Genomic DNA, 57671 nt, shown 5'->3' on the forward strand with positions numbered 1-57671 from the left:
TACCCCGGGGATAACAGGCTTATCTCCCCCAAGAGTCCACATCGACGGGGAGGTTTGGCACCTCGATGTCGGCTCATCGCATCCTGGGGCTGTAGTCGGTCCCAAGGGTTGGGCTGTTCGCCCATTAAAGCGGTACGCGAGCTGGGTTCAGAACGTCGTGAGACAGTTCGGTCCCTATCCGTCGTGGGCGTAGGAAATTTGAGAGGAGCTGTCCTTAGTACGAGAGGACCGGGATGGACGCACCGCTGGTGTACCAGTTGTTCTGCCAAGGGCATAGCTGGGTAGCTATGTGCGGAAGGGATAAGTGCTGAAAGCATCTAAGCATGAAGCCCCCCTCAAGATGAGATTTCCCATAGCGTAAGCTAGTAAGATCCCTGAAAGATGATCAGGTTGATAGGTTCGAGGTGGAAGCATGGTGACATGTGGAGCTGACGAATACTAATAGATCGAGGACTTAACCATATAATATGTAGCAAATGTTATCTAGTTTTGAAGGAATATATATTAAAATTTCTTCTTGACATTTCGAAAGAAATGTTTATAATGATAAAAGTCTGGTAATGATGGCAGAGAGGTCACACCCGTTCCCATACCGAACACGGAAGTTAAGCTCTCTAGCGCCGATGGTAGTTGGGACCTTGTCCCTGTGAGAGTAGGACGTTGCCAGGCTAATATTATTCCGCAGTAGCTCAGTGGTAGAGCTATCGGCTGTTAACCGATCGGTCGTAGGTTCGAGTCCTACCTGCGGAGCCATTATGCTTCCATAGCTCAGCTGGTAGAGCACTTCCATGGTAAGGAAGAGGTCACCGGTTCAAGCCCGGTTGGAAGCTTGGGAATAGGTTTAAAACTTTTTTGGCCCGTTGGTCAAGTGGTTAAGACACCGCCCTTTCACGGCGGTAACACGGGTTCGAATCCCGTACGGGTCACCACTTTTGGAGGATTAGCTCAGCTGGGAGAGCACCTGCCTTACAAGCAGGGGGTCGGCGGTTCGATCCCGTCATCCTCCACCATATATATTTAAAATGTCGGAGGGGTAGCGAAGTGGCTAAACGCGGCGGACTGTAAATCCGCTCCTTCGGGTTCGGCAGTTCGAATCTGCCCCCCTCCACCATTTTCTTTAAAATAACCTGAGAGGGTTTATTTTTTTGAAAAGATAACCATACTAGTAAATATTAATGGGCTATAGCCAAGCGGTAAGGCAACGGACTTTGACTCCGTCATGCGCTGGTTCGAATCCAGCTAGCCCAGCCATTTACGAGCCATTAGCTCAGTTGGTAGAGCATCTGACTTTTAATCAGAGGGTCGAAGGTTCGAGTCCTTCATGGCTCATCATTTTTGCGGAAGTAGTTCAGTGGTAGAATACAACCTTGCCAAGGTTGGGGTCGCGGGTTCGAATCCCGTCTTCCGCTTAATTAATAAGGGGCCTTAGCTCAGCTGGGAGAGCGCCTGCCTTGCACGCAGGAGGTCAGCGGTTCGATCCCGCTAGGCTCCATCTAAATAAAAAAGCTTATATCATACGATGTAAGCTTTTTTTGTGTTTAAAAAGACAACTTTTATACTTGTCGTTTAAAATGAAGAAAACGTAAAAATAAGGGATGGGGAGATAATTGTGAAAGTTGTTATTGCATCTGATTCATATAAAGAAAGCCTAAAAGCTATAGAAGTATGTGGAGCTATTGAAAGAGGTTTTAGAGCAATTTTTCCTAATGCAGAGTATGTGAAAATACCAATTGGAGATGGAGGAGAAGGGACGGTTGAATCACTTGTTGATGCTACAGGGGGGAGAATTATATCAATTAGTGTGACAGGACCGCTTAGAGAAGGTATACAAGCTTTTTATGGCATTTCTAAAGATAAAAAGACAGCGTTTATTGAAATGGCAGCAGCATCAGGATTACAGCACGTTCCAGTTGAAAAGCGCAACCCACTTATTACAACGACAAAAGGAACAGGAGAACTTATATTACATGCGCTAGATCAAGGAGTGGAGTACATAATTTTAGGACTTGGAGGAAGTGCTACAAATGATGGCGGGGCAGGTATGTTAGCGGCTTTAGGAGTAAGGTTTATAAATGGTAAGGGTGAAGTAATAGATCCATCTGGAGGCACATTACACTCGATTGTTACTATTGATTTTTCACGAATGGACCCACGCTTAAAGGGGGTAAAGATAGAAGCGGCATGTGATGTGGATAATCCATTAGTCGGAATGCAGGGAGCATCTTTCGTATTTGGGAGACAAAAGGGTGCAAATATAGAGATGATGAAAGAGCTAGATGAGAATTTACAACATTATGCGAATATGCTTAAACGATATGTATCTTTTGATGTATCTGAAATACCTGGTGCAGGGGCAGCGGGAGGAATGGGAGCGGCTGTTATTTCAGTGTTAAAGGGAGACTTGCGTAGGGGCATTGAAATTGTATTAGATTATACAAATTTCGATAAACATATAGAAGATGCACATCTTATTATAACTGGTGAAGGTAGAATAGATAAACAAACTGCATATGGAAAGGCTCCTGTGGGTGTTGCGGGGCGTGCAAAACGTTTTTCTGTGCCTGTAATTGCTATTGGAGGGTCTGTATCATCTGATTATTCAGCTGTGTACGAGAAAGGAATAGATGCGGTATTTAGTATCACAACGAGACCGATGACACTAGAAGAAGCATATAAAGTAGCAGAAGAAAATATTGAAATGACAACGAAGAATATTGCAACAGTATGGAAAATAGCATCAGAAAAACACTTCTAAATATAGGAGTGTTTTATTATTATTATTATTTAATAATAGTGATTGCGATTGTTTCATTAAGTTAACTTTATACATAGAATAGTCTTAAAATTTGGTTTTCAACGTGAATATAAGTGAATAAATTGTATATCCATACAGAAAAATGTCGAGTTGAGTCAGACTATATAAAAGATTTAAAATATTTAGTGAAGGCATAAAAGGGGGATACTATCTATGAAAAAAGAAATCTCAGTTATTGGAGTTCCAATGGATTTAGGACAGATGCGTCGTGGAGTTGATATGGGACCGAGCGCGATCCGTTATGCAGGGGTAATTGAAAGAATTGAAGAAATTGGATATGACGTTAAAGATATGGGAGATATATGTATAGAGAGAGAAAAAGAGATAGATGAAAATACAAAATTAAGAAACCTTACACAAGTTGCAACTGTATGTAATGAATTAGCAAGTAAGGTGGATCATATTATAGAAGAAGGTCGTTTTCCACTTGTATTAGGTGGTGACCATAGTATTGCTATCGGTACATTAGCTGGTGTAGCAAAACATTATAAAAACTTAGGCGTTATTTGGTATGATGCACACGGTGATTTAAATACAGAGGAAACTTCACCATCTGGAAATATTCATGGTATGTCACTTGCAGCAAGTTTAGGTTATGGACATTCTTCACTTGTAGATTTATACGGAGCATATCCAAAGGTGAAAAAAGAGAATGTCGTAATTATCGGTGCGCGTGCATTGGATGAAGGAGAAAAAGATTTCATTCGCAATGAAGGTATTAAAGTGTTCTCAATGCATGAAATTGATCGTATGGGGATGACGGCTGTGATGGAAGAAACAATCGCATATTTATCTCATACCGATGGTGTACACTTATCATTAGATTTAGACGGTCTTGATCCTCATGATGCACCAGGTGTTGGAACGCCTGTAATTGGCGGTCTATCTTATCGTGAAAGTCATTTGGCGATGGAAATGTTAGCAGAAGCTGATATTATCACATCTGCTGAATTTGTTGAGGTAAATACGATTTTAGATGAGAGAAATAGAACGGCAACAACAGCAGTTGCTTTAATGGGTTCTTTATTCGGTGAAAAACTAAAATAAATGTAAGAAAAGCAACTGAGAAGTTGCTTTTTTTATTTGAAAATAAGCGTATAATAATGATTTATATTATACTGTACAATAAAAATGTTTGACATCTTACCAATTTGAGCTAAAGGGGGTTGTTTGTAATTGTCGTTTGTTTCATGTATGGTATAATTAACTAGTTGTTGGAAATACATACAGATAGAGCATAAAACAATATTTCAATATATGGATAGAATTGCTCGTAAGTAGGAGGAAGGGATAGCATGCCTTTTGAAGATACGACCATTTTGAAATATCTTAGTACGGCATTAGATATTGCCATTGTATGGTTTATTATATATAAGCTAATTCTTATAATCCGAGGGACGAAAGCTGTTCAACTTTTAAAAGGGATTACAGTTATTATCGTCGTTAAGATGATCAGTATTTTCCTTGAATTGCGTACGCTATCTTGGCTAACTGAACAAGTATTAACGTGGGGATTTTTAGCCGTTATTATTATCTTTCAGCCAGAATTGCGAAGAGCACTTGAGCAGCTAGGGCGCGGGAGTTTATTTTCGCGTGTTGGAACGCATGAGGATGATGAACCTGAAATGGTTGCAACAGCGATAGCAAAAGCAACCGAATATATGGGGAAACGTAGAATTGGTGCATTAATTACTTTGTCAAAAGAGACCGGTATGGGTGATTATGTGGAAACGGGTATTCCGCTTAATGCAAACGTATCATCGGAATTACTTATTAATATTTTTATTCCAAATACACCTCTTCATGACGGAGCGGTAATTATGCAAGGAAGTACAATTAAAGCAGCAGCATGCTATCTTCCATTATCAGAAAGTCCGTTTATTTCTAAAGAATTAGGAACTAGACATCGTGCTGCAATGGGAGTTAGTGAAGTTACTGATAGTATTACAGTAGTTGTGTCTGAAGAAACTGGTCAAATTTCTTTAACGAAAAATGGTAAGTTGCATCGTGATTTGAAGACAGAACAGCTGAAAGATATGTTATTAGCTGAATTTAGTGGAAACGAAAAAACGACTTCTTCGTCTTTATGGAATTGGAGGAGAAAGCGTCATGGATAAGTTAATGGAGAATCATTGGTTTTTAAAAGGGATCTCATTACTATTGGCGTGTATGCTTTTTATGTCAGCGACGTTAACTGAAAAAAATACGACATCAGGTATATTACCTTTTGCAAATGATACGAAAGAAACATTAACTAATTATGCTATTAATCTTAAGTATGATGAGGAGAAATATATTGTAAGTGGTATTCCGGCAGAGGGCGTTAAAGTAAAATTAGAAGGCCCAAAAGCATCAGTTGCTACAGCAAAAGCAAAAAAACAATTTGACATACCGGTTGATTTGCGAGATAGTCCAAAAGGAACTTATGAGATTTCTTTAAAAACGAACGGGCTTCCAGATGATGTGAAAGGAACAGTTCAGCCATCAACAATTAAAGTTACTCTTCATGAAAAGGCGAGAAAATATGTTCATGTAGATCTGAAATTATCAAATGAGGATCAGATGCCAGCGGGGGCTACTCTAGAAAAATCAAGCCTTAAACCGGATACTGTTGAGGTAGTTGGGACGAAAGAAGAAATTGAAAGCATTTCCTCTGCCAAAGCGTATGTTGATTTAAAAGGTGTTAATAAAACTGTTACAAAAACGCCCGAAGTTACATTATACAATAAAGAAGGAAAACGTTTAAATGTAAGAACAAGTCCATCTAAGATTAGTGTAACGTTGAATGTGGCAACGCAAACTACAGCCAATAATACTGAAAAAACTGTTCCTGTAACGTATACGAAGAAGGGGAGTTTAGCAGAAGGATTGGCGGTTACAAATATCAGTGTTGAACCGAGAGAAGTAACGATAGCTGGTCCAAAAGATATTTTGGATAATATACAATCGCTAGAGGGGGTCGAAGTAGATCTTAGTCAATTGACAGAGTCTACAACATTCGATGCCTCTGTTTTATTACCCAAGGGTGTAACAAGTGCAAAACCGAATCAAGTGAAGGTTTCGGTGGGAGTGCAAAAAACAAAACAAACGAAAACAAAAACGATTGATGGTATCCCAATCCAGAAAAATGGACTGTCTAAAGATGTTACTGCTCAGCTACTTTCGCCGCAAGATGGAAAGATAAGTGTTGATATTTCAGGAGAAGCAAGTATAGTAGATAAAATAACAGCTGCTCAAATAACAGCGGTAATTAATCTGCAAAATGTATCCTCAGGGACGAAAGATATTTCCATTCAAGTGAGCGGTCCTGGTAATATTTCAATAGAGCCAAAACAAAAAAGTGCTAAAGTTACTATTGTGAAGAAAGAAAAACCAGATAAAGAAGTACAGGGTAACGGTCAACAACCGGATTCAAATACGGATCAAGAAAATCAAAATGAGAAACCAAAAAATCCTGAACCTGATTCAGAAAAAGAACAGGAAAAGAATCAAAACCAAAATCAAAATCAAGATAAAGATAAAGAAACGAGTCAAGAACCAACAGTAGATAATCAAAAAGAGCAAGAAAAAGGAGCGAATCATAATGGGTAAATATTTTGGTACAGATGGAGTACGCGGAGTTGCAAATAAGGAGTTAACACCTGAATTAGCTTTCAAAATTGGACGTTTTGGTGGTTATGTATTAACAAAAGATACAGATCGTCCAAAAGTAATTATCGGTCGTGATACACGTGTATCTGGTCATATGTTAGAAGGAGCTTTAGTAGCAGGTCTATTATCAACTGGAGCAGAAGTAATGCGCCTTGGCGTTATTTCTACACCGGGCGTTGCTTATTTAACAAAAGCACTAGATGCACAAGCGGGTGTTATGATTTCTGCATCTCATAATCCAGTACAAGATAACGGTATTAAATTCTTTGGTTCAGACGGCTTTAAATTAACAGATGAGCAAGAAGCTGAGATTGAAGCTTTATTAGACAAAGAAGTTGATGAACTACCACGTCCGACAGGTACTAATCTTGGACAAGTGAGCGATTACTTTGAAGGTGGACAAAAATATTTACAGTACATTAAACAAACTGTTGAAGAAGATTTCTCTGGCCTACATATCGCTTTAGATTGTGCACATGGTGCAACTTCTTCTCTAGCTCCATACTTATTTGCAGACCTAGAAGCTGATATTTCAACAATGGGAACTTCTCCAAACGGTATGAATATTAATGAGGGTGTAGGATCTACACATCCAGAAGGCTTAGCTGAATTGGTAAAAGAAAAAGGTGCGGATATCGGACTTGCTTTTGATGGCGATGGCGACCGTTTAATTGCTGTAGACGAAAAAGGAAACATCGTTGACGGTGATCAAATTATGTTCATTTGTGCGAAATATATGAAAGAAACTGGTCAATTAAAACATAATACAGTTGTTTCAACTGTTATGAGTAACTTAGGTTTCTACAAGGCACTTGAAGCAAATAATATTACAAGTGATAAAACAGCAGTTGGTGACCGCTACGTTATGGAAGAAATGAAGCGTGGAGGTTACAATCTAGGTGGAGAACAATCAGGCCATATTATCTTACTTGATTACATTACAACTGGTGATGGAATGTTAAGTGCACTTCAACTTGTAAACATCATGAAAATGACGAAAAAGCCATTATCTGAGCTTGCAGGAGAAATGACGAAATTCCCACAATTGTTAGTAAACGTTCGTGTAACAGATAAAAAATTAGCATTAGAAAATGAAAAAATTAAAGAAATTATTCGTGTTGTAGAGGAAGAAATGAACGGTGATGGCCGTATTCTTGTTCGTCCATCTGGAACAGAGCCACTTATTCGTGTAATGGCAGAAGCACCAACACAAGAAGTTTGTGATGCATATGTACATCGCATTGTAGAAGTTGTGAAAGCTGAAGTTGGCGCTGAATAATTAGCTGAATTTATATGAAAAAGGAGCACAAAAAGTGCTCCTTTTTCATATGTTTTATAGACGATGAAAAAAATTTCATTGACGGTTTATCCATGTTTGTTATAAGATGGTCTTGTTCTTTTTCTCAAAGGAAATATTGTAAATTATAAAAGCGCCAGAACTACAAATAGTGTAGTTGACGAGGTGGGGTTTATCGAGATTTCGGCGGATGACTCCCGGTTGTTCATCACAACCGCAAGCTTTTACTTAAATCATTAAGGTGACTTAGTGGACAAAGGTGAAAGTGTGATGAGAGAAGAGGAACGGATGAAAACTAGCTGTATAAGTATATACGGACTTAAACCCAATCGAGAGGAAGGTGAAAGCCGTTACAAGCTTACAGGGCTAGCAATATGTAATCCGTTTTTTAGTATAAATAAAAATGGTATCGGACTATGTCGTTACATGTTCGCAGAGCAGTGTAAGCATTTGTAACGGCGACTAAACATGTGTGGAATCGTAGGATTTATTGGAGAGCAAGATGCAAAGGAAATTTTATTAAAAGGTTTAGAAAAGCTAGAATATCGTGGATATGATTCAGCAGGTATTGCAGTACAAGCAGAGAACGGTGTTGTTGTATACAAAGAAAAAGGCCGTATCGCAAAACTTCGTGAAATCGTAGATGAGAACGTAGCAGCAAGCGTGGGTATCGGACACACACGCTGGGCTACACACGGTGTTCCAAGTAAAGTAAACGCGCATCCGCATCAAAGTACATCAAAACGCTTTACATTAGTTCATAACGGTGTAATTGAAAACTATGAATTAGTGAAAAAGGAATATTTACAAGATGTAACGTTCGTAAGTGAAACAGATACAGAGGTTATCGTACAGCTTATGGAACAACAAGTGAGCACAGGATTAAGTGTAGAAGAAGCGTTCCGTAATACGCTATCTCTTTTACATGGCTCTTATGCAATCGGATTACTTGATGCTGAAAATCCAAACATGATTTATGTTGCTAAAAACAAAAGCCCGCTATTAGTAGGTGTTGGTGACAACTTTAATGTTGTGGCAAGCGACGCTATGGCGATGTTACAAGTTACAGATCAATTTATTGAGTTAATGGATAAAGAAATCGTAATCGTAACGAAAGAAAGTATTACAATTAAAAACTTACAAGGTGAAACGATTGAACGTGCACCGTTTACAGCGGAATTAGACGCAAGTGATATTGAAAAGGGAACATATCCTCATTTCATGCTTAAAGAAATCGATGAGCAACCACTTGTAATCCGTAATATAATTCAAAAGTATCAAGATGAAAATGGCGAAATTGAATTAAATCAAGACATCCGCAATGCGATCTTAGATAGCGATCGTATTTACATCATTGCATGTGGAACGAGTTATCATGCAGGTCTTGTTGGAAAACAATTTATCGAGAAGTTTGCAAAAATGCCAGCTGAAGTACACGTGGCAAGTGAATTCTCTTACAACATGCCATTATTAACAGAAAGACCATTCTTCATTTACATTTCACAAAGTGGTGAAACAGCTGATAGCCGTGCAGTACTTGTGCAAACAAATGAAATGGGACATAAAGCATTAACAATTACAAACGTGCCTGGTTCTACGCTTTCTCGTGAAGCTGATTATACACTTCCGTTATACGCTGGACCAGAAATTGCAGTTGCATCAACGAAAGCTTACACAGCACAGCTTGCAGTACTTTCAATTTTAGCGGCTGATATTGCTAAAGCAAAAGGTGAAGTTCTTGATTTCGATTTAACACACGAACTAGGACTTGTAGCAAATGCAATGATAGAACTTTGTGATCAAAAAGAAGAAATGGACGCATTAGCAAAACAATTTTTAGCGACAACGCGTAACTGTTTCTTCATCGGACGTAGCGTAGACTTCTACGTAGGATTAGAAGGTGCGTTAAAACTAAAAGAAATCTCTTACATCCAAGCAGAAGGATTCGCTGGAGGAGAGTTAAAACACGGTACAATCGCTTTAATCGAAAATGGTACACCAGTTATCGCACTTGCTACACAAGAGCACGTAAACCTTGGAATTCGCGGCAACGTGAAAGAGGTAGTAGCACGCGGAGCTAACCCATGTATCATCTCAATGAAAGGCTTAGAAATGGAAGGAGACAGCTTCGTATTACCAGCTGTACACGAAGCGCTAGCACCGCTAGTAGCAGTTATTCCATTACAACTTATCTCATACTACGCAGCACTTCACCGCGAGTGTGACGTTGATAAGCCACGTAACTTAGCTAAGTCTGTTACTGTTGAGTAGGAGATTGGTAGGTTAATAAGTATAGTTATACGTTTGAAATAAATTAAAACTAAGAAAAAACTCTGTAAAAATCATTTTACAGAGTTTTTTTAGTTATTTATTGTTTTACATAACAAATTGTTACTTGTTCGTCTATGTGGAAAATCTGTAACACTTTACCATCTAAATTTTTAACCTCATATGATGAATAAATAGGTCTTTCCAATTTCACTTCTTGACCATTTTGAGTTCCTTTTTCCACCATTAGCGTTAACTGATGGGAAGAAACGTCTGCTTGGTATGTTCCTGTTAAGTAATTATCTTTATTTGGATAAGAACCATTTGCATATGTTTCAAATGTCTTATCTGCTTTTAGGACTAACGTAGTTTTGACTCCGTCTCCGTAATCAATACCCCAATTACCTACAAGCTCTGTACCGTCTTTATAGTTGTTCTGTACATTCTTAAACTTAGCGGAATCCTCGTCTGGTGTATCAATTTTTCCTTTGAATATACCAGTTTTATCTTGGGTACTGTATGTTTTAACTGTATTACCACTAGATAAACTCGGTGAGTTAGAAGAACTAGTACCACTTGTTGTAGAAGTAGTTGTTGAACCACCCTTAGCTTCCGCTTTTAACTTATTAAATACAGGTTTCCAAATGCGTTTTGCTTCATCTAATTTATTGTTTGCTTTATCTATGATTGCATCATCCGTATCTTTAAGTGTTTTAGAGTAATCAAATAACTTCGATACTTCTTTGAAAGATTCTTTTAACTTTTGAACAGCTTTTACAATTTCCTTATGATCTTCCTTGTATTTTCCTGGTGCATCTATACGCTCTATTTTATTAAATACTTTATCTAAGTCTTTAATACTATCTCGTACCTCTTCATTTGACTTACTTCCCTTTTTATTATCCCTCACAGAAGCATCATAGTAATCTAGACGTCTTAATAAGTCTTCTTCAATGTCTACCATAAGTTGTGGGTAATCCTCAGGCAAAACCATAATCATCTTAACATCTTTACTTTCTTCTTTTGAGTTAGTTGATTTTTCCTTTGTTTCAGATGATTTACCTTCTGTCTTAGTTTCTTTACTTTCTTGTTTACCAGATTCAGCATTTGTTTTTTCTTTTTCTCCAAATAAATTTGTTACACTACAAGCTGACATAGAAACTACTAATCCAGATGCTAGTAAAATTTTACCTGTACTCTTTTTGAAATTCTTCATATGATTTTTCAATTCTCCCTTTCAAAACATAAAATAGATGTGCTTTAGCCCCTTTAAAACTAAAAAACATACCCCTTCTATATTTATTTTATAATACCTTTCTATGTATAATATTTTACAATTAATTACAGATACGGTCAAAATTTATCTTAGTTTAACGATGTTCACAAAAAAGATGCGAAGCTTTATTCCTTCAAGTAAAGATTCTAAGTGAGTTTTGATTAAAATTTTTTTATAAAAATCTCATACTTAGTTAAAAAGAGTGATTCTATTTTGATCAATCGTTTTTTCAAAATGAATTTTTTTGTTGTTAAATAAAGATTTGTGACTTCATTTTTATCAAATTTTATTCCAAACCAATATATAGTTATAGCTTTAAAATAAATTTACAAATTTGTATCTAAAAGGGGTGTTTTTGTGTCGAAAAAGAACATCTAGAATTGGTAAGTGGATAGAACTCCATAAATTAAAGTTTTACTTTATCGACTTCACTTTTACTTATCTGAATTTTCCGTTATCATTTTAAGTATTCGTGAACAATTTCCTTTATTACGGCAAAAAGAGACGAGAGATTTATGGACATTTCAAGGGGGGATATTGATGAAAGTGAATGAAAAAACATATCTAAGTATAGAAGAGATTATTTCATTGCCAACCGTATCAAGTACAAACATAAGTGATGATGGTAAAAACGTAGCATTTGTTAAGAAGACGGCTGATTGGAAAGACAATACATATAGGAATCATGTATGGATATATGAAAAAGATAAGAAGCAGAGTTACCCATTATCAAATGGTGATATAGATAGTACACACCCATTATGGTCTCCAGATGCTAGGTGTATCGCATATCTTAGTCCAGTTGGTGATGGGAAAAATCAGATATTTGTTAAGTCACTAGATGGTTATAGAGAGGTTCAAATTACCGATGAGAAAGAAGGAGTCAGTACATTCAAATGGGGTCCTACTGGCAAGGGTCTTTATTATGTTACGCAGTCAAAAGAATGTGAGGAGATAAAGAAACGTAAGGATCTATATGGAGATTTTCAACATATAGGTAAGGAACACCAGAATAATTGTTTATATTACATTGAAATAGAGAAGGTGATACAAAGTGATACAGATGAACACGAGAACAGAGTTGTTTATCAATTAACGGATGGTAAGGATTTTCATATCCATGAATTTGATATTTCAAATGATGGTAAAAAGGTTGTATTTATGGCGACACCAAGCTCAAATATGGCAGATTATATAAATGGAGATCTATACATACTCCATATTAAAGCTGGAGAGCTACAAAAGCTGAATGTGGATAAGTTGTTGGGAGGGAGTGTTTGCTTTTCTCCTGACGGCAGTGAAATATGTTACACAGCAAGCATAAGAGAGAAGGGTTACTATAGAAACCATATACAAGATAGTACGTTAGAGATATATGATATAAATACCGGAGAGCTAATTCAACCTTTAACAGATTTTGATAGTACGGTTATGCCATTACAGTGGGCAGCTAAAGGGGTTTTAATTAGGTGGCAGAATAAAACGAATTATCTTATTGGATTGCTAGCCGAAGATGGCACTGTGGAAATATTAAGCGAAAAAGTAGATGGCTTTATAATGGATGCTTCTATAACAAAGGATGGCAAACATATATCCTACAATAAGGCTATAACAAATGAAACCTTTGAAATCTATTTAGACGATAAAAAAATAACGGATGAAAATAGCTTTTTCAAAGGGAAACTTAGAAGTAACAGGGAAATCATCTCATGGAAAAGTAGCGATGGTCTTGAAATAGAAGGTGTTTTATCAACGCCAGTAGAGTTGGACACTAATAAAAAATATCCTTTATTAGTAGTAATTCACGGCGGTCCGGCTTGGGCATCTTTTCCGATATTTTCAGACTGCTTCAATGAGAAATATCCGATTGAACAGTTTGTTGAAAAAGGCTTTATCGTTTTAGAACCAAATTACAGAGGAAGTTCAGGTTATGGTAATGAATTTTTAAAAGCTAACTATAGAAAACAGGGGATTGCTGACTACGATGATGTTATATCTGGAGTGGATGAACTAGTAGAAAAAGGGATGGTAGACAAGGATAGAGTAGGAGTTATGGGATGGAGCAACGGTGGATATGTATCAGCTTTCTGTTCTACGTTTAGTAGTCGGTTTAAAGCTATTTCAGTTGGCGGTGGAATAACTAACTGGAGTACCCATTATGTAAATACAGATATACCTTACTTTATTAGAATGTATTTAGGAAATACTCCATGGAATGATCCAGAGATATATACGAAGACATCACCTATGACGTATATTAAATCAGCTTGTACGCCTACCTTAATTCAACATGGGGAAAAGGATGCAAGAATTCCAATTACAAATGCATATGATCTATATCAAGGATTAATGGATATGGAAGTTGATACAGAATTAATTATATTTAAAGGAATGGCATATAGTTCTGACCAACCAGGAGTTCATGTGGCTATTATGAAGCAGAACTTGATGTGGTTTTCACACTATATTCTTGGAGAGAGTATGGAGGGTTTTAGGGCTTTGTAAGGGATGTTTGTACAAGACATAAGGTTGAAACGGTCTTCATATTGAGATGATTTATTATAAAATATATACTTAAACTACTATCAGTACATACATCAGGGAGGACTAATATGACAGGAAATAAAAATGACTTACTAGTAGAAAAACGTGAAGAGTTATTGAAAGTATTGCAAGCTCGTTTTGAGAAAAACATGAACCGCCATGAAGGTCTTGAATGGGCTAAAGTTGAAGCGAAGCTGACTACTAATAATGAAAAAATGTGGTCACTTAACGAAATGGAAATAACTGGTGGTGAACCGGATGTTGTTGGTTATGATGAAGAAAAGGACGAATATACTTTCTATGATTGTTCAAAGGAGAGTCCTAAAGGCCGCAGAAGTCTTTGTTATGATCTTGAAGCGTTAGAATCAAGAAAAAAACATAAACCAGAAAATAACGTTATTGATGTTGCCAATGCTATGGGCATTGAATTATTAACGGAAGAACAGTATCGGGAATTGCAACAACTTGGCGATTTTGACATGAAATCATCAAGTTGGGTACAAACACCTTCAGATATTCGAGAACTCGGTGGTGCTTTATTTTGCGATTATCGCTTTGGACATGTTTTCGTGTACCATAATGGAGCAGACTCTTACTATGCTGCCAGAGGTTTTCGTGGCTCGTTAAAAGTTTAAATTAGGAGAAATAAGAAAAAGAGCCTATATTCAGGCTCTTTTTCTTATTTATATTTTAAAAGTAAACTGTTACTATGCAGTTTTACTTAATTTATATGTTCCGTGGTTGTTTTTACGGAAAAGTTTAGGGAAAACATAGCCATCTAATCCAATACGTCCAGCGTTCTGCCCTGCAACTAAAATGAACATAGTCAAAATAAGCAGGTTTGGGTTTACACTAACGGTTCCACTTAATAAAAATGAAAGATTCATTATGATTCCGAAAAATGCAGCTGTTTTTGTTAATCCGCCTAAAATTAAACCTAGACCTACTAAAATTTCTCCCCATTGAACTAAAAAGCTAAATAGGTCTGCGTTTGGAAGGACAAAATGTTGAAGAAAATCTGCCCACCAACTTTGTACTGCAGGGTGGTCACCTGATGCTTGAGCAATAGCACCCTTTAGAAAGCCACTTGCGTCAAAAGATTGTCCGAAGACTTTGCCTATCCCAGCAGCGAACCATGTATACCCTATGTAAAGCCGTAAAAGTAATAATATGAAAGTAGCACGTTTATCAGTTCTTAAAAAATTGATAACCATTGAAATCCCTCCAATATTGTATTTACATGTTTATTATATATCCATTGTGAACAAATTCACAATGGATATAATGTGAACAAGTTTATGATTTTTTATTTGTAAAATTGTACATAAAGCATTTTGAAATTTATTTTTGGAAGGTGAAGAATAAATGTAGTATGGGAGCTATCTATTTTAGTAGAGAGCTCCCATAGTAAACAGATTCATGTAGTTTTTTTAGTGTATCTGGGCATTACGTATTATTTCTCTGGCTTTATATAAGGAACAACTTGCGCAGTCACCCCTACAGAAGCACCGCGAATAAAATCTTGGTTTTCTAATGCTTTAAAGTTTTCCGTTTTTCCTGTTAGCATAACACCTAAAATTTTCACTTGATCAAATGGTTTGTTTTTGTTTGCTTTTAAAAACTTCTGTATATCTTCGTCATGTCCATCGTCATCGTATTGATTAAGTGAATCAATGAACTCTTTGTACGCTTCTTTAGGGGACTTGTCTGGATTGAATCCGTAAACAGGCATACCAGCAGGTCCTTTACTTTCATCTCTGATTGGTGAGGTCATATATAGCCATACGATATTTAAGTTATCTGGTATTTTTGTTTGAACCTCTTTTAATGTATAGGGTTGATTGAAAGAGATGGCAACTTCGGCAACATAGTTGTTCATTTGTGAAACTTCACCTAATTCATTTTGCACACCATCGTGATAATCTTTAATAGCCGGATTATAAAATGTCGCAAATTTATTCTTTGTTTGTTTATCATACTCATAGAAATTTGTATCTGACCAATAAAAGCCAGGTGTTAACTCATTGAAGTCAATATGAGTCAGGAACCAACCATAAGAACTTGTTAATGTGTTCCATGGGACTACATAACCGTTAATGTTTTTGGAACGGTTTGATATAATATTGCCGCCAAACATAGATGAATTACTTGTTACTTGAGAATCAATTTGTACATTCGGTTCTGCAATTACGTTATGTAAAAAGAGATGTTCGTGAAGTTTCGTAGAGCTTTTCGCTGCGAAGTAATTGCCAACTTTATAAATGATAGGGATAAGCATCATGACAACGATAATAGAGGTAATGATGATTTTAAGCAACTGTTTCCTTTTAGCCTTTTTTAAAGCATCTTTTAAAGAAGTATCCATTAATTTTTTCCTCCTACTTTAGAATGAATTGTCTTACGTGCACGATGTAATTTTTGTTTGACGCTGTTTACTTGAATATCTAGTATTAGAGCGATTTCTTCGTATGTAAAATTGTAATAATATTTTAAAAAGAAGGCTTCTTTATATTCTAATTTTATATCTTTTAATAAATAGAAAATCTCATCTTTATTTAAAACTGTATCCAATTCTCGGTCTGTATATTGAAGTTTTGAATAGATTTCTTCAGTTAAGTAGATGTTTTGCTGTTCTTTTTTGCGTTTTAAATCAATGTATTCATTTAATGCGACTCTGAAAAACCATGGACGTATGTTACTCTCGGTTAGATTATCTAGCAATGTGTATACTTTATAGAAGGTATTTTGGATGATGTCTTCTGCATCTTCTTTTATAGCCCCTTTCGCTAGTAGTAGTTTGAACACTTCCTCCCCTAGATTGATAAGATAGGAGGTAAATATATTTTCTTTTCCCATCACTTTTCCTCCCTACACTTATACAACGAATAGGTAATGATAAATGTATACACTTAAATTTAAATTAGTTATTCACTATGGTTTATAGTACACGATACTTTATAAATAGGAGTGGTTCTTTTATTTTTTGAAATATTAAATCTTTAGTGCTAAAATAAAATTTGGAGATATATGTAAAGGAGACAAAGACTCAATATGTGGATGAACTTGTAATGATTAGAAACTAGATAGATGAATTTTGCTCTCATAAGCGAGGGTTTATTTAGTCATCTGTAAATCATTCAAGGAATGCATATTTGGATTGTACATCCCTTTTATAAGGATAGGGGCCTATTTTATGTATCTGTCTTTTTTGTGGGAAAGTTTATATCTCTTATATAAAATATGCGTCCTTTAAACTTGGAGGAGTATATGATGAACCAATTAAAAAATAAAGTAGCAGTTATTACAGGGGTAAGTCGTCTAGATGGTATAGGCGCAGCGGTTTGTAAAGAATTAGCTGAATCAGGATACGATATATTTTTTACGTATTGGACAGCTTACGATAAAGAGATGCCTTGGGGCGTTGATAAAAATGAACAAATACAATTAAAAGAAGAGTTACTAAAAAACGGTGTTAAAGTCTCAAGTATGGAGTTAGATTTAACTCAGAATGATGCACCGAAAGAGCTTATAAATAAAGTTACTGAACAATTAGGGTACCCTCATATATTAATTAATAATGCAGCATATTCTACGAATAATGATTTCTCTACGTTGACTGCTGAAGAATTAGATAAGCATTATATGGTGAATATTCGTGCGACTACATTGCTCAGTAGTCAATTTGCCCGAGGATTTGATAAAAAATCTGGTGGTAGAATTGTGAATATGACTTCGGGGCAATTTCAAAGTCCTATGGTAGGAGAACTAGCGTATGCAACAACGAAGGGAGCTATTGATGCTCTTACTAGTACGTTGTCAGCAGAGGTAGCTCATTTAGGAATAACAGTGAATGCAATTAATCCAGGACCAACTGATACAGGATGGATGACTGAAGAGATAAAACAAGGGTTAAAGCCGATGTTTCCTTTTGGCAGAATTGGTGAGCCAAAGGATGCAGCTAGACTCATTAAATTTTTAGTAAGTGAAGAAGCTGAGTGGATTACTGGGCAAGTTATTCATTCAGAAGGTGGATTTAAAAGATAAAAAAGAAGGTATCTCACCTTAGTGAGATACCTTCTTTTTTAATCTTTCTTCAACCTTCGTGCAATACCATTCCCTAAAGACTGTAATCCTTGAACGAGGATAATTAAAATAAAGACAGTTGCATACATTACTTCAGGTTCATAGCGTAAATGTCCGAAGCGGTATGCTAAATCTCCTAGCCCACCAGCGCCTACAAGACCAGCCATTGCTGTTGCGCCGATTAAGCCAATCGTTGCAATTGTTAATCCAAGTACAAGGGAGGGACGAGCTTCTTTCACCATAATGTGCCAAATAATTTTTATAGTAGAAACGCCCATCGCTTGATAGGCTTCAATAACGCCGCGATCTACTTCTAATAAAGCAGTTTCCATTAATCGTGCAATATAAGGGGCCGTGAATACGACAAGCGGTACGATTACGCCTTGTACACCAATGGAGGTTCCCATTAGAAACTTTGTAAAAGGTAAAATGAAGAATAATAGAATGATAAATGGAAGAGAGCGAATGATATTAATAATTGTATTAAGAATTGGGTAAATGATTTTATTTTCGTGCTGCCCACCAGGTCTCGTTAAAACAAGTGTAACACCAAGTGGTAGTGCAATAAGGATAGAGATGAATAGTGAAATAGATGTCATTTGAAATGTTTGAATGGTTGCTTCCCATATGACTTTACCCCATTCATCCAAAAAGGACTTGTTTCCCATAATCTGTTCTACCCCCTTCTACGATGATTCCTTGCTCTTGTAAAAATGATAAAGCGTGGTTGATTTCATTTTGTTCCCCTTGCATATGAATGACAAGTTTCCCGTATGCCTCATGTTTTAACTGTGTAATATTACCGGATAAAATATTTGGATACACTTGGAAACGTTTTGTAGCGATAGCTAACGCTGGTTCACCAGAAGAATTTCCTATAAATGAAAGTGTTACGATTTCTCCGGTTCTTTGTAGTTCTTTTTGTACTTCAGCTGGGATTTTTGCTGCAAATGCACTATTTACAAATTTCTTCGTTGTTACATGTTGTGGGTTTGTGAAGATCTCCTTCACAGTCCCGCTTTCAATTACTGCTCCATGTTCCATAACAGCAACTCGGTCGCATATACGTTGGATGACATTCATTTCATGTGTAATTAATAAAATTGTAATCCCGATTTCCTCATTAATCTTTAATAATAGGTCAAGAATAGAATCAGTTGTTTCTGGATCTAAAGCACTCGTTGCTTCGTCGCTTAATAACACTTCCGGTTCATGTGATAGTGCACGTGCAATGGCAACACGTTGTTTCTGGCCACCAGAAAGTTCACTCGGATAGGCATCTTTTCGATTAAAAAGATCGACAATACGTAAATACTTTTCTACCCTTTTTTCAATTTCTAATTTTGGAACGCCAGCAAGGCGTAACGGTAATGCGATATTTTCATAAACGGTAACAGTTTTGAGCAAATTGAATCCTTGAAAAATCATCCCGATTTTTTGTCTCGCTTTTGCTAGTTCTTTTGTAGACAGTGTTGTTAAATCTTGCTCGTTTACAATAATATTTCCTGTCGTTGGTTTTTCTAATAAATTTACACAGCGAATTAATGTACTTTTGCCAGCGCCACTATATCCAATGATTCCAAATACTTCGCCCTTTTTTACTTGGAGGGAAGTGGACTTAAGAGCTTCCACATTCCCCTTTTTTGTTGTAAATACTTTGGATACATTTTTTAATTCAATCATTATCGTCAGCTCCTACCAAGACGGTAAAACAGAACCATCAAATTTTTTCTCGATAAATTCTTTTACTTCTTTAGATTGATAAGCTTTCTTTAATATATTTACAACAACATCATCTTTATTTTCAGTACGAACAACGACCCAGTTCACATAAGGCGAATCTTTGCCTTCACGGAAAATGGAATCTTTCGCAGGGCTTAATTTTGCACCTAATGCAAAGTTTGTATTAATTGCAGCTGCTTTTACTTCACTTAGTTGTGTTGGTAATTGAGATGCCTCTAACTCAACAATCTTTAATTTTTTTGGATTTTCAATTACATCTTTCGCAGTCGCTTTTTCTGTCGCTTTTGGATCCACTTTTAAAACCCCTGCTTTTTCAAATAACTTTAAAGCACGAAGTTCATTCGTTGGGTCATTTGGGACAGCGATTGCGTCGCCCTCTTTTAATTCTTTTACATCTTTTATGTCTTTAGAATAGACGCCCATAGGGAATGTTACTGTTGAAAATACTTCGGTTAATTTCATATTACGTTCAGCTTTAAATACGTCTAAATATGATTTCGTTTGATAGCTATTTACATCAAGGCTTTTTTCATCGAGGGATACGTTTGGTGCTACATAATCATTAAATACTTTTATATCAATTTCGAGACCATCTTTCGCTGCCACTTCTTTTACCTTTTCAAAAATCTGCTCATGCGGCCCGCCTGTTACACCGACAGTAATCTTTTTCTCATCTAACGCTTTTACTTGTTTATCTGAACCTGCGCTACATGCGCCTAATAATAGTACCGCTCCGCTTACAATGCTTAATAATACTTTCTTCATCTATGATTCCCCCTTCATATACGTTCCAAAATAAAAAGCACCTCTCAAAATAAGAGAGGTGCCGAATAGACGAAATAGGTTCCTCTCTTATCTTCCAAAACGAAAACTCGTTTTGCAGGAATTAGCACCTTAGCTTATACGTCATAAGCTCGGTTGCCGGGCATCATCGGGCCAGTCCCTCCGCCACTCTTGATAAGAGTATGTGTATGTAGTTTTTTAGTATGGTACTAATAGTAAATCTTACAAAAAGAATTGTCAATATTGTTTTCTGAATATATTTTATTTTAAGGTAATCGAAATGTTTCCTTTTTTATGCCCTTTTTCCACATACATATGAGCTTCAGCAATTTCTTCTAATCGGTAAGTTCTATCAATAACAGGTTTTAAATGTTCTGTTTCAGTTAGTCTTTTTAGTAGAATCATATCCTCTTTACTTACTTTTGCCATCATTCCATTCACAGATACATATTTTCCATTAGGCGCTAATACTTGTTTACAAAGGGATTTTTTATGCTTCCCAACTGCATCAAATATAATATCGTAACGCTCGCGCCGCTTAGTAAAATCTTCTTTCGTATAATCAATCACTTTATCCGCTCCTAAAGATTGCACTAGTTCAAAATTTGAATTACTACAAACAGCTGTAACGATCGCACCAAAATATTTAGCGAGTTGTATGGCAGCTGTTCCTACTGATCCAGAGGCACCATATATGAGAACTTGTTGCCCCTTTTTTATTCGGCCTTTTCTCAGAAAATGCAACGCTGAAGTTCCACCAAAAGGAATAACTGCCGCTTCTTCATACGTTACATTGGTAGGTTTTAATGTTATTAATCCACTTTCATGCACGCATGTGTATTCGGCATAACCACCAAGATTTAGTTCTGTTAATGCAAAAATTTGATCTCCTTTTTTAAATTGAGTTACATCTGTCCCGATCTCCTCTATCTCTCCTGCTAATTCTACGCCAAGTATAGGGTTTCTCGGTTTTCTAAGTCCTAATATAAGTCGCATAGGAATCCAAAATAATAGAGGGCTATTAAATCCGCGTATTCTACAATCTCCAGTCGATACACTTGTTGCGTGAATTTTAACTAATACTTCGTTCTTTTTAGGTATAGGTTTCTCTATATTTTGAAGCTGAAGAACGTTAGGTGGTCCATACTGTGTGCAAATGATCGCCTTCATAATGTCCTCCTGAAATGAGTTGTCTTTATTTACATCATATTTAAGATCTTTATTAAACATGTCGCTATATAGTGAGTATAGATTAAAAATTATATAGATTTCATAGGAAAAGAGGTGATATTATTTTGGGAAAGGGGGCAACAGTATGAAAAAAATTATTTTTGTTTCAAGTTTAGTACTTGCAATCAGTCTAGGGGTAGGGTGTAGTAATGAGAAAACAGCAAAGACGGATGAGCCGAAAAAAGAATCCGTTCAAAAAGAAAAGGAATTAACGGCGAAAGATGTTTTCAAGAAAACGAATGAAGCTTTTAAAAATGAAGAACATGTAACGATGACATATGGTGTAGGGGTAAAAGCTGAGGGAACAGAGATGGATATATTAAAGGCTAAGATGCAATTAGAGCCAAAGACAAAGAATTCTCGTTCTGAAATGAATATTTCCGGTACAGATGTTGTAGTGTATACTGTGGATGGTAAAGTTGCTGGTGAGGTAAAAAACCCTAATACAGGAGAAGTTGTAACCGTACCAGAGGAGCAATTAAACGCTGGTGGAATGAAAGCGACTCAAGATATTATAGATAAATTAGAAGTACCGGAAGTAGTTTTAGATAAAATGAAGCTGGAGAAAAGCGGAGATAAATATAAACTGAAATTTACATTAAAAGGGCAAGAAACAGAAAGTATGTTAACTAGCATGGATGAAACGCAGAAGAAAATGTTACAAGCACAAAATGCGAAGATAGAAGAAGTGGATGCAGAATATATCATTACAAAAGATTTTAAATATGAATCAGCAAAGATAGACATGATTATGAGTAGCAATGGCAAGGATAAAGCACACATTATTACGAACGCAAAATATACGTCGTATGAAAAGTTTGACCCAATACAATTGCCAGCAGCAAAGTAACAGTTTTGATAAGGAGGGACCTAAAATAAGGTCCCTCTTTTTTGTATTCTTTCTTCATAGGAAAATAGGTACAATATAAAGAGGAAAAGATGTAGAAGAGGAGAGTGTCATTTGAAAAAAGGAAAGATAGCGGCGGTCATTGTTGCATATACGGTTTTGCTTGCAACGTCTGTACATACGTATAAAAAACAAATTGATCATCCCATTATGAGTGATGTAGGTAAATTGCTTCCGACAAAAATAAAACGTGTTGAAAGTGCTACGGAAGAGCGCTCGTTAATAAAATTAGTGCGAGATGCAAAAGTTTCAGGAGAGAAAATTTCCATTGCAGGCATGCAACATAGCCAAGGAGGACAGACATATTATCCAAATGGCACGATGCTCGATATGAAAGGATATAATAAAATATTAGAATTTGATCCAGAGAAGAAGCAGATTACAGTTCAAAGTGGTGTCACGTGGAATGATATTCAGAAGAAAATAAATCCATATGGCCTTGCGGTACAGGTCATGCAGTCTCAAAATATTTTTACTGTTGGTGGTTCATTAAGTGTAAATGTACACGGGCGTGATATTCGTCATGAGGCACTAATTGATACAGTAGATTCATTTAGATTGTTAATGGCAGATGGTACGGTACGTAATGTAAGTAGAGAAGAAAATGCAGAGTTATTTCCATATGTCATTGGGGGTTACGGTTTATTTGGAGTTATTTTAGATGTGACGCTGAAGTTAACAGATGATGAATTATATGAAATGCACACGAGAATGATAGATTATAAAGAATACGTATCTTATTTCAAAGAGAAAGTGAAAAGAGATGAAAATGTTCGTATGCACTTAGCGCGTATTTCTGTTGCTCCAAATTCATTTTTAAAAGAGATGTATGTGACAGATTATACTTTGGCACAAAATCAAAATATGAGAGAAGAGTACAGTGAATTAAAGGAAGAAAATATTATAGCGGTACCGAAATTTTTACTTGGGTTATCACGTTATAGTGATTGGGGAAAGAATACGTTTTGGGATATACAAAGAGGTTATTTTGAACGTACAGATGGAAAGTATGAGACGCGTAATAATGTTATGAGATCAGATAGTGCTTTTATGGAATATGAAAATCCAAATAGGACCGAAGTGTTACAAGAATACTTTGTGCCTATAGATGCTTTCACGGAGTATATAGATGGTTTACGTAACGTATTAAATGAAGAAGAGTTTAATTTACTCAACATTACGATTCGTTACGTGGAAAAGAATGAAAATGCAGTTTTGTCCTATGCGAAAGATGATATGTTTGCGCTGGTTCTTTTGATTAACCAGGGACGCTCAGAGAGTGAGATAAAGAAAACAGAGGATGTCATTCGGAAGATGATTGATGTTACTTTAAAGCATAACGGTAGTTACTATTTGCCGTACTATTCTTATCCAACGAAAGAGCAGTTAAAGAGGGCATATCCTCGTATTGAAGAATTTCTCAAGAAAAAGAAGGAAGTAGATTCAGAAGAGAGATTTGTGAATTTATTTTATAGGGAGTATACGAAATGACATATAGAAGATTTGTGGCTTCGCAAAGTATCATCATGATGGCAGGAAGTATGGTATTTCCTTTTTATATATTATTGCTTCGAAACATTGGAAATAGCTTCTCGCAATTTGGCTGGGCGTATGGCTTATTTGCTTTAACATCAGCACTTGTATATCCACTAGTGGGAAAGATATCTGATCAAGTAGGTGATAAAAAATTATTAATCATATACGCTTGGTCCATGGCAATCTTAATGCTTTGCTTTCCGATTGCCACGGAAGTATGGCATGTGTATATTCTTCAAATTGTAATGGGAGTTTTAGGTGCTGTGCAGCGTAATACTGAGAAGACTTCATTAGCACGAAAGGTTGCGCAGGAAAAGGCTGGTTATGAGATTGGAAAATACCATGTGTGGACATCCATTGGCGGAGCAGTAGCGGTTATTGCCACGGGATATTTAGTAGATTTCTTTACGATTGGTACAATTTTTTATATTGCATCTATTCTATATGTAGTGAGCGGGATTGTATTAAGTAGTAAAAAAATATAACTATTCCTATTTTCACCTTAATACCCTTTATTTGTTATACTAAAAGGGAATACAAAAGAAAAGGGGACAGTGCCTTTGATGAAATTTGTAGTTTTAGCTATTCTTACTTTGTTTTTGATTCCATGGACAAGAAGTAGTAGTAAGCTTCGAGCAGTGGATAAGAAGGGAGATAAGAAGGTTGTAAAGGGTAAGAAATCATCTATTTTAGTTATTCCTGTTTTATTTTGGATAGGTATTGCAATCTATGAATACTTTTGGCTAATTGATGATCGGGTAGACTCGATTCTTACTCATTATTCTGTTGCAGTAGCAATTTTAATTGGGCTTGTTTTATTTTCACAAGATCAAATAGGGAAATTAGAAGGTACATTAAAAGGACTTCTAATGTTTATTTTACTCGCAAGTTACGGCTACTTTGGTTATTTGCACGATATAGTAATCTCGCAAAAGAAATATGATTCTGTTGTTAAGGTAGAGAAAGATATTTCAGAGCCATTTACTGAAAATGACCAGCCGTTTACAGTGCCGCCAAAGACAGCGGAGAATAAGATGAAAAAAGTATTTGGTGATATTCCGAAAGTAGCTTATTTTGAGCTAGGAGAATTAACGCCACAAATGGTAAACGGCGAAGCTTTATATGTAGCGCCGATTGAAGTTTCAGGATTTTTTAAAGCGCGTAAAGCTGAGACAATTCCAGGGTATGTAACGATGTCAGGTACGAATCCTGATGCGGAAGCGAAACTGCACCTCGGTTATAAAATGAAATATGTGCCAAGCATGTTTTTTGGTAATAATTTAGAGCGTGTGGTAAGGCAAGCAGAACCAAATTTAATCTTTAAAGGAAAACCTAAATTTGAGGTTGATGATAAAGGAAAACCATATTATACAATGACGTATGGTGAATTTATTTCAGGAAGATCTGGATTTGAGGTAGAAGGTGTTGTCGTAGTAGATGCACAAACAGGTGAAGTGAAAAGATATGATAAAGGAAAGGCACCTAAATTTGTTGATGGTGTATTAAATCATGAGACTGCATCTACGTTAAATACGTACTTTGGTAAATATATTCACGGATTTTGGAATACGAAATTCTCACAAACAGATATGAAAATTCCGACTGAGTGGGGAACGAAAGAAGGCGTGACCCCGATCTTTGGTAAAGATGGAACACTGTATTATTTTACAGACTTTACTTCTCCAAAAGAAGGAGTAGATTCAGCCCTAGGCTATTCATTAGTAGATGCACGCACAGGCAAGCTATATTACTATAATGGAAAAGAAGTAAAGGGGATTATGGATGGTTCAGCAGCTACAGAAGTAGTAGATAATTCCTTTAAGAGAGAGAAATGGCATGGGACAATGCCTGTCATTTATAACGTATACGGTAAACCAGCTTGGATTATTCCGGTTGTTGATGACGGAGGCCTAGTACGTGCACATACAGTTGTATATGCTGCTAATGCAAAAATATTTGCGACAGGTTCTTCGCAGAAAGAAGCGCTTGAGAATTATAAAAACGTAATGAGCGGTAATGGTGATACATTTAGACCAACCTCAACAGGAAAAGAAGCGCAAAAAGAAGGTATTGTACAACGTGTATATAAAGAAAAATCAGGTGAAAATACAATCGTGTACGTACTTTTAGAGAATGAACAAAAGGTATTTATGATACCGGTGAAGAAATTCCCATATGCTATGTTTACAGAAGTAGGAGACCCAATTCAAATTACATATTTAGATACGGGAGAGATGATGTCCTCAGTATCTAAATTTACGAATAGCAATGTGAAAAAGTAAAGCGATAGAATTTCTATCGCTTTTTTTACATTATGAAAGAGGAAAATGCGCTGTACTTGACGTATGTTTATGATGTAACTATAATTGTTACGATTCAGTTTGTATAGGAAAGGGTGAATTGAAAAAGTGAATGAAGTTAATCACGAAATATATAAACCTGTAAAGGCAAACAGGTTATGGATGATTCTTGTATTAGGAACACTTACGGCGATTGGACCATTATCTATTGATATGTATTTGCCTTCATTACCGAAGTTAACGGATGATTTGCAAACAGGTGCATCCCTCGCGCAGCTTACATTAACAGCTTGTTTGCTTGGGCTGTCAGTAGGACAATTATTTGTTGGCTCAATTAGTGATATTTACGGAAGACGCAAACCTCTTATTATTGCTCTTATTATTTATGTTGCTTCTTCTTTACTTTGTGCTGTTGCGCCATCTATTTGGACATTAGTGTTATTGCGCTTCCTACAAGGAGCTTCAGGATCAGCCGGGATTGTTATATCACGTGCGATGGTACGTGATATGTATTCAGGTTCTGAAATGACGAAGTTTTTCTCACTGCTTATGTTAGTAAACGGAGCAGCACCTATTTTGGCACCGATTATTGGGGGGCAATTATTACAGTTTACAACGTGGCGCGGTGTTTTCATCGTTCTTGGAGCAATTAGTGTATTCATGTTAATCTCAGCTACTTTTGTATTGCGTGAAACATTACCTCCTGAAGAAAGAGAAACGGGTGGTTTGTCAGGGACTTTGGCGACGTACGGAAAATTGTTAAAGGACCGTCTGTTTATGGGATATGCATTGTCACAAGGATTAGTAACAGCGGCAATGTTTGCATACATTTCGGGCTCACCATTTGTGTTGCAGAACATATACGGAGCATCACCACAGCAATTTAGTTTATTCTTTGCGATTAACGGCATCGGTATTATTATTGCTAGTCAGGTAACGGGTCGTTTAGCGGGGAAAGTGAATGAGAAGACATTATTTGTTGCTGGTATTATTATCGCAGCTGTTGGTGGCCTATCTTTACTACTGACAATCGTACTAGGAATAGGTTTAATCGGTGTTTTATGTTCGTTATTCCTTGTCGTATCAAGTGTCGGGGTTGTATCAACAACTGGGTTTTCATTAGCGATGAGAAATCAGAAACAAGCTGCAGGAACAGCATCAGCTTTATTAGGCTTATTACAGTTCATTTCAGGAGCTCTTGTTGCGCCGCTAGTAGGTATCGGTGGAAGTAATACAGCATTACCGATGGGGGTTGTTATTGCGCTTTGTGAAGTAGGAGCAGTGTTATGTTATCTATTTATGGCCAGAAGAAGTGAGAAGCAGTTTGAACTGCAGCAAAAACAAAATTTAGAGGCTTAACAAAAAAGAACTGATTCAAAGGGAATGTTTGAATCAGTTCTTTTTTTCATTTCTTTGAAATACCTCATACATATTATTCATGATCGTATCATATAAAACAGCAAGTTTATCCCACACCCAGCGATTACTATCGACTTCTTTTTCCCCACAGTCGATAATATCGGTATGGTCAGTAATTTTATACGCTTTTTTAACGATAATAGGAGCAATCTTCGGTATACGTGGGATTTCCTTTAAGGTATCTGCAAAGTTTCCAATGTAGACATGACCGATGATTTCGATTGTTAATGATTTATCCGATATATTGAGCACGGTATGAAATTGATTTGTATGTTGTTGTTTTAAATATTGAGCTAACTTAAATGGAGCATGCTTCTTCTTTAATACGCGGCGAAGGCTCTCTGTATTTTCGATATGAAGTGATTTTTCGCGAATAAGGACACGAATATCTTCTCCCATAAAAGGTATTGTGTTGTACATAGATGATTCTCCTTAAAACCTTACATATGTTTGCGTTATGCATATGTAAGTCTAGCATGGTTTGTTCTTTATGTGTGCTTACAGTTTTGTAAGGTGAGTAGTAAAGCAGTGCAAAAGTTATTTGTATAAAGTGACGATACTGTGACAAACATGTTGGTATACATGTTACGATGTCGTCTTAAGTGTAAAAAGTAGGATGTTCTCGGTATAATAACAAGTGAAGATAAAAGAAACTATAATGAGTAGTAGCTGTAGATAAAAGGAGAAGAAGAGATGAAGAAGGTTTTGGGTATTGCTGTAATGGGAAGTATGATCCTTCTAGCAGGATGTAATGGAAATAAGGATACGAAAGAACCGAAAGAAAAGGTAGAGCAATCTACAGAACAAACAGAAGAAATGAAAGAATACCTTGCAGTACATGAAAAATACGATTTGAAAATGAATAAAGAAATTAATAACGCACTGCAGTTATTTGAAGTGGCAAAAGAAAAGGGCGGTAAGGAAATAACGACTGCTACATATAAAGAAGATGTGCAAAAGGTAACAACGAGCATGTTAGAAGATATTGATCATATACGAAAAGAAATTCGTGTTCCGAAGTCGAAAGAGCAAGAACATGAGGTATATGTCGGTTTCTTGAATGAATCGGAACAAGCAATGAAAAAATTACAGAAGTTAGCTAAAGAAGAAGATTCATCGTTGATTCGTGATATAGAAATTAATTTTGCAACAGCATCGACATACTATAAACGTTTTCAAGCAGAAACGAAAAAATAACCTTGCCTATGCAAGGTTATTTTTTCTTCTTACTACCGCCTACTTCTTTATTTTATTTCTCTTTTATATTCTTTTTTCGTTCCATCAGAGAAGACAACTTCTAAATCGAATTTTTGATAGTCTTTATCAAGTTTGAACACGTTCACTACTTGATCGATTACTTCTTGGTCAGGAGTATCTTTATCAAATTTTAATTCTTGTAGAAGTGGGCTTAATTTTGTGATAGCCTCGTCTCCTGTTAATTTTACATCTGCTTTATGATCTTCAATTTTTGCTTCCATTTTCTTGTCAGCTGCTACATTTTTATAGTCTGCTTCGTAGTCTTTCTTTGTATCTTGGTAGTCTGCCTTTAAATCGAATTCATTGAAGTTTAGTTTTAAATCTGCAGGAGCCTCATTTTTTGCTTCTTCAGTCGTCTTTTTATTAGAAGTTGTGTCTTCTTTGGCAGGAGCTTTACATCCTGTTAATGCAGGTACTAGCATAAGAGCTAATAAAACTGATAGTAGAATTCTCATTATAAATTCCTCCTTATGTAAATTCGTTCTATACAAGTTTTTCCCAAAAACATGTAATTATGTATGTGTTGAAAATAAATTATTATCCTGCAGTCACAAGGACTAATCCGCAATTTAAATCAAAAACGATTTGTATGTATATGGTAAATTGAAGTTGTGAGGGAGGGGCTAAAATGCATGAAGAATATAAAGAGATAATAAAAAAATCAATTGAATATATAGAGAATCACTTACATGAGGAGCTTACAACAGAAAGAGTGGCATCCCACAGTGCAGTATCGATGTACCATTTTCATCGCATCTTTCAAAGATATGTTGGGATGAGTGTAACAGATTATATTCGAAAGAGAAGGTTAACTCATGCTGCGCAAGTTTTAGTGTCAACGGAGAGAGCTGTTATTGATATTGCAGTGCAATACGGTTTTTCCTCACAAGAGGCATTTACGAGAGCTTTTAAAAGAATGTTTCAATTACCACCAAAGAAATATCGAAAGTACTTTCAGTCATTTTATATAGAAAGAGAGGGTGTTTCAATGCAAAAAGGTATACCGAAAGGATGGATCTTAAGTGGAAGTCATCCTGCTGAATATGAGATGGGTTTAGATTATGAAGTTGTCCATCAAGGAAAAGTATCTGCATACATAAAAGCAAAAGAGAATGTTACGCATGGAGGATTTTCAACATTAATGCAAATGTTCCGAGCGGATAAATATGTAGGGAAGAGATTACGTTTTACAGCATTTATTAAGAGTGAAAATGTAAGAGATTGGGCAGGATTGTGGATGCGAGTAGATGGAAAAGATACAGAACCGCTCGCTATGGATAATATGCAAAATCGCCCCATTAAAAATACAAATAACTGGCAATCGTACTCGGTTGTATTAGATATAAAAGAAGAAGCACTTGGTATTGCATTTGGTGTTTTATTATCAGGAGAAGGTTGTGTGTGGCTAGATAGTATTCGATTTGATGAAGTAGATGAAAAAATCCCTTCAACAGATTTGGCAGAGAACTTTTATGAAACACTTTTAGAAGATCCGGTGAATCTACAGTTTGAAGAAGTAGAAAAATAAAAACAAGGAGAAAAGATATGCTCAAATATGTAAAACTAATAAGTATTAGTTTAGTAATATCGTCTTGTATTATGGGAATTAATTATTTAGTTAGCTATCTTTGGTCAGGGCATACACCTTCTTTGACGTGGAGAACATATTTGATGTTTGTGTTTATATTTATGATGAGTTTTGGTTCAATGCAAAAAGAAGGAAAAGAGGATTATTGACAATAGTCTTTTTCGCCTTTCTTTCATTAACACAAATGGTTGTAACTGTGCCACATGAAATGCTTTCTAAAACATATCAAACAATTAGTGAATTATTTCCTGCAACATATGCAGCGAATGGCTATTATACAATAATATTTGGAGGAGTTAGTTTAGAGAGAAATATTATTTCATTATTAGTTATTGTATTGGTTACACAATCAGTAGCAGTGATGACTTTAGCTATAAAAGGAATGGTAAAGGGAAGAAGAAGCTCTGTAGTTAAAGAAGTATAAAATAAAAAGGTATCCTCGGTGGGATACCTTTTTATTAGCACTTATTATTTTGTAACTTCTGTCCACTTGTAGTTAAACTCACCACCGAAGTCAGTTGTTACAAGTCCTTTAATGAAAGAGCGTTGTAAGTAAGAACGGCCTTGTTGGTATAAAGGAGCGACAGCGCCGTCTTGTAATAGAATTTTTTCAGCTTGCTTCATTGCTTCAAAGCGTGCTTTTTCATCGCCAGCTAAATCTGTTTTCACTTTATGAATTAGCTCATCGTACTCTTTGTTAGAGTATTTATCGAAGTTATAAGCACTATCTGTTGTAAATAAATCTAAGAATGTAATTGGATCAGCGAAGTCAGGGCCCCAGCCGTCAATACCAATTTCATAGTCACCACTTAATAGTAGTTTTAGCTGTTGTTTACGTGGTTGTGGTTTTAAATTCACTGTTAATCCATCTAGGTTCTTTTCTAATTCACCTTTTAAATATTCACCAGTCTTTTTAGCTAAAGCATTGTCACTTGTTAATAGTTCGATTGTTACTTTGTCAGTACCAAGTTCTTGTTTTGCTTTTTTCCAGTTTTCTTTCGCTGTTTTCACATCATCCTTGACTAGATTTCCATTTTCTTTACGGAAGTCATTGCCTTCTGGGCTCTTTGCAAATTTCGCAGGAACCATTCCTTCAGCTGGAACAGCGCCGTTATTTAAGATTGTTTCTACGTAAGCTTTTTTATTCATTGCGCCGTTAATAGCAAGGCGTGCATGTTGATTTTTTAATGTTTCATTTTTCTGATTTAATCGTAAGAATTGAATACCGACTTCAGCGCGTTCTTTGAAGTTTGGATCGCTCTTATATTTATCAACAAACTCTGCAGTTAAAGCAACACGATCAATTTGTCCTGAATCATATAAGTTCACTTCTGTAGACTTATCTTTAACGACATTGAAGTTGATTTCTTCTAATTTTACAGTTTTAGCATCCCAATAGTTAGGATTTTTCTTCAATTGGAAGCTTTGTTCATGTTTCCAGTTATCTAATGTGAAAGCACCGTTATAAATTAAATGATTTGTTTCTAAACCATATTTATCGCCTTGAGACTTTAAGTACTCTTCATTAATTGGTAAGAATGTTGAGAATGTAGTTAAGCTTAAGAAGTAGGGAACAGGACGGTCTAGTTGTACTTCTAACGTTTTATCATCAACAGCTTTGACCCCTAGTTGATCAATTGGCAATTGTTTTTGGTTTATTTGTTTCGCATTCTTTATATCGAAGAATAAGAATGCGTATTCAGCTGCTGTATCAGGATTTACGGCACGTTGCCAAGCGAAGGCAAAGTCCTTTGCTGTAACAGGAGTACCGTTTGACCATTTTGAATCACGGAGATGGAATGTATATTTTGTTTTATCGGGACTAATGTCAACCGACTCAGCGACACCAGGAACCGGTTTATTATCTTCTCCCATTGCATATAGCCCTTCAAAAACATTACGCATTACGTTCATGGATTCCCCATCCGTTGCTTTTGCAACATCCATTGTTGGAATTTCTGAAGCGAATGATAAGTTAATTGCCTGTTTATCAGGTGCTTTATCGTTTGCTTTCGCTCCGCTTGCATTATCTTTATTTCCCCCGCAAGCAGTTAGTAATAGACTTGCCCCTAAAACAGATGCAACAACAGGTACAACTTTTTTCTTCATTGTTCGTTCCTCCCTAAATGTGTTGTTCGTAACGTCATAATGTCCGTGTCTTGAAGTAGCTATAGAAGGAGATAAAACCTATTATAAATATTTGTTTATAGGTAATCAGGTGTTCTATATGTATATACATGTCGAACTATAATCTATCGTTATATGTTTCAACGTAGTAGACATTATATTTTGATGGTGAAATATTTTGTTTCTTTGATTATTTAGAATATTAACACTGAAAAGAACTATATGTCAATAATAAAAATAGATTGTTAATTTCTCAGAATAATATATTAAAAAAGCAGATTCTCATGTGTGAGAGAACCTATTTTTAATATATTTTGCTAAAAAAACAATTGGTGTGGGCTAATAATAAGTGGGGATGAAGAAACCCCCACTTATTAAAGTTTCACTTTATTTTTCAATTTTTGCCCACTTGAAGTTTAATTGACCTGCAAAGTCTACTTGCACAATTCCTTTCACATAAGAACGTTCTAAATAAGATTCGCCTTTTTGGTAAAGAGGAGCGATAACAGAGTCTTTAAATAATATTTTCTCGGATGCTAGTAATGCTTCCCAGCGAGCTTTTTCATCACCAGCTAAAGTTGTTTTCACTTTTGCTATTGTTTCATCGAATTCCTTATTAGAGTAATGATCTAAGTTATAAGGGTTATTCGTTGTAAATAGCTCAAGGAATGTAATTGGATCCGCAAAGTCAGGGCTCCAGCCATCAATTCCGATTTCGTAGTCACCTTTTAATAAAAGCGAAACTTGTTGCTTACGCGGCTGAGGTTTTATATTTACTGTTAATCCATCTAGATTCTTTTCTAGTTGTCCTTTTAAGAATTCACCAGTTTTCTTATCAAGGTCAGCATCACTCGTTAATAATTCTAATGTTATCTTTTCAGAACCAAGCTCTTGTTTAGCTTTTTTCCATAACTCTTGTGCAGATTTTGTATCAACTTTTGTTAAATCGCCGTTTGCAGTACGGAAGTCTTTTCCTTCAGGTCCTTTTGCAAAGTTTTTTGGAACGAGACCAAATGTTGGTGTAGAGCCATCATTTAATAACGTATTTACAAAGGATTTTCTATCAATTGTTTGATCAATTGCTTGGCGTGCAGAAACGTTTTGAAGTACTTTGTTTTGTTGATTCATACGTAAAAATTGTACGCCTACGTTTGGACGTTCTTTAAAGTTAGCATCCTTTTTATATTTATCGACGAAGTCAGATGTTAGTTTTATACGATCTAATTGTTTTGACTCGAATAAATTTACTTCTGTTGATTTTTCTTTTACGACATTAAAATTGATTTCTTCTAGTTTGACAGTATCTTTATCCCAATAGGTAGGGTTCTTCTTAAATTTAAAGCTTTGTTCGTGCTTCCAATCGCTTAGTGTAAAAGCTCCATTGTACAAGATTGTATTATCTTCTAAAGCGTACTTATCACCTTGTACTTTAAAGAATTCCTCATTAATTGGTAGAAATGTTGGGAACGCTGTTAAGCTAATAAAATAAGGAACAGGACGCTCTAATTCTACCTCAAACGTATGGTCATCAACTGCTTTTACACCAAGTTGGTCGGCTGGAAGTTCTTTGTTGTTAATTTTTGTTGCGTTTTTAATATCAAAGAATAAAAATGCATATTCAGAGGCTGTTGCTGGATCTACGGCACGTTGCCAAGCGAACACAAAATCTTTAGCTGTAACAGGAGTGCCGTTTGACCATTTTGAATCTCGCAAATGGAATGTGTATTTCGTTTTATCGCCACTTACTTCATGAGATTTTGCAACACCAGGAACAGGTTTGTTACCTTCACCAAGATTATACAAACCTTCAAATACGTTTCTCATTACTTGACCAGAATCAGTATCTGTAGCACGAGCCGTATCCATTGTTCGTATTTCAGTAGGTGAAGATAAGTTTAAAACCTGTTTACTAGGTGCCTCGTCTTTTGCATTTGCTCCGCTTGCTTCGTTTTTATAACTACCGCAACCAGTTAATAAAATACTTACTCCTACAACTGATGCAATACCGGGTACAAACTTCTTTTTCATTTGATTTTCCTCCTAAATAATTAAGTTTGGATGATGATGAGGGAAATGAAAAATAAAAAATCCCTCTTTTCATATTGAGAAAGAGGGATTTTTACGTACAAGTTATGCACCCGTATATAAACGAAGTCCCTCATTCTATCTTTCAAGCATAAAGCTTGCAGGAAGTGGCACAGTATTCAAAATGAACCTGTTGCCGAGGTTTCAAAGGGCCAGTCCCTCCACCTCTCTTGATACAATGAGTAAACGAATAAATTTTATTAATTTTTGTGTTTCTTTGATAATTCAAAATCTTACACCTTGAATAATGAAGTGTCAACTAAATGAAATATAGTTTAAATTTTCAGTTTTATTAAGTAGAAAAACCACTGCATATGGCAGTGGTTTTTCTACTAGAAGTTAAAGTTATCTGGATCTGGACCAACGCGACGATCTTCATTTAAAGCTTGAATTGCTTTCATATCATCAGCACTTAATTCAAAGTCGAAGATGTTTGCATTTTCAATAATGCGATGTTCTTTAATTGATTTGGGAATTGTTACAACTTCGTTTTGTAAATCCCAACGTAAAATAATTTGCGCAGTTGATTTATTATATTTTGTCGCAATTTCTTGTAACGTTGGATTATCTAGTAGTTGTCCTTGCATTAATGGTGACCAAGCTTCAAGCTGGATATTATGTTCTTTACAGAATGCATGTAACTCTTCTTGTGCTAAACGTGGGTGGTATTCCACTTGGTTGACCATTGGCTTAATTTCAGCAATTTCAAATACGTCTTGTAAGTGGTGAATGTGGAAATTACTCACACCGATAGCGCGAACACGGCCATCTTTATAAAGTGTTTCTAATGCTTTCCATGATTCAGTATATTTCCCTTTTACAGGCCAATGTACTAAATATAAATCTAAATATTCTAGACCTAATTTCTCTAATGTAGTTTCAAATGCTTGAAGCGTTGTTTCATATCCTTGATCGCTATTCCATACTTTTGAGGTAATAAATAATTCTTCACGTGAAACACCGGATTCACGAATCGCTTGCCCAACGCCTTCTTCATTTTGATAGATTGCTGCAGTATCGATGCTGCGGTAGCCATTTTTAATTGCTGCTTTTACAGAATCAATTACTTCTGAACCATCTTCTACTTTAAAAACACCTAAACCAAACCAAGGCATTTTTACACCGTTATGTAATGTTGTATAGTCTTTTAAACTTGTTAAAATCATATTATTTCCCCCTAGCTTTTTTGTTTGTTGCTTCTACTGCTTTTTGAATTGCCTCTGAAAAATTATATTCGTATAAAATTTTGAGACCTTCAGCTGTGGAACCACCTGGCGTTGTTACTTGTTCGCGAAGGTTAGCTGGATTTTGCGTTTGTTCAAGCATAGAAGCAGAGCCAGAAATCATTTGAATGACAAGATGTTTTGCGGTTTCTTCATCAACTCCATAACTTTTTGTTGCTTCAATTAAGCTTTCAGCAAAGTAATAAAGGAAGGCTGGTGCACTTCCAGTAACTGCAGTAAGCTGATGAACTTCTTCCTCAGTACAAAGTTGCGAAGTACCAATACCTTTTAAAAGTAGTTGCAGGGTTTCTTGATGTATCTCGTTTACTGATTGTCCCATTGTATATAAGGAGATAGACTTTCCAATTTCAGCAGCTGTATTAGGCATAATCCAAGCAACAGGCGTGCCTTTTGGGAGTCTAGCTTCTAAATAAGATGGTCCAATGCCAGCTGCTACTGTTACGACTAGTTGATTTGATATTAACGGAGATAGCTCAGCTAATAACTCTTCATGAGCCGAAGGTGGCATTGCTAAAACAACCGTATCAACAGATGTAACATGCTGTTTCCAATCTGTTGTAGTAGACACATTATATTGATGTTGTAACTGTTTTAGCTTTTCTATGTTGCTTCGGTTAGAGACGATAATTTCTTCGATGTACTCTTTGCTTGTTTTAAGTAATCCGGAAAATATAGCTTCTGCCATACGACCGGCACCAATAAATAAAATTCGATGTTTAGTTAGCATATCCTTTATTCCTTTCTAGTAGAGATATGTTATAAAAACGATATCATCTTTAAGAGAATTTTGTAAAAAGAAAAGACTTACCGTAGATGGAATGGATAATGAGAAGGCGGAAATTCATGGTAAAGGAAAGAGCTATTCCTTATACTGGTGATAGGGAATTTATTACACATCTGGGGAGAGATAAATATGGTTAGAAGTCCACTTTTTTTACTTGTTTCTAGTATTATTTGTGTATTAGTTGGATTGTATATTCAATCGAGTTATATTGAAATTTTCGCATCAATTATGGGAATCATTAATGTTTGGTTATTAGCGAGAGAAAAAGTATCCAACTTTTTATTTGGCATGATTACTGTTGCGGTATTTCTATACATTTTTATTACACAAGGTTTATATGCAATGGCAGTATTAGCCGCTTTTCAATTTATATTTAATGTATATGGTTGGTATTATTGGATTGCACGAAGTGGGGAGGGCGAGGTAAAAGCAACAGTTCGTTTAGATTTGAAAGGGTGGACTTTTTATATAAGTTTTATTTTAGTTGCTTGGATTGGTTGGGGTTATTATCAAGTCCGTTATTTAGAGTCAACAAGTCCATATTTAGACGCTTTAAATGCCGTATTGGGACTAGTGGCTCAATTTATGTTAAGTCGAAAAATATTAGAAAACTGGCATTTATGGATTTTATATAACGTAGTTAGCATTGTAATTTATATTTCTACTGGTTTATACGTCATGCTAATATTAGCTATTATTAATCTCTTTATATGTGTAGCTGGTTTGCTAGAGTGGAAGAGCAATTATAAGGGGCAAGAACATACAAATAATTATATCTAGAAAATAATTAGAATTAAAAAACCCCTGAAGTACATATGCTTCAGGGGTTTACTAATAGAATATAAGATTATGCTTTTGTCATACCAAGTAATACAGCGCCGCCGATAATTAAAACACTACCTAGTGCAATAAAGATCAATTGACGTTTTGTTTTCTTTTCACCTAAGAATACAATCGCACCGAATGTTGAGATAACGATTCCAGTTTGAGATAATGGGAAGCTTGTTGCTACTCCAACACGTGGTAATGAAAGAAGTAAGAATAAGTTTCCAGTTCCCCATAGTAAACCAGACAAAGCATTACGGATTGCATATTTGTTAAATGGTTTATGTTTAGACGTCAGTACAACCGCACCAACAAACATACCAACTGCTTGTGGTAAAATAGCAGACCAACCATCGATATTATACCAACGAATAATAATTACATATACAAGATAGCCGAAAGTAGAAACAATTAAAGTAAGAAGTCCTTTTTTCAATTGTCCAGGTGGCTGAGCATTTTCTTTATCATCTAATGATGTGAATACAACACCAACTACGATTAATAGGATTGCAATCGTTCCCAGAATGATCGTTGTAGTAGTAGTCCACTCACGGAAAGCGATAACCCCAAAGATAGAAGTTGCAACAAGTTGCATACCAGTAGAAATCGTTACAGTAGTTGAAACACCTAGTTTTTCAACTGTTTTTAATTGGTTTACTTGTCCTAAAGCCCAGAATAAACCTGAAATAAAACCAACAATTAAGATTGTCATTGTTAAAGCTGGTTGAGTAAATACATACATAATTGTTGCGAAGAATAGAGCACCGATTGTCATACCTACCGTTTGGCTATATGCACCACCGCCCATTTTTACGCTTACTAATAAGATGTTTCCCCATGCAATTGCAGGAAGAAGCGCTAATAAAATGTCCATTACAAGACTCCCTTCGGTTTGCTATACCAATATAGTTACATATCGTTCTAACGATCGGTAATGCCCCACTAATAGAGTAGAAGATTACCGATCGCTAAAACAGGATGAAGAATTCACGATATAAATGCGTTTTCATTTCTTCATTTTTTGAAACACCTCCATATAATAACAGGAAATTGCCTATTTTAGAAAGTGAATTCAAATAAAATGTATATTTTAATAAGAGGTAAAATTCAGTTATTTCCCGGTGGTATATTTTATTTCCTAAGAAATAAAGAAGCAGCTTCGAAAAAAGCTGCTTTAAGAGTTAGTAATTCTTTTATTAATAAGTTGAATACATAGTAGAAATACGAGTGACATACCGATAGTAATAACTACAAGTGTCCATGCGAGTTGCATATTACTTGCATCAATAGCCATGTAAATTGCAGTTGGGATTGTCTGTGTTTTACCAGGAATGTTCCCGGCAAACATAAGTGTAGCACCAAATTCACCGAGCGCGCGGACAAAGCTCAAAATCATCCCGCTTAGTAAGGCAGGAAATGCGAGCGGAAGTGTAACGTGCAGAAAAACTTGATATTCACTTGCGCCAAGGTCACGAGCACTTTCTTCAATTTGTACATTTGCGATAGAAAATCCCGTTTTCGCTGATTGGTACATAAGCGGAAATGCAACAACTGTAGAAGCAATGATCGCAGCAGTAGATGTGAACATAATAGACTGCTGAAATAATGATTCAACCCACTTTCCGATCGGGCTGTTGTTTCCAAAGATGATAATGAGAAAGAAGCCGATAACAGTTGGTGGAAGTACCATTGGTAATAAAAATATGGTTTCTAATAGTACTTTATATCGCCATGAGGAGCGAGCTAGTGCTCGCCCGACAATTGTCCCTAAAATTGTAACGAGAATAGTGGCGCATGCAGCTACTCTTAAAGATAGAAAGACAGGCGATAAAATAGCATCAATGCTCATAGTAATTACGACAGGACTGTAAATCCATATTTTTTAAAGATAGATTGTGCATCTTTTGACTGCAAATACTCATAAAATGAAGTCGCCTCTTTCTTATGTTTAGATTCCTTTATAACACCTAAAGGATAGTGGATTGGCTCATGAGAAGTAGCTGCTGCTGTCTCACCAATCTTTACTTTATCCGAAATGAGAGCATCTGTTTTGTATACGATACCAGCATCGACATTCCCTGTTTCTACATATGTTAACACTTGGCGAACATCTTTTGTAAATACGACTTTATTTTGAACATCATTCCAAAGGTTTTCGTGTGTTAGAGAAGCCTTTGCATATTTGCCAGCAGGTACAGATTCAGGTGTACCAAGTGCAATTTTTTTGATTTTCTCATCTTTTAAATCTTGAAATTTTGTAAGAGAACTATCTTTAGGGATGACTAGAACTAGTTCATTTCCAAGAAGATTTTTCCCCTCTTTTTCATTAATGAATTCTTTTTTTACAAGGGTTTGGAATTTATCTTCTGCTGCTGAGAAGAATAAATCAGCAGGTGCACCTTGTTCAATTTGTTGTTGAAGTGCTCCAGAAGCACCGAAGTTAAAAGAAAGTTTGATATTTGGCTCTTTTTCTTTATATTGTTTTTCGATTTCTTTTAATGCATCTTGTAAGCTTGCAGCAGCTGAGATAGTCAGTTCAACTGTTTTATCCTCTTTAGCAGCTGACTTTGTATGCTTTTCCCAACTTGTACAAGCAGCGCTAAATATAAGAAGGAAAGAAAGTATAAGTGCCCCGATGGAACGTAATATAAATTTATTCATAAAAAAATCCCCTTTCATTTTGACACATCTAATTATAACTAAATATAACTAAATATAACTAGTTATAATTGAATGTAATTTGAACATATGTCTATTTTTAAAAAATAGGAGAAATATTCTTTTCTTTGTTACAATGAAAGAAGAAAGTGAGGAATCGTCTATGGATCATCATTCCTACACAACGGAAGAAGTAGCAAAGCGATTAAAAGTATCAAAATTAACTGTATACGACTTAATTAAAAAAGGAGAACTTCCTTCTTATAGAGTTGGTAGACAGATGCGCATTGATGCAGCAGATTTAGATCAATATATAAAGCAAATGAAAACAGGGAAAGTACAAGTTAATCCTGTGAAAAACGATGGTAGTAGTATCTTGAACACGTGTATTATTAGTGGTCAAGAACTAACGTTAGATATGTTAGCTAAACGTATAGAAAATCGTTTGCCAAGTTCTAATGTTTTAAGAGCGTATCAAGGTAGCTTAACGAGTTTAGTGAAAATGTATCAAGGAGAAGGAAGTATCGTTAGTTTGCATTTGTTTGATGGTGAAACGGGTACATATAATATTCCTTACGTAAAACGTATTTTAGTAGGACAGCCATGTCTTATGATTAATTTATTGTCCAGAAATGTAGGGTTTTATGTTCAAAAAGGAAATCCGAAGAAAATAAAGACATGGGCTGACATATCCGGGTCCACTATAAAGTTTGTGAATCGAGAAAAGGGTTCTGGTATTAGAGTGTTAGTGGATGAACAATTACGAATCCGAAAATTAAATAAAGCTGATATTAGTGGATATGAATGGGAAGAATCGAATCATCTTGGTGTTGCCACGCAAGTTGCAAATGGAAAAGCTGATGTAGGAGTAGGTTCAGAAAAGTTTTCGCAAATTGTAAATGTGGACTTTATTCCAATCATGAAAGAACAGTATGATTTAGTAATTTTGAAGAATAAAGAAAATGAAGAGCTGATTGAAGTTGTGAAAGACATTCTGCAATCGGAAGAATTTCATAATGAATTAAATGCGATTGGCGGATATGATATTACGAAAACAGGTCAAATTGTATATGAAATAAAGTGAAACTTTAATCAGTGTGGGGGTTCTTCATCCCCCACTGATTATTAGCCTTCACCAATCGGACTTTTATGGGCAGCCCGACCCCCACCTAACTTCTTTGCTTTCGCTGAATTTTGAGGAGGGGGTCTTACTGCCCATTAAAGCGGGACAAACTAAAAAGCTGCTTGTCTATAAGACGAGCAGCTTTTTCTATATATAAAGGGGTTTGGGGAAACAAAGTGTTAAATAAGACCTTGAGCAAGTGTATAAATGAAAGCCGTAAGAAGAGTAGCTCCACTTGCAAGTCCGATAAAGTCTGATTTGTTGAAAGTAATGTTGTTCATTATAATCTCTCCTTATTTGTTTAATGTAGTTGCAACAGCTTTTGCATCGACAAGTGCGGATAGCACCATGCCCATTGTATTTAAAAATTTATTTGATTTCATATTGTTCATCATGCGTATCCGCTCCTTTTCGAATAGTTGTTGCCCTGCTTATGTCTTAATTATAGGGAATATGGATACTTCCAACTATCGAATTAGCTTACGAAAGACTTACACTTTTGTAAGAAAAAAAGACATTCATGTAAGAATGTCTTTCACAGCATATTGATATGATGATGGTCTTCAATTGTTTTTAAAAAACTACGCATTGAATTCGTCATATAGCTATCTTTACGGCGTATGAAAACCGTTGAAATACTGCCGTATTTTTCAGGGATTGCATGACAATGTACCTTACCTGCTTTAGAAAGATGATGGACAGCAGACTGTGGTACGAGTGTAATTCCGAGACCGAGTGCAACACTGTTTAATATTGTCTCTAATATATTGAATTCCATAATTCTTTTTGGTAGCAAACCTTCGTCTTTAAGCCAACGTTCTAGTTTGGAGCGGTATCCACATCCTTGGTTAAAAACGAGTAGAGGCGTTGTTGTAAATTCTTCTATATGAAAGGCTTTATTTTGTGTTATAAGCATTAATTTCTCTGTACTAACATCGTATTGTTCGATTAGTGGATGTTTAATAGGACCTGATATAAAGGCGCCATCTAATTGATGATCAAGTACTTCTCTAATTAATTCTTCTGTTAGACCCGCTTGTAATGATAAATCGACATTCGGATAGCTTTTATAGTAAGAAGATAAAATGGTAGGCAGTGTACTTACTGTTTCGACTGTACCGATTTTTAATATACCAGAAGGTGTTTCGCTATCTAAAAATACTTGTTTTAGTTCGTCGACATCTTGCAAAATTTTACTAACATAAACGAGCATTTTTCTTCCTTCAGCTGTTAAAGTCATTCCTCGTTTATGGCGGTAAAAGAGTGGGGTTTTTAATTCGTTTTCTAGTTGTTTAATACGTGCAGTTACATTTGATTGTACATAATTTAATTCCTTTGCTGCGCTACTTACACTACCCTGATCGGCAACGCTTTTAAAGATTTGTAAGTCTCTTAATTCCATTTTGTAATCCCCCTTGATGTTAACTATCATTATAAATGATAGTTAACATCATTTTGAATCATTTTACGTGATATATTTTTTCTTTTACAATTCTCTTTGTGCAAATAGAAAGAAACGGGGGATTGCGGTGAGAAGAGGTCAAATGATAATAGGGGCTTTGGCGTGTTTAATTGCGAGTATGTCATGGGGAGCGATGTTTCCAGTTGCTGACCATGCGCTAGAATACATAGATCCATTTTATTTTTCGCTTATTCGCTATGGAGCAGTGGCGATAATGCTGATTGTATTGTTGTTAGTGAAAGAAGGAAAACAGGCATTTTGTTTAGAGGGAAGAGGAAAGTTACTCGTCTTTTTTGGAACGATGGCATTTACAGTATATAATGTCCTCATATTTTTAGGGCAAATGTTAATGGGTAAGTCGGGTGTAATGGTAGCTTCCATTATGGAAGCACTTATGCCGATGATTTCTATTTGTATTTTATGGGGATATAAGCATATAAAACCGAAGAAGTATATGATAACGAGTATGGTTATTGCTTTTGTAGGAGCTGTGTTTGTTATTACAAAAGGTGACATGAGTTTCTTTGTAACATTGAAAGATAATATGTTCCCATTAGCATTTATATTTATTGGTGTTGTAGGGTGGGTTATTTATACGATGGGTGGTCAAACTTGTAGTGATTGGTCAACGTTACGTTATTCTACGTTGACGTGTGTATTCGGTACGACTGTTACAGGAATTATAACGGTAATTATTACGTCGCTTGGATATATTTCAGTTCCGAGTATGGGAACGATTTCTATTGTGAAATATGATTTGTTATTCATGATGACATTGCCAGGTATTGTAGCGCTACTTGCTTGGAACTATGGTGTGAAAATTTTATCATCCATTAATGGGATTTTATTTATTAATTTTGTACCAATTACGACTTTAGCTATTATGATGATGCAAGGGTATCAAATCACAATGTTTGATATTATAGGGACTGTACTTGTTATTGCAGCGCTTATTCGCAATAACGTTTGTCAGAGAAAAGAAGAAAATATAAATAAGAGAGTTTTACAAGAAGAACAATTACGTCAAGCTGTTTAATAGGCAAATGGAGGATTTCACATGTTAGAAAGTTTATTGTTTTTCTTCGCCGTCGGAGTTGCCTGTGAGCTTGCAGCAATTAATCGAAATGGTCGTAAAAAGATAAAACAACAAGCTGAGCTAATACAGCTTTTAAAAGAATTGAAAGAAAGAAAAAATTAAAAAGACGACCGGGCATAGACGGTCGTCTTTTTCTATATAAAGGGGAAAGGGGACACAAAGTTATACAAGCGTAGCAGCGTAAATGAAAGCAGTAAGAAGAAGAGAGCCGCTAGCTAATCCTAAAAAATCTAATTTGTTAAAAGTAATGTTATTCATAATACATTCTCCTTACTTGTTTAATGCAGAAGCAACAGCTTTTGCATCGAAAAGAGCCGATAATACCATGCCCATTGTATTTAAGAAATTGTTCGTTTTCATTTTGTTCATCATATTGATCCACTCCTTTTCGAATAATTGTTGCCCTGTTTCTGACTTAATTGTATGAAATATAGTAAGAAGTAACTATCGAATTAGCTTACAAGAAAATTACACTTTTGTAAGAATTGAAATTTAACAATTCATCCTTAATTTTATTACCAACTCCTAAAACTTAGTGTTATAATTGTTATAAGAATATGATTATACTTCGGATGTTTAGAAAGGAACGAAATAAATGTATAAACCAATTACATTTTTGTTGAAATATATATTTAAAACAGCTGGGAAAGTAGAAGTACAAGGAAGAGAAAAGCTACCAGAAGGTGGACCCTATGTTGTTGCATGTACACATACAAGTTTTATGGATGTATTAATGTTAGCTACAGGGATGTATCCAACTCAAATTCATTACATGGCCAAAAAAGAATTATTTGAAGGGAAATTCAAAAATTGGTTCTTTAAAAATGTAAATGCATTCCCTGTAGATCGTGCGAATCCAGGACCAAGTACACTTAAAATTCCATCACGTTTATTAAAAGAAGGAAAGGTAGTAGGGATTTTTCCGAGTGGAACAAGATCAGCGGAAGATGTTTCATTAAAAGCGGGTGCTGTGACAATTGCGATGCGTTCCAATGTTCCGTTAGTACCAGCAGCTTATGTTGGTCCATCAAGTGTAAAAGAATTAATAAAGGGGAAAAAGGCACAATTGATTTTTGGAGATCCAATTCAAATTGAGGCTGGAGAACAAATAGATCGAAAAACCGCTATGAAAATGATGACGGATCAATTAAATGAGAAGTTTGAGGAGTTAAAAGAAGCTTTGCAATCAAATCAAAAATAAGAAAAGACGACCGGGCATAGACGGTCGTCTTTTCTATTACTATTTATAATAAAGGGGAAAGGGGACACAAAGTTATACAAGCGTAGCGGCGTAAATAAAAGCAGTAAGAAGAATCGAGCCACTAGCTAGTCCTAAAAAATCTAATTTGTTAAAAGTGATGTTATTCATAATACATTCTCCTTACTTGTTTAATGTAGAAGCAACAGCTTTTGCGTCGATAAGAGCGGAAAATACCATGCCCATTGTATGTAAGAAATTGTTCGTTTTTATTTTGTTCATCATATTAATCCGCTCCTTTTCGAATAGTTGTTACCTTGTTTCTGACTTAATTGTATGAAATGTTGCGGAAAGTCACTATCGAATTAGCTTACAGAAAAATTACACTTTTGTAAGAGAAACGAATGAAGGTGTAATGATAAGAAGATTTGACATATGTTCATGAGATTCATTAAGTTAAAGGTAGAGGTGAGTGTATGGCTAATATTAAAGATATTGCAAAGATGGCGGGAGTTTCAGTTACGACTGTTTCGAGAGTGTTGAATGATCACCCATATGTAAGTGAAGAAAAAAGAAAAGCGGTTATAGAGATAGTTGAGGAATTGAATTACTCGCAAAACGCAAATGCTGTTCATTTATCAAAAGGAAAAACGAATATTGTTGGTGTGATTTTACCGTATATTAATCATCCGTGTTTTGATGCGATGGTGAGCGGAATGATGGAGACTGCGTTAGCGCATAATTACAGGGTGCTACTTTGCCAAACGAATTATAATAAAAAAGAAGAAATGAAAAGTTTACATATGTTAAAAACAAAACAATTGGATGGTCTTATTATTTGTTCACGTGCAAATGATTGGGAAACGATAGAACCGTATGCTTCTTACGGCGCAATAATTGCCTGTGAAGACAATGATATTTCAAACATCTCAAGTGTATATACGAATCATTCAGCGGCCTTTCAATTAGGAATGGATTATTTGATTGAGAAAGGTTATAAAAAAATTGGTTATTGTACGGGAAGAAAATTAGGGCCGAGTAGTCAAAAGCGTTTTGATGTTTATAAACAGCAATTGCAATCTATAGACGAAGAGGTTAATGAAGAATGGATTTTTACAGAATGTTTTACACTAGAAGATGGTGTAAAAGTGGCTCATAAGTTAAAAGAGATGCAGGATCTTCCTGAAGCATTAATAGTAGCAGGTGATGAAGTTGCGATTGGGGTTATGACAGAGGTTGAAAAATTAGGGATTCAAGTTCCTGAGGATTTAGCGATTATTGGCTTTGATAATCAACCTATCTCGCAAGTGTTACAATTGACAACTATTGATCAAAATTTAAAGGAGATAGGGAAAACTGCTTTTGAAATGTTGCATAGAAAAGTGAATGACGAGAGTTCTGAACAAGAAAAGCTGGAAATTCCATACGAACTTGTGGAACGCTCTACAGTTTAATCGTAATCCGTTATGTGTATAATCGCATAACGGATTATTTTTTTGAAATATCTTTGACAGGAAACGCGTTTCATACTTTATAAAGGAGTTAAACCGGTCTGTAATAATCCATGGATTCTTTTCAAGTGTTAATGCAGTGAATAGAATTTGGAGGAATATGCATGAATGAACTTTTATCGAGTATGAAAAAGTATGTAGATGATGATGAAAAGATTCTGGCTTTTGTGGTAGGGATATTTGAGAAGGATAATTTTATATTATCGTATCAACATGGGGTTTTTGTTGCCACTACTAGACGTCTCCTTTTTTACGGGAAATTTCCGTACTATTCTTCAACATTTAAAGAGTATTCATATTTGTATATAGATAGCATAGATTTTCATCCGTATTTTGAATTTACTTGTAGTCATGAAACCATTCGCGCTAAGTATATTCAGAAAGGGAATGTGGAGCGATTTGTCCGTGCAGTTAGAGCAAATATGAATAATTAATCAACCCTCTGTTTAAACATAATATTTCAATTTTTAAGAGGGAAAATGCGGAATAAAAACCACTTCTAAACCTCTAGGAGATAGTGATACAATGTCAAATGGGGGGAGGGTATGAACTATGGTTAATCAACGTATAAAGGAAATAACACTAATTACAATTGGTTCATTATTATTCGCAATTGGTATTAATTACTTTGCAATTCCAAACCGTTTATCGGAAGGTGGAATTATTGGTTTAACGGTTGTTACGTACTACTTATTTGATTGGTCACCAGGAATTGTGAACTTTGCTATAAATGCAATTTTACTAGCTGTTGGTTATAAATTTTTTGATAAGAAAACAATGATTTATACAATTTTAGGGATTGTAGAAACATCTTTGTTTTTATACGTTACAGAACATATTGAGTATCATGTAAATAGTGATACATTATTAGCAGCTTTATTTGCTGGTTTATTTGTGGGAATTGGATTAGGTTGTATGTTCAAAGCCGGAGGTACATCGGGAGGATCAGCAATCTTAGCTCAGTTAGCAAATCAATATTTAGGTTGGAGTGTAGGTAAAGGCGTACTAATTATTGATATTGTTGTAATTGCTGGTTCTGTATTTATAATAGGGCAAGAAAAGGCGATGTATACACTTGTGGCTGTGTTCATTGGAGCGAAGGTGATTGATTTCATTGTAGAAGGAATGGACACAAAAACGGCTGTTACGATTATTTCGAATCAACCAGATTTAATTCGTGAAGCTATTACGAAAAATATGACACGCGGTGTTACTGTATTAGAAGGGCGCGGCGGATATACTGGTAAAAATAAAGAAGTTTTATATGTTGTTATTAATAAACAAGAGCTTGTTAAGTTAAAACAAGTTATTAGCCGGGTAGATGAAGATGCTTTCGTTGTTATACATGATGTACGTGATGTACTTGGCGGTGGCTTTAAAGCAAGCTAAAAGGTGAACGAGCAAATTCGTTCACCTTTTTTAATTCTTACAAAAATGTAAGTGTAATGTAATGAGATTCAATAGTAGATTTTATTCCCCCTTTTTAAAATGGATGTATATATATCCTGTAGAGGAGGAATGTTTATTATGAAGAAAAAAATGATCACTACTATAATAGCGATGATAGTGATAATAGTAATGTTACTGCCTACGAAACTTGGACCAGTTATCGATAAATATAATCCATTTTATAAGACGAAAGAATACTATACGGTTGTGAATACAATTGGTCAGCATATTGGTGATGAGTGGTATGAATATGAATTTATTGCATTCGATGAACGTGGTAGAGAGCAGAAAATAAAGAAAACGGTTAAGCATATGTTAAAGAGAGATGAAGCATTAAAGGTTTTTGCAAAAGGACGTTACGGTGAATCGATTGAAGAGATTGAGGTTGCAAATATTCCTATAAATGCGAAGAGCAAACTTTTAACGATGAGATAGTGAAATATACCCCCGGCTATTTTTTGTCGAAAATAAAAATACTGGGTAAGGGTATTTTTGAGATTAACAAAAAAGCCTTAGTCCATATAGACTAAGGCTTTTTTATTATATAAAGGGGAAGGGGGTACATTGTAGTAGCATGGGTGAAAGGTATAAGAAGAGTAGCTACTAGCAATGTAATTTGGTTATGTGAGTGTTCTTCTTATTTGGCTTACTTTCTAACTTTATTGTACGAAATATAAGTAAGGGGAACTATCGAATTACATTACACATAACTTACAAACATGTAAGCCTTCTGTAATGTAATTCGATAGTTAAAAGATAGTAATTTTCATATAGTGTAACTAGAAAGTCTCAATGTATTACTTTCTGTTTGTAATGAAGAATGAAAAACCAACTAATTTTTAATAATCCTCATCTGAATAAAGATGGGGATCCTTTTTTAAACCTTACAACATTGTAAGGTTTACGTAAGTTAATTCGATAGTAAATTTGTCATATTTTTTGCATAATAGATACAGATAGAAAAATAATTAGGGATCTAGTAAGAAGGGAGAAAAATGGGATGCGTAAAGAAGAAGTAGTGAAGTTACCAATTAAAGATTTCTGTAGCTACTTTACTGTTGCCGTAGTGTGTATTGGATTATTTGATATCATAACAAACTTAATTGTTAAATAATATAGATGCTAAAACAAGAAAGGAACTCCTTTCTTGTTTTTTTATGGGGGCATAAAGATGAAATGGATTGATAGTCATATACATGTTGATCAATATAAGGATGAAGAGAAGAGCAGATTACTAAAAGAGGTGGAAAATAGTAAGGAAATAAAGGGGCTTATTGCGGTATCTATGAATTATCAATCTTGTAAGGAAACGTTATCTTTAGCGAAGAAGTATCCCTTTATATATCCAGCGATAGGGTTTCATCCAGAGCAACAGATTCATAAAGAAGAGTGTGAACAGATTTATCAACTTATTGAACAGAACGCAGAGGAAATTGTTGCGATTGGTGAAGTAGGTTTGCCCTATTATTTGAGAAAAGAAGATGAAAGAATTGCTGCAGATCCATACATAGCTGTATTGAAAAAATTTATAGAACTAGCTAGTAAGTATAATTTGCCGATTGTATTACACGCAGTTTATGAAGATGCTGACATTGTATGTGATTTGCTAGAGAAATATAAAGTTTCACGTGCACACTTCCATTGGTTTAAAGGAAGCGATGAAACAATGAAACGGATGATGAAAAATGGTTATTATATTTCGATTACACCGGATGTTTTACATAAGGAGAAGATTAGAAAAATCGTTTCGTATTATCCGCTTGAATATATGATGGTAGAAACAGATGGTCCGTGGGAATTTCAAGAAGATGTTATAACGCACCCAAGAATGATTCGAGAGGTATTAAAGGAAATTAGTTCTATAAAAAACATATCCATTGATAAGGTCGCAGAAACAATATATGAAAATACAAGTCGATTTTATTTGAAAGGATAGGAGAATTATAGTTTTAATCATGTAACGGAAAAAGTAAAAGTTGAATTTATTTAATAAAATGCCATGGTTTGATATAGGACAAAAAACCACCAAGCGTTCCGCTCGGTGGTTTTGTATTAGGATTCTAATTTTTTCGCACGTTTTAATAATAAAAGAAAGACAATGATAACGAATCCTAGCATAAGGAAGAAGCCATATTGCTTTATATAATCAATTATGTCATTCGCACTGGTTGGTTTTTCAACGTGAATGCCGTCTTTATTCGTCGTAATATGAATATCTTTCATTTTTACTTCATTCTTTTCCTTTTGTAAATCAATCCATTCTATATTTGGAATACTTTCTAGATCCTTTAACACTTCTTTTAATGGTTTCGCACCTAAGTAAGGATGATAGAATGCACCAATAACTCCATCGGATAATTTAGAAACAGATAGAGCACGCTCTTTCATTTTAGCAGTAGTTTGTGGCGTATCTTCTTCAATAAATCCGACTGTTTCAGGTAATAGTTTCATTCCATGTAAAAATGATGGAGTACTTGTATAATATGGTGAGTGCATGGATTTCCAAGTTGTATCATTTAACTGTAGTTGTCCTACATAAGTTGAAAAGTACCTTGATAATATTTCATATCCTTTTTGAGACATCGTGTAATGAGGTGCTTCAAAGGCAACAGGATATAGTTTAGCATCTACAAGTTCTTGAATTCCTTTTTCGATATGATCTTTCGTATATTTTTCCTCGAATTCTTCCCCTTTTTTTACATATTGGTTATATGCCTCTATATTTGGAAAGTCATCTTTTGTCTTCGGTTTTTCATGCTTCGGTTGGCGAATTGGTTGATCTGTTTTTACATCCCAAAATTCAAAGCCTTCACCTGTTTCACTGTCATAAAATTGGTGAGTATAACCATGCATAATAATTGCTGCACCATCATCTTGCATAGAGCGTAAAAGATCAACTAGTTCTGGTTTATCTTTTAAATGTATTATCTTTCCTGTATCTGGATCTTTATATACCGGAATAACAGTAATCATGTAAGGCATCTTTTTCTCTTTTAGTAATTCAGCAATTTCTTTCAATTGATTTATATCTGCTGCGGGGTGAACATCCTCAAGGCGTAAATAAGCTTCAACTTTATTTTTCGTTGGTTTTTGGCTGAAATAAGAAAATAACATTTCACCGACGTAATGAGACATCCAGTCAAAGAGGTTAGGTGTTGCAACATAATAAGATGTTTCATGCTGAACGATTAGTGGGTTAGTGTTATTTGAGCTTAAGGCGTTAGCAAGCACAGTTCCATTCGTATCAAATGATTGAATTAATCGTTCCTCCTCTAAGGTATTTTTTAGCTTCTTGTCTGGATATTCAATTTTATTAACTCGTATATCATCACTATTCAAAGTAATGAAAGAAAAACGCTTAGATAATTGTTCAACATTTTGTCCTAATACTAATACAGGGCCGGAGAAGTTTTCTAGAAATTGTTTCGTTTCATCAGAAAACGCTTCTTTTGTTTCACCGATATAAACAATATGTGTATAGGAGGATACGTTATTAATTGAAGTTGCTTCTTTTAAGTTTTTTACGGTTATATCATTTGTAAAATGTCCTAATTGAGTATTAAGGATTTGGACATTATTTGAAAATTTATCGTCTTGTGTACTATACAAAACAAGTACTTTTGGTTTTGATGATGTTTGTGCAGAGGTGTAGGTAGGGATGAGTAGTAAAATGCTGAACAAGAGTGTTAGGCATTTTTTCATTTTGTATGCTCCTATTCTATATATAGAGTTCAGTTTACAATTATATACAATAAATGCGTTATAGTCTATGAAAGTTACATTTTTGTACGTATTTACCAGTTGTTTTTTCACAAAATCGGTCTAAAGCATGATGATAATATGTATAGTTATTTGCTATGATAAAAGAGTAGTAGAATGTAGGTAATTGTAAAGGGAAGGCTGAAAGGGGACAAATTTCAGCGGAGAAAGAGGTAGAGGTAGTGAAGAAATTCTTTGTAGGATTTTTAGTTGTTCTTGGGGTATATTTATATTTCCAAGGAAAGTCTGAAGGAATGGATAAGCTAGTGAATGGAACAAGCTATGTTGATTCAGAAGAAGCAAAACAGATGAAACAAATCATTATAGAGGAAGCGAAGAAAGTAAATCTTCCGGAATGGATACCTCTTGCAATTGCTGAGCATGAAAGTCGATTAAATCCAAGAAGTGTTGGAGATAATGGAACTTCATTCGGATTGTTTCAACTACACCGCGGCGGCGGGCTTGCACCAGAACATTTAACTGATGATGAGCTAAAAGATCCACGTACAAATGCACAAATTGCAATGCCGCATTTAATGAAAGGATATAAGCGTGGGGTGCAAAAAGGTTTGACTGATTTTGCATTACTGAAATATATAGCGAATACATCTGGATGGCCAGGGAATTTAGGGCCAGAGTGGACGGATAATAACATGAAGTATAACATCGGATTAGAAGATGTGTACTATCGAAATAAAGGTGTAATAAAAGAGTAGGTTTTGATACCTACTCTATTTTTTTTGATAATCGTGTCATTTTGTGAAATACTCCGCTAGTTGTATTTTTACGTCTTCTAGTTTTGTAGAAACTTGCGGTATTTTATATCCTACATACAGCGGTGAAACGACAAACCTAGGAACAACTTTACAAATAATTTTTCCATTTAAGTAATAGAAGAATAAGTTATAACTACTGCATCCTTTATGAAAATCTATCAGTATGTAACGTACAGTTTGCTGAATGTAATTTGCCATTTCATCTATATATGAAATATTATCAATGATTATATTGAATTCAGTGAAGCCAATAATGGGACGCTCTGAAATATTAAGCTCAATGCGTTCATTTTTTTGAACAATTACTCCTTGGAAATTTTCCTCTTTAATATTTTCAAGATAATCTACATATTTCATTCCGATAATTTGCATGTGTGCATGATGCAAACTTCCACCTGAAAATGGACCGTGATTTTTATATAAAATCACAGATGCGAACTCTTCGTTCTTCTGTACGTGTAACCAATGTTGAATAGAAAATTGCATTAATTTTCTCATATGTTCTTCTGTATATGTTGCGATATGATCTTCGCAATTATCGGTTTCGATTAACACTGTTTGAAATGTATCTTGTAATGTAGGAAATTTATTTTTTAACCAAATAATAGAACCATCAGTTGCTAAAATATCCGTTAATTGTTCTTTATCGCAAAATGGACATGCAGCGCTTCTATTCCGAATACTTTCTGGTTTTTGTTTACCGATATCGTTTAAAAAATATAGTTGTTGTGTATCCATTTGTATATATGCCCCTTTAAAATATGTGTAAAAATCCCGCTTAATACATTCGGGAAAAGGAGAAGGAAATCCTCTAAAGGAATAGGGGAAAAATAAAAGACAAGATATCCTCATTATGATAGGGTACCTTGTCTTTTATTTTTTCTCTAATAGTGTGTATGGATAATATAGAACATTTTCATTATTTTTCTTTTTTCTCTTTTTTATTGTGTATAAGGTAATTGCTGTGCTTGCAATTATAATAATGGCTTTCTTCATATTCATATACCCCTTTTTATTGTTGGTTTAATTCTTGGCTAACTGCTTTTGCATCGACTAAAGCGTGTAAAATCATTTTCACCATGTTCATCATATTTCTTCACTCCTTTTTATAGTTCATTTAGTTCTTTTACAACTGCTTGTCCGTTCACTAATACCTCAAAGATTGCTTTTACGATTTCTTTCATCATGTTTGTTTCCTCCTTTTGTTTGTCTCGCTTGTTTACATCTTTATTGTATAGGGAGGCATCTTTTCGTACTATCGCTTTCCATTACGTGAACATAACAGTTTTGTAAGATTTGATGTCACTTATTGAAATGTTTAGTCTATCTTCATTATTTTCAGAAAAATGACTATTCAAACATGAAATTGGAAAGTATAATAAAGAAGTAAGTATTAAATTCCGTACGAAAGGGGTGAATGAGATGAAACGTTCTTTAGCTGCGCGTGCCAAATTTTTAGATTTTATTTATTTTTGTCGTGCGATTTTTCATGATGTAGTTGTTAACGGGATACGTATGCCCTTTTTTAACAATTGCATAGTGACTATTGAACGATAGAAATCTCTCCACCCATTTTTAATAAACGTGTGAAAAGGGAGCTATTTGGCTTCCTTTTTCTATGCCGAAAACCATGGGGAATGTTTCTTTCTCATGGTTTTTTATATTGAAAGGAGTACGGAAAATGACTATTTGTAGTGTAAATAATGTAATGAAATCTTTTGGTGGAAACATCATATTTGAAAATATATCGCTTGAAATAAAGAATGGTGAACGTGTTGGGTTAGTTGGTCGTAACGGTAGTGGGAAGACAACAATCTTTGGACTTCTAACGGGAAAGGAGAGTTTGGATGCAGGAGCCATCCATATGAAGAAAGGTACACGTATTGGTCATGTCGCACAAATTCCGAAGTTTGATGAGGTCATGAATGTATATGATGTATTGAGTTCCGCTTTTAAAGTAGAAAAGGAATTAGAAAAAGAAATGCATGCTCTAGAAAAAAATATGGCGGAGGAGCAGGAACAATCTTCATTGCAAAAGCTAATGGAGAGGTACGGAGTCATTCAAGAAAAATTTGCATTTCTCGGTGGTTATGAAATAGAGGCAAATATAATGAAGGTAGCAAATGGCTTACAAGTAACAGACTTATTTCCAAGAGTATTTACGGAATTAAGTGGAGGAGAACAGACGAAAGTAAGCCTTGCATATATGCTATTGCAGAAACCAGATTTACTTCTATTAGATGAACCAACAAATCATTTAGATTTGTTTGCAGTTGAATGGTTAGAGAAATTTTTAAAAGAATATACTGGAACAGTTATGGTTATTTCACACGATCGCTATTTCCTTGATGAAGTTGTAACGAAAATTTTTGATTTGGAAGATGGAGAGATTCACGTGTACCATACGAATTATTCTCAGTTCGTCGAGGAGAAGGAAGAAAGATTACTTCAAGAGTTTCAAGCTTATCAAGAGCAGCAAAAGAAAATAAAGAAAATGAAAGAAGCAATTAAGCGTCTACGTGAATGGGCAAATCAAGCGAACCCTCCGAATGAAGGATTGCATAAAAGAGCGAGAAATATGGAACGTGCGTTAGAACGTATAGAGAAATTAAAGAGGCCAATTTTAGAACGAAAACAGATGGGTCTTCAGTTTGAAGGGCAAGAGAGAAGCGGGAAAGATGTTGTTGTAATGAAAGAAGTGAGTAAAGGTTTTGCTGGACGACCTTTATTTGAACAAGCGAATTTACATGTTCGTTTTCAAGAGCGTGCGGCTATCGTTGGTCGTAATGGTACAGGAAAGACTACATTATTAAAACTACTATTAGAAGAAATAAATCCAGACGTTGGTGAAATTCGAATTGGTAGTAGTGTCAAAATTGGTTATTTATCACAGCATACGTATGGAAATGTGAAGAGTAATGTATTGGAAGCGTTTAGAGAGTATGTAGCTGTAACAGAAGGAGAAGCAAGACATATATTGGCTAAGTTTTTATTTTATGGTCCAGCAGTATTTAAGAAAGTAACGCAACTGAGCGGTGGAGAAAAAATGAGGTTAAGACTTGCGCAACTTATGTATCAAGACATCAATTTTCTAATTCTAGATGAGCCGACAAACCATCTTGATATTGAATCAAGGGAAGTTTTAGAGGAAGCCCTTGAGCAATATAATGGAACAATCCTAGCTGTTTCACATGATCGTTATTTTTTAAATAAGTTATTTGAAAAGACGTACTGGATTGATGAATGTAAATTATTTGAGTTTGCAGGAAACTATGCATGGGCTCGTCAAAAGTGGGAGGAAAAGCTTGAGAAGCAAGTAATAAAGCAGAAACGCCAAGGGAGAAAAAGTGTTGAAACGGTTCCTGTAAAAGAGAAAGAAGCTAGGAATCTTGAAGAGATTGAAAATGAGTTAATGCATGTAGAAGAAGATATATATGCAATAGAATGTGAAATGGAACATGTAGCTGATGTTGAAAGACTTGAAAAATTATATGAGGAAAAAACGAAGAAAGAGTTGTTACGAGCGAAGTTATATAGTGAGTTAGAGAATATTGTGGAGTAAAGAGTAGAAAGCCACTTCCTTTCAGTTTTGTTGGAGGAAGTGGCTTTTTCATAATGATATTTTGCTTTAAAGATTAAATGAAGCGATGTGTTTCACGTGAAACAGTAACTTAGATAAATCCGTGTTCCTCAATTTGCATAGTTTGTGAAACATATGAAAATGATAAGGTGAAAAAGAAATGTCATTAGTGGCTTTTCGATAGGAGTAATTACAAAAACAAAGGCTGATTATTTCCCGAGAGATAAAGTGAGGGCTTTTACGGGCAGCCCGACTCCGACCTAACTTCTTTTGCTTTTGCTGAATTTTGAGGTGGGGTTCTTACTGCCCGGCAAATAGCGGGATAAATATGTATAAAAGAGACTAGTGAATGAAAACGAAAAGAGAGCAAAGTTACAGCTTTACGCGCTGAACCCTGCTCTCTTTTTGTGTGGCATCTTCTCTCGTTGAAATTATAATAGCGATCCCGAGCATGATAAAAAAAGCTAAAAAGAGGACGAACTTTGGGAAGAACGGGAATAGTAATAGCGCTCCGACTATCATAATTGTTAATAATACGTAGTGCAGGACGTATTGGAATAGGTTGTCCATATTTTCGCCCCCTTTTTGGTAATTGGTTATTAGTATTCTATGTTTCATGTTGAAGGAATAGAAGTAGATTTTTAAGTTTTTTAATACGAATTATAGCTGAGTTTTCTTAAAGTATAAATGTAGAGTGATAATTTTGGAAAAATTCTAAAAATATTTATTTAGAAAGAATTGACAAAACATAATGAACGATATAAGCTAATAACCATAAAGTCTACCGGAAAGGTCGGAATAAGATTGTTACCCCTCAAAAACATCTATTTTTTTACGATTAAAACCGACTTTTCCGATTGGCTATAAATGTTGCTGTGGGAGGCATACATAAGGTAATTCGTTCAGAGGGTATAATCATAAAAAGTTAGGGTGGGGACAATGAAGAAAAAGACAAAAAAATGGGCTGGTGTATTTTCGGTATTAATGAGTAGTTCGCTTGTGTTGTCTGCTTGTGGGGGACAGGAGGACGCGGCTTCTACAGAGCCGGTTAAACAGCAGGATTTAAAAAATGTGAAAATTGAAAAGATCGCTGCGACAGATAAAACGAAAGTGCCAGACAAAGCGAAGAATAGAAAAGATACGTTAGTAGTTGGTATTAGTAAGCCAGGCGGCGTATTTTTGCCATACTTCCAACAAAATGGTTGGGATGGAAACGTAACTTCAGTTATTTTTGCATCTCTCGTATCAACCGATAAACAAGGGAAACCAATTCCAGAATTAGCTGAGAAGTGGGACG

The 57671-nt window shown here is 35.4% G+C and carries 58 protein-coding genes, 9 tRNA genes, 2 rRNA genes and 2 riboswitches (2 of these 71 cut by a window edge); of the genes, 44 read left to right on the forward strand and 25 right to left on the reverse strand.

Annotated elements, in window-relative coordinates; genetic code table 11:
* The 18 genes from GD442_RS00885 to glmS form a co-directional block, all read left to right on the forward strand.
* Positions 1–462, forward strand: a 23S ribosomal RNA gene (locus GD442_RS00885) (it extends 2460 nt beyond the left edge of the window).
* A gap of 91 nt (positions 463–553) precedes the next feature.
* Positions 554–669: ribosomal RNA gene (gene rrf, locus GD442_RS00890) — 5S ribosomal RNA — on the forward strand.
* A gap of 9 nt (positions 670–678) precedes the next feature.
* Positions 679–753, forward strand: a tRNA-Asn gene (locus tag GD442_RS00895).
* A 4-nt stretch (positions 754–757) separates the two neighbouring features.
* Positions 758–830: transfer RNA gene (locus tag GD442_RS00900), tRNA-Thr, on the forward strand.
* Between the two features lie 24 nt (positions 831–854).
* A tRNA-Glu gene (locus tag GD442_RS00905) sits at positions 855–929 on the forward strand.
* 5 nt (positions 930–934) lie between these two features.
* Positions 935–1010: transfer RNA gene (locus GD442_RS00910), tRNA-Val, on the forward strand.
* Between the two features lie 17 nt (positions 1011–1027).
* Positions 1028–1111 (forward strand) — tRNA-Tyr (locus tag GD442_RS00915).
* 65 nt (positions 1112–1176) lie between these two features.
* Positions 1177–1251 (forward strand) — tRNA-Gln (locus GD442_RS00920).
* A 5-nt stretch (positions 1252–1256) separates the two neighbouring features.
* Positions 1257–1329, forward strand: a tRNA-Lys gene (locus GD442_RS00925).
* An 8-nt stretch (positions 1330–1337) separates the two neighbouring features.
* Positions 1338–1409 (forward strand) — tRNA-Gly (locus GD442_RS00930).
* Positions 1410–1419: 10 nt separating this feature from the next.
* Positions 1420–1492: transfer RNA gene (locus GD442_RS00935), tRNA-Ala, on the forward strand.
* Between the two features lie 117 nt (positions 1493–1609).
* Positions 1610–2755, forward strand: a complete 1146-nt coding sequence (locus GD442_RS00940; RefSeq protein ID WP_000869587.1) for a glycerate kinase — start codon at positions 1610–1612, stop codon at positions 2753–2755.
* 213 nt (positions 2756–2968) lie between these two features.
* Positions 2969–3862, forward strand: coding sequence for an arginase (gene rocF, locus GD442_RS00945; protein WP_000711563.1), 894 nt, complete (start codon positions 2969–2971; stop codon positions 3860–3862).
* 248 nt (positions 3863–4110) lie between these two features.
* Positions 4111–4932 carry a diadenylate cyclase CdaA gene (gene cdaA / locus GD442_RS00950; RefSeq protein ID WP_001115697.1) on the forward strand — a complete coding sequence of 274 codons (822 nt, stop codon included), beginning with the start codon at positions 4111–4113 and terminating at the stop codon, positions 4930–4932.
* Positions 4925–6406, forward strand: a complete 1482-nt coding sequence (locus tag GD442_RS00955) for a CdaR family protein (RefSeq protein WP_000359601.1) — start codon at positions 4925–4927, stop codon at positions 6404–6406. Before cdaA ends, GD442_RS00955 begins: the two co-directional genes overlap by 8 nt.
* Positions 6399–7745: a phosphoglucosamine mutase gene (gene glmM / locus GD442_RS00960; RefSeq protein ID WP_000521476.1), complete on the forward strand. Its 1347-nt coding sequence runs from the start codon at positions 6399–6401 to the stop codon at positions 7743–7745. The genes GD442_RS00955 and glmM overlap by 8 nt, the downstream gene beginning before the upstream one ends.
* A gap of 288 nt (positions 7746–8033) precedes the next feature.
* Positions 8034–8219 carry a hypothetical protein gene (locus GD442_RS00965; protein WP_001206405.1) on the forward strand — a complete coding sequence of 62 codons (186 nt, stop codon included), beginning with the start codon at positions 8034–8036 and terminating at the stop codon, positions 8217–8219.
* 12 nt (positions 8220–8231) lie between these two features.
* Entirely contained in the window at positions 8232–10034 is a 1803-nt protein-coding gene (gene glmS, locus GD442_RS00970; protein WP_086407694.1) for a glutamine--fructose-6-phosphate transaminase (isomerizing), read from the forward strand.
* 97 nt (positions 10035–10131) lie between these two features.
* Here the strand turns inward: glmS and GD442_RS00975 are convergent, their stop codons facing one another.
* Entirely contained in the window at positions 10132–11259 is a 1128-nt protein-coding gene (locus tag GD442_RS00975; protein ID WP_074553711.1) for a DUF3994 domain-containing protein, read from the reverse strand.
* 588 nt (positions 11260–11847) lie between these two features.
* Here GD442_RS00975 and GD442_RS00980 point away from each other — a divergent pair.
* Together GD442_RS00980 and GD442_RS00985 are read left to right on the forward strand one after the other, a co-directional pair.
* Positions 11848–13812: a S9 family peptidase gene (locus GD442_RS00980; RefSeq protein ID WP_140348542.1), complete on the forward strand. Its 1965-nt coding sequence runs from the start codon at positions 11848–11850 to the stop codon at positions 13810–13812.
* Between the two features lie 107 nt (positions 13813–13919).
* Positions 13920–14486 (forward strand): DUF4256 domain-containing protein, encoded by a 567-nt coding sequence (locus GD442_RS00985; RefSeq protein ID WP_000147391.1) that lies wholly within the window; start codon positions 13920–13922, stop codon positions 14484–14486.
* Positions 14487–14558: 72 nt separating this feature from the next.
* Here the strand turns inward: GD442_RS00985 and GD442_RS00990 are convergent, their stop codons facing one another.
* From GD442_RS00990 to GD442_RS01000, 3 genes are all read right to left on the reverse strand, one after another.
* Positions 14559–15065, reverse strand: a complete 507-nt coding sequence (locus tag GD442_RS00990) for a DoxX family membrane protein (protein ID WP_025690519.1) — start codon at positions 15063–15065, stop codon at positions 14559–14561.
* 239 nt (positions 15066–15304) lie between these two features.
* Complete coding sequence (locus GD442_RS00995; protein WP_086407691.1) at positions 15305–16216, reverse strand: sigma factor regulator N-terminal domain-containing protein; 912 nt, start codon at positions 16214–16216, stop codon at positions 15305–15307.
* Positions 16216–16707, reverse strand: a complete 492-nt coding sequence (locus tag GD442_RS01000; RefSeq protein ID WP_086401947.1) for an RNA polymerase sigma factor — start codon at positions 16705–16707, stop codon at positions 16216–16218. Before GD442_RS01000 ends, GD442_RS00995 begins: the two co-directional genes overlap by 1 nt.
* A 411-nt stretch (positions 16708–17118) precedes the next feature.
* Here GD442_RS01000 and GD442_RS01005 point away from each other — a divergent pair, with 411 nt between their 5' ends.
* Positions 17119–17895 carry an SDR family oxidoreductase gene (locus tag GD442_RS01005; RefSeq protein ID WP_025690516.1) on the forward strand — a complete coding sequence of 259 codons (777 nt, stop codon included), beginning with the start codon at positions 17119–17121 and terminating at the stop codon, positions 17893–17895.
* Positions 17896–17933: 38 nt separating this feature from the next.
* On the opposite strand, the gene GD442_RS01010 is transcribed toward GD442_RS01005, so the two are convergent.
* The 4 genes from GD442_RS01010 to GD442_RS01025 all read right to left on the reverse strand — a co-directional run bounded on the left by GD442_RS01010 (position 17934) and on the right by GD442_RS01025 (position 21630).
* Positions 17934–18602: a methionine ABC transporter permease gene (locus GD442_RS01010; RefSeq protein WP_086407690.1), complete on the reverse strand. Its 669-nt coding sequence runs from the start codon at positions 18600–18602 to the stop codon at positions 17934–17936.
* Complete coding sequence (locus GD442_RS01015) at positions 18577–19617, reverse strand: methionine ABC transporter ATP-binding protein (protein WP_000571355.1); 1041 nt, start codon at positions 19615–19617, stop codon at positions 18577–18579. The genes GD442_RS01010 and GD442_RS01015 overlap by 26 nt, the downstream gene beginning before the upstream one ends.
* Before the next feature lie 12 nt (positions 19618–19629).
* Positions 19630–20442: a MetQ/NlpA family ABC transporter substrate-binding protein gene (locus GD442_RS01020; RefSeq protein ID WP_086407689.1), complete on the reverse strand. Its 813-nt coding sequence runs from the start codon at positions 20440–20442 to the stop codon at positions 19630–19632.
* Between the two features lie 84 nt (positions 20443–20526).
* Positions 20527–20641, reverse strand: a riboswitch (SAM riboswitch).
* Between the two features lie 80 nt (positions 20642–20721).
* A complete protein-coding gene (locus GD442_RS01025) occupies positions 20722–21630 on the reverse strand; it encodes an NAD(P)-dependent alcohol dehydrogenase (protein WP_025690511.1) in 909 nt (302 codons plus the stop codon).
* A 145-nt stretch (positions 21631–21775) separates the two neighbouring features.
* Between GD442_RS01025 and GD442_RS01030 the strand changes: the two genes are divergently transcribed.
* From GD442_RS01030 to GD442_RS01050, 5 genes are all read left to right on the forward strand, one after another.
* Positions 21776–22540 (forward strand): DUF6612 family protein, encoded by a 765-nt coding sequence (locus GD442_RS01030; RefSeq protein WP_000720094.1) that lies wholly within the window; start codon positions 21776–21778, stop codon positions 22538–22540.
* Positions 22541–22651: 111 nt separating this feature from the next.
* Positions 22652–24088 carry an FAD-binding oxidoreductase gene (locus tag GD442_RS01035; protein ID WP_017657362.1) on the forward strand — a complete coding sequence of 479 codons (1437 nt, stop codon included), beginning with the start codon at positions 22652–22654 and terminating at the stop codon, positions 24086–24088.
* On the forward strand, positions 24085–24618 hold the full coding sequence (locus GD442_RS01040; RefSeq protein ID WP_025690505.1) for an MFS transporter: 534 nt from the start codon (positions 24085–24087) through the stop codon (positions 24616–24618). The genes GD442_RS01035 and GD442_RS01040 overlap by 4 nt, the downstream gene beginning before the upstream one ends.
* Before the next feature lie 78 nt (positions 24619–24696).
* Positions 24697–26415, forward strand: coding sequence for a DUF3981 domain-containing protein (locus tag GD442_RS01045; RefSeq protein ID WP_000674047.1), 1719 nt, complete (start codon positions 24697–24699; stop codon positions 26413–26415).
* A 117-nt stretch (positions 26416–26532) separates the two neighbouring features.
* Positions 26533–27792, forward strand: coding sequence for a multidrug effflux MFS transporter (locus GD442_RS01050; protein ID WP_224200803.1), 1260 nt, complete (start codon positions 26533–26535; stop codon positions 27790–27792).
* Positions 27793–27825: 33 nt separating this feature from the next.
* On the opposite strand, the gene GD442_RS01055 is transcribed toward GD442_RS01050, so the two are convergent.
* Positions 27826–28272, reverse strand: a complete 447-nt coding sequence (locus tag GD442_RS01055; RefSeq protein ID WP_000282860.1) for a hypothetical protein — start codon at positions 28270–28272, stop codon at positions 27826–27828.
* Positions 28273–28545: 273 nt separating this feature from the next.
* Here GD442_RS01055 and GD442_RS01060 point away from each other — a divergent pair, with 273 nt between their 5' ends.
* Positions 28546–29049, forward strand: a complete 504-nt coding sequence (locus GD442_RS01060) for a hypothetical protein (RefSeq protein WP_000756525.1) — start codon at positions 28546–28548, stop codon at positions 29047–29049.
* 47 nt (positions 29050–29096) lie between these two features.
* Here the strand turns inward: GD442_RS01060 and GD442_RS01065 are convergent, their stop codons facing one another.
* Positions 29097–29564, reverse strand: coding sequence for a YusW family protein (locus GD442_RS01065; protein ID WP_001221552.1), 468 nt, complete (start codon positions 29562–29564; stop codon positions 29097–29099).
* Positions 29565–29737: 173 nt separating this feature from the next.
* Here GD442_RS01065 and GD442_RS01070 point away from each other — a divergent pair, with 173 nt between their 5' ends.
* Genes GD442_RS01070 through GD442_RS01080 form a run of 3 tightly spaced genes read left to right on the forward strand, consistent with a single transcriptional unit; the run spans position 29738 to position 31121 of the window.
* A complete protein-coding gene (locus tag GD442_RS01070; protein WP_000544202.1) occupies positions 29738–30637 on the forward strand; it encodes a helix-turn-helix transcriptional regulator in 900 nt (299 codons plus the stop codon).
* A gap of 17 nt (positions 30638–30654) precedes the next feature.
* Positions 30655–30846, forward strand: coding sequence for a hypothetical protein (locus GD442_RS01075; RefSeq protein WP_000922551.1), 192 nt, complete (start codon positions 30655–30657; stop codon positions 30844–30846).
* Positions 30843–31121: a hypothetical protein gene (locus GD442_RS01080; protein ID WP_000156944.1), complete on the forward strand. Its 279-nt coding sequence runs from the start codon at positions 30843–30845 to the stop codon at positions 31119–31121. Before GD442_RS01075 ends, GD442_RS01080 begins: the two co-directional genes overlap by 4 nt.
* Positions 31122–31165: 44 nt before the next feature.
* Here the strand turns inward: GD442_RS01080 and GD442_RS01085 are convergent, their stop codons facing one another.
* The 4 genes from GD442_RS01085 to proC form a co-directional block, all read right to left on the reverse strand.
* Positions 31166–32806 (reverse strand): peptide ABC transporter substrate-binding protein, encoded by a 1641-nt coding sequence (locus GD442_RS01085; RefSeq protein WP_000731086.1) that lies wholly within the window; start codon positions 32804–32806, stop codon positions 31166–31168.
* A 405-nt stretch (positions 32807–33211) separates the two neighbouring features.
* Positions 33212–34852: a peptide ABC transporter substrate-binding protein gene (locus GD442_RS01090; RefSeq protein ID WP_000726482.1), complete on the reverse strand. Its 1641-nt coding sequence runs from the start codon at positions 34850–34852 to the stop codon at positions 33212–33214.
* Between the two features lie 132 nt (positions 34853–34984).
* Positions 34985–35089: riboswitch (SAM riboswitch) on the reverse strand.
* 152 nt (positions 35090–35241) lie between these two features.
* A complete protein-coding gene (locus GD442_RS01095; protein ID WP_000604203.1) occupies positions 35242–36075 on the reverse strand; it encodes an aldo/keto reductase in 834 nt (277 codons plus the stop codon).
* 1 nt (position 36076) lies between these two features.
* Positions 36077–36880, reverse strand: a complete 804-nt coding sequence (proC, locus tag GD442_RS01100; RefSeq protein ID WP_000956250.1) for a pyrroline-5-carboxylate reductase — start codon at positions 36878–36880, stop codon at positions 36077–36079.
* A gap of 186 nt (positions 36881–37066) precedes the next feature.
* Here proC and pnuC point away from each other — a divergent pair, with 186 nt between their 5' ends.
* Entirely contained in the window at positions 37067–37717 is a 651-nt protein-coding gene (gene pnuC / locus GD442_RS01105; RefSeq protein WP_000252484.1) for a nicotinamide riboside transporter PnuC, read from the forward strand.
* Positions 37718–37784: 67 nt separating this feature from the next.
* Here pnuC and GD442_RS01110 read toward each other — a convergent pair whose 3' ends face one another.
* The 3 genes from GD442_RS01110 to modA form a co-directional block, all read right to left on the reverse strand.
* Complete coding sequence (locus GD442_RS01110; protein ID WP_000353544.1) at positions 37785–38636, reverse strand: GRP family sugar transporter; 852 nt, start codon at positions 38634–38636, stop codon at positions 37785–37787.
* Between the two features lie 300 nt (positions 38637–38936).
* Positions 38937–39611 carry a molybdate ABC transporter permease subunit gene (gene modB / locus GD442_RS01115; protein WP_000020526.1) on the reverse strand — a complete coding sequence of 225 codons (675 nt, stop codon included), beginning with the start codon at positions 39609–39611 and terminating at the stop codon, positions 38937–38939.
* Between the two features lie 5 nt (positions 39612–39616).
* Positions 39617–40423, reverse strand: coding sequence for a molybdate ABC transporter substrate-binding protein (gene modA, locus GD442_RS01120; RefSeq protein ID WP_001031845.1), 807 nt, complete (start codon positions 40421–40423; stop codon positions 39617–39619).
* Positions 40424–40583: 160 nt separating this feature from the next.
* On the opposite strand from modA, the gene GD442_RS01125 reads away from it, so the two are divergent.
* Positions 40584–41504 carry a substrate-binding domain-containing protein gene (locus GD442_RS01125; RefSeq protein WP_002180310.1) on the forward strand — a complete coding sequence of 307 codons (921 nt, stop codon included), beginning with the start codon at positions 40584–40586 and terminating at the stop codon, positions 41502–41504.
* Positions 41505–41722: 218 nt separating this feature from the next.
* Here GD442_RS01125 and GD442_RS01130 read toward each other — a convergent pair whose 3' ends face one another.
* Entirely contained in the window at positions 41723–41824 is a 102-nt protein-coding gene (locus GD442_RS01130; protein WP_001060017.1) for a DUF3948 family protein, read from the reverse strand.
* Between the two features lie 254 nt (positions 41825–42078).
* The gene (locus GD442_RS01135; protein ID WP_000423031.1) at positions 42079–42945 is read right to left on the reverse strand and encodes a LysR family transcriptional regulator; all 867 of its coding nucleotides are present in this window, start codon (positions 42943–42945) and stop codon (positions 42079–42081) included.
* Between the two features lie 127 nt (positions 42946–43072).
* Between GD442_RS01135 and GD442_RS01140 the strand changes: the two genes are divergently transcribed.
* Together GD442_RS01140 and GD442_RS01145 are read left to right on the forward strand one after the other, a co-directional pair.
* Complete coding sequence (locus tag GD442_RS01140) at positions 43073–44041, forward strand: DMT family transporter (protein WP_002182372.1); 969 nt, start codon at positions 43073–43075, stop codon at positions 44039–44041.
* 21 nt (positions 44042–44062) lie between these two features.
* Positions 44063–44203: a YrzO family protein gene (locus tag GD442_RS01145; RefSeq protein ID WP_000894065.1), complete on the forward strand. Its 141-nt coding sequence runs from the start codon at positions 44063–44065 to the stop codon at positions 44201–44203.
* A 60-nt stretch (positions 44204–44263) separates the two neighbouring features.
* On the opposite strand, the gene GD442_RS01150 is transcribed toward GD442_RS01145, so the two are convergent.
* Complete coding sequence (locus GD442_RS01150; protein ID WP_001060007.1) at positions 44264–44359, reverse strand: DUF3948 family protein; 96 nt, start codon at positions 44357–44359, stop codon at positions 44264–44266.
* Positions 44360–44696: 337 nt separating this feature from the next.
* Here GD442_RS01150 and GD442_RS01155 point away from each other — a divergent pair, with 337 nt between their 5' ends.
* Positions 44697–45302 carry a lysophospholipid acyltransferase family protein gene (locus tag GD442_RS01155; RefSeq protein WP_000277778.1) on the forward strand — a complete coding sequence of 202 codons (606 nt, stop codon included), beginning with the start codon at positions 44697–44699 and terminating at the stop codon, positions 45300–45302.
* A gap of 72 nt (positions 45303–45374) precedes the next feature.
* Here GD442_RS01155 and GD442_RS01160 read toward each other — a convergent pair whose 3' ends face one another.
* On the reverse strand, positions 45375–45470 hold the full coding sequence (locus GD442_RS01160; RefSeq protein WP_001059999.1) for a DUF3948 family protein: 96 nt from the start codon (positions 45468–45470) through the stop codon (positions 45375–45377).
* Between the two features lie 305 nt (positions 45471–45775).
* Here GD442_RS01160 and GD442_RS01165 point away from each other — a divergent pair, with 305 nt between their 5' ends.
* From GD442_RS01165 to GD442_RS01185, 5 genes are all read left to right on the forward strand, one after another.
* The gene (locus tag GD442_RS01165; protein WP_086407685.1) at positions 45776–46753 is read left to right on the forward strand and encodes a LacI family DNA-binding transcriptional regulator; all 978 of its coding nucleotides are present in this window, start codon (positions 45776–45778) and stop codon (positions 46751–46753) included.
* Between the two features lie 161 nt (positions 46754–46914).
* Complete coding sequence (locus GD442_RS01170; RefSeq protein WP_001004246.1) at positions 46915–47244, forward strand: PH domain-containing protein; 330 nt, start codon at positions 46915–46917, stop codon at positions 47242–47244.
* Positions 47245–47362: 118 nt separating this feature from the next.
* Positions 47363–48199 (forward strand): YitT family protein, encoded by an 837-nt coding sequence (locus tag GD442_RS01175; RefSeq protein ID WP_000248045.1) that lies wholly within the window; start codon positions 47363–47365, stop codon positions 48197–48199.
* Positions 48200–48337: 138 nt separating this feature from the next.
* Positions 48338–48694, forward strand: a complete 357-nt coding sequence (locus tag GD442_RS01180; protein WP_000728416.1) for a YxeA family protein — start codon at positions 48338–48340, stop codon at positions 48692–48694.
* A 736-nt stretch (positions 48695–49430) separates the two neighbouring features.
* Positions 49431–50195, forward strand: a complete 765-nt coding sequence (locus GD442_RS01185) for a TatD family hydrolase (RefSeq protein WP_000871100.1) — start codon at positions 49431–49433, stop codon at positions 50193–50195.
* Between the two features lie 116 nt (positions 50196–50311).
* Here GD442_RS01185 and GD442_RS01190 read toward each other — a convergent pair whose 3' ends face one another.
* Positions 50312–51961, reverse strand: coding sequence for a DUF2334 domain-containing protein (locus tag GD442_RS01190; RefSeq protein ID WP_000710597.1), 1650 nt, complete (start codon positions 51959–51961; stop codon positions 50312–50314).
* Positions 51962–52200: 239 nt separating this feature from the next.
* On the opposite strand from GD442_RS01190, the gene GD442_RS01195 reads away from it, so the two are divergent.
* Positions 52201–52734: a transglycosylase SLT domain-containing protein gene (locus tag GD442_RS01195; RefSeq protein WP_000713249.1), complete on the forward strand. Its 534-nt coding sequence runs from the start codon at positions 52201–52203 to the stop codon at positions 52732–52734.
* Positions 52735–52770: 36 nt separating this feature from the next.
* Here GD442_RS01195 and GD442_RS01200 read toward each other — a convergent pair whose 3' ends face one another.
* Together GD442_RS01200 and GD442_RS01205 are read right to left on the reverse strand one after the other, a co-directional pair.
* Positions 52771–53532, reverse strand: a complete 762-nt coding sequence (locus GD442_RS01200) for a DUF4931 domain-containing protein (RefSeq protein ID WP_000381028.1) — start codon at positions 53530–53532, stop codon at positions 52771–52773.
* Positions 53533–53667: 135 nt separating this feature from the next.
* Positions 53668–53796, reverse strand: coding sequence for a hypothetical protein (locus GD442_RS01205; protein ID WP_002023099.1), 129 nt, complete (start codon positions 53794–53796; stop codon positions 53668–53670).
* A 420-nt stretch (positions 53797–54216) separates the two neighbouring features.
* On the opposite strand from GD442_RS01205, the gene GD442_RS27985 reads away from it, so the two are divergent.
* Positions 54217–54351 carry an RAxF-45 family protein gene (locus GD442_RS27985; protein WP_000830643.1) on the forward strand — a complete coding sequence of 45 codons (135 nt, stop codon included), beginning with the start codon at positions 54217–54219 and terminating at the stop codon, positions 54349–54351.
* A gap of 73 nt (positions 54352–54424) precedes the next feature.
* Complete coding sequence (abc-f, locus tag GD442_RS01210) at positions 54425–56356, forward strand: ribosomal protection-like ABC-F family protein (RefSeq protein WP_140348544.1); 1932 nt, start codon at positions 54425–54427, stop codon at positions 56354–56356.
* A gap of 390 nt (positions 56357–56746) precedes the next feature.
* Here the strand turns inward: abc-f and GD442_RS01215 are convergent, their stop codons facing one another.
* Positions 56747–56944 carry a hypothetical protein gene (locus GD442_RS01215; RefSeq protein WP_000369254.1) on the reverse strand — a complete coding sequence of 66 codons (198 nt, stop codon included), beginning with the start codon at positions 56942–56944 and terminating at the stop codon, positions 56747–56749.
* A 369-nt stretch (positions 56945–57313) separates the two neighbouring features.
* On the opposite strand from GD442_RS01215, the gene GD442_RS01220 reads away from it, so the two are divergent.
* A protein-coding gene (locus tag GD442_RS01220) for an ABC transporter substrate-binding protein (protein WP_000730692.1) crosses the window boundary here: on the forward strand, positions 57314–57671 show its beginning. It continues 1370 nt past the right edge of the window; only the first 358 of its 1728 coding nucleotides appear in the window; it begins with the start codon at positions 57314–57316; the stop codon falls past the right edge of the window.

Origin of the sequence: Bacillus sp. A260 (assembly GCF_009861435.1) — a bacterium.
Lineage (GTDB): Bacteria > Bacillota > Bacilli > Bacillales > Bacillaceae_G > Bacillus_A > Bacillus_A cereus.

Coding starts and splice junctions, on each gene's coding strand:
- rocF (WP_000711563.1), top strand. CDS start 2,969: ATGAAAAAAGAAATCTCAGTTATTGGAGTTCCAATGGATTTAGGACAG.
- cdaA (WP_001115697.1), top strand. CDS start 4,111: ATGCCTTTTGAAGATACGACCATTTTGAAATATCTTAGTACGGCATTA.
- GD442_RS00955 (WP_000359601.1), top strand. CDS start 4,925: ATGGATAAGTTAATGGAGAATCATTGGTTTTTAAAAGGGATCTCATTA.
- glmM (WP_000521476.1), top strand. CDS start 6,399: ATGGGTAAATATTTTGGTACAGATGGAGTACGCGGAGTTGCAAATAAG.
- GD442_RS00965 (WP_001206405.1), top strand. CDS start 8,034: ATGAGAGAAGAGGAACGGATGAAAACTAGCTGTATAAGTATATACGGA.
- glmS (WP_086407694.1), top strand. CDS start 8,232: ATGTGTGGAATCGTAGGATTTATTGGAGAGCAAGATGCAAAGGAAATT.
- GD442_RS00980 (WP_140348542.1), top strand. CDS start 11,848: ATGAAAGTGAATGAAAAAACATATCTAAGTATAGAAGAGATTATTTCA.
- GD442_RS00985 (WP_000147391.1), top strand. CDS start 13,920: ATGACAGGAAATAAAAATGACTTACTAGTAGAAAAACGTGAAGAGTTA.
- GD442_RS00990 (WP_025690519.1), bottom strand. CDS start 15,065: ATGGTTATCAATTTTTTAAGAACTGATAAACGTGCTACTTTCATATTA.
- GD442_RS00995 (WP_086407691.1), bottom strand. CDS start 16,216: ATGGATACTTCTTTAAAAGATGCTTTAAAAAAGGCTAAAAGGAAACAG.
- GD442_RS01000 (WP_086401947.1), bottom strand. CDS start 16,707: ATGGGAAAAGAAAATATATTTACCTCCTATCTTATCAATCTAGGGGAG.
- GD442_RS01005 (WP_025690516.1), top strand. CDS start 17,119: ATGATGAACCAATTAAAAAATAAAGTAGCAGTTATTACAGGGGTAAGT.
- GD442_RS01010 (WP_086407690.1), bottom strand. CDS start 18,602: ATGGGAAACAAGTCCTTTTTGGATGAATGGGGTAAAGTCATATGGGAA.
- GD442_RS01015 (WP_000571355.1), bottom strand. CDS start 19,617: ATGATTGAATTAAAAAATGTATCCAAAGTATTTACAACAAAAAAGGGG.
- GD442_RS01020 (WP_086407689.1), bottom strand. CDS start 20,442: ATGAAGAAAGTATTATTAAGCATTGTAAGCGGAGCGGTACTATTATTA.
- GD442_RS01025 (WP_025690511.1), bottom strand. CDS start 21,630: ATGAAGGCGATCATTTGCACACAGTATGGACCACCTAACGTTCTTCAG.
- GD442_RS01030 (WP_000720094.1), top strand. CDS start 21,776: ATGAAAAAAATTATTTTTGTTTCAAGTTTAGTACTTGCAATCAGTCTA.
- GD442_RS01040 (WP_025690505.1), top strand. CDS start 24,085: ATGACATATAGAAGATTTGTGGCTTCGCAAAGTATCATCATGATGGCA.
- GD442_RS01045 (WP_000674047.1), top strand. CDS start 24,697: ATGAAATTTGTAGTTTTAGCTATTCTTACTTTGTTTTTGATTCCATGG.
- GD442_RS01055 (WP_000282860.1), bottom strand. CDS start 28,272: ATGTACAACACAATACCTTTTATGGGAGAAGATATTCGTGTCCTTATT.
- GD442_RS01060 (WP_000756525.1), top strand. CDS start 28,546: ATGAAGAAGGTTTTGGGTATTGCTGTAATGGGAAGTATGATCCTTCTA.
- GD442_RS01065 (WP_001221552.1), bottom strand. CDS start 29,564: ATGAGAATTCTACTATCAGTTTTATTAGCTCTTATGCTAGTACCTGCA.
- GD442_RS01070 (WP_000544202.1), top strand. CDS start 29,738: ATGCATGAAGAATATAAAGAGATAATAAAAAAATCAATTGAATATATA.
- GD442_RS01075 (WP_000922551.1), top strand. CDS start 30,655: ATGCTCAAATATGTAAAACTAATAAGTATTAGTTTAGTAATATCGTCT.
- GD442_RS01085 (WP_000731086.1), bottom strand. CDS start 32,806: ATGAAGAAAAAAGTTGTACCTGTTGTTGCATCTGTTTTAGGGGCAAGT.
- GD442_RS01090 (WP_000726482.1), bottom strand. CDS start 34,852: ATGAAAAAGAAGTTTGTACCCGGTATTGCATCAGTTGTAGGAGTAAGT.
- GD442_RS01095 (WP_000604203.1), bottom strand. CDS start 36,075: ATGATTTTAACAAGTTTAAAAGACTATACAACATTACATAACGGTGTA.
- proC (WP_000956250.1), bottom strand. CDS start 36,880: ATGCTAACTAAACATCGAATTTTATTTATTGGTGCCGGTCGTATGGCA.
- pnuC (WP_000252484.1), top strand. CDS start 37,067: ATGGTTAGAAGTCCACTTTTTTTACTTGTTTCTAGTATTATTTGTGTA.
- GD442_RS01110 (WP_000353544.1), bottom strand. CDS start 38,636: ATGGACATTTTATTAGCGCTTCTTCCTGCAATTGCATGGGGAAACATC.
- modB (WP_000020526.1), bottom strand. CDS start 39,611: ATGAGCATTGATGCTATTTTATCGCCTGTCTTTCTATCTTTAAGAGTA.
- modA (WP_001031845.1), bottom strand. CDS start 40,423: ATGAATAAATTTATATTACGTTCCATCGGGGCACTTATACTTTCTTTC.
- GD442_RS01125 (WP_002180310.1), top strand. CDS start 40,584: ATGGATCATCATTCCTACACAACGGAAGAAGTAGCAAAGCGATTAAAA.
- GD442_RS01130 (WP_001060017.1), bottom strand. CDS start 41,824: ATGAACAACATTACTTTCAACAAATCAGACTTTATCGGACTTGCAAGT.
- GD442_RS01135 (WP_000423031.1), bottom strand. CDS start 42,945: ATGGAATTAAGAGACTTACAAATCTTTAAAAGCGTTGCCGATCAGGGT.
- GD442_RS01145 (WP_000894065.1), top strand. CDS start 44,063: ATGTTAGAAAGTTTATTGTTTTTCTTCGCCGTCGGAGTTGCCTGTGAG.
- GD442_RS01150 (WP_001060007.1), bottom strand. CDS start 44,359: ATGAATAACATTACTTTTAACAAATTAGATTTTTTAGGATTAGCTAGC.
- GD442_RS01155 (WP_000277778.1), top strand. CDS start 44,697: ATGTATAAACCAATTACATTTTTGTTGAAATATATATTTAAAACAGCT.
- GD442_RS01160 (WP_001059999.1), bottom strand. CDS start 45,470: ATGAATAACATCACTTTTAACAAATTAGATTTTTTAGGACTAGCTAGT.
- GD442_RS01165 (WP_086407685.1), top strand. CDS start 45,776: ATGGCTAATATTAAAGATATTGCAAAGATGGCGGGAGTTTCAGTTACG.
- GD442_RS01170 (WP_001004246.1), top strand. CDS start 46,915: ATGAATGAACTTTTATCGAGTATGAAAAAGTATGTAGATGATGATGAA.
- GD442_RS01175 (WP_000248045.1), top strand. CDS start 47,363: ATGGTTAATCAACGTATAAAGGAAATAACACTAATTACAATTGGTTCA.
- GD442_RS01180 (WP_000728416.1), top strand. CDS start 48,338: ATGAAGAAAAAAATGATCACTACTATAATAGCGATGATAGTGATAATA.
- GD442_RS01185 (WP_000871100.1), top strand. CDS start 49,431: ATGAAATGGATTGATAGTCATATACATGTTGATCAATATAAGGATGAA.
- GD442_RS01190 (WP_000710597.1), bottom strand. CDS start 51,961: ATGAAAAAATGCCTAACACTCTTGTTCAGCATTTTACTACTCATCCCT.
- GD442_RS01200 (WP_000381028.1), bottom strand. CDS start 53,532: ATGGATACACAACAACTATATTTTTTAAACGATATCGGTAAACAAAAA.
- GD442_RS01205 (WP_002023099.1), bottom strand. CDS start 53,796: ATGAATATGAAGAAAGCCATTATTATAATTGCAAGCACAGCAATTACC.
- GD442_RS27985 (WP_000830643.1), top strand. CDS start 54,217: ATGAAACGTTCTTTAGCTGCGCGTGCCAAATTTTTAGATTTTATTTAT.
- abc-f (WP_140348544.1), top strand. CDS start 54,425: ATGGGGAATGTTTCTTTCTCATGGTTTTTTATATTGAAAGGAGTACGG.
- GD442_RS01215 (WP_000369254.1), bottom strand. CDS start 56,944: ATGGACAACCTATTCCAATACGTCCTGCACTACGTATTATTAACAATT.